The organism is Phocaeicola massiliensis B84634 = Timone 84634 = DSM 17679 = JCM 13223, assembly GCF_000382445.1.
In the GTDB taxonomy this organism is placed as follows: Bacteria; Bacteroidota; Bacteroidia; order Bacteroidales; family Bacteroidaceae; genus Phocaeicola; species Phocaeicola massiliensis.
The window spans coordinates 1297216-1337782 of sequence record NZ_KB905472.1; the positions used below are offsets into that span (position 1 = coordinate 1297216).

Genomic DNA, 40567 nt, shown 5'->3' on the forward strand with positions numbered 1-40567 from the left:
TCTTTCGCCATAATCATTGTTGTTATTTGGTTATGGCGCAAAGGTAGGTTTGTGAATAATGTGCGTCAAGGCGGAAAATAGAATGCTTACGTTTATGGTCGAATGTATGCCGGTACTCCCAGCCATTCTCACTATTCTCATCATCTTTCCCGAAGCCATAAAACAGTATCCACTTGGAGCGTCCTGTACGTACAAGACAATCCTGCCGCTTCTTTGTGCCGTAAATCTTTTCCATTGCATGAATTTTGATTTACGACAAAAGTAGCGGATACCGAGCGGATTAGTATGTTATCTTTTTCCCGTCAGGTAAAATTGTATTTTCGTTTGCCTCCGTCAAACATTTCACATTTGAGAACTGTTTCAAATGGAAAGCCGTCCTCAATATCGCTGATTTGGTCAAGAATACCTTTCATCTCAACCGATGCAGTAAAGAACTTTCCCCATTCTTGAGTCCTGGGATTGCGGAACGATACCAGATAACGGTCTTCCCCTTCTTTGGTGTCTATTCCTGTTTCAAAATCATGTATCTCAATTGGAATATTTACGATGTCGCTCAAACGCATAACCTTGCCGGGAAAGCGTTTTTTTCCATCTGCTGGAGTGTACGTAACACCCATTTCGGAAAATTTCTTCATGTTGTTCTTGGTAAGTATATAAAATAAATGTTTGCAATCTGCATGGCAGGCCATACCCTTGAATGAACCGATTATTTGCTGTCTCCGTTTCCGTGATTTAATCTTGGAAAGTTTTCGGGCTGCATTTACTTTTGTCCGTTTTCGTAGCAATGTATAGTCGCCGTAGTTGACAAAGCCAAGGGCATCCATACCGGAGGATATGGGAGCCACTTTTTCGCTTGGTTTTATTGTCAGCCCTATTTGAGCTGCTTCATAGTGTAGTTTGTCCCGCAATTTCCACAAATCACGTTTACTCTCACCGAGAATAAAGATGTCATCACAAAAACGGAAGTAATGTTTTGCACCATATTCATCAATCATCCGGTGATCAATATCATTATGGTAAAGGTTTCCAAAGAATTGTGAGGAACGCAGTCCTTTGCTTATGCCATTCTTCCCGTTGGGATATAGTGCTTTGACAAAATTTTCAAGAATAGGCAATAAGACAGGGTCTCCGACATATCGCCTGATTGTGGAGATTAATATATCATGGTCAATACTGTCATAATATCCTTTATAATCGCTTTGATAATAATAGTGTATATTGGGGTTCTCTGCCAATGTATCCTGCACCTGATGGAACAGACCATGCGGTCCGCGTCCTTGTATGGATGCAGCCGTTGTTTCTATCAATAGGGGTGAAAGATGCTTTTCCAACGGCTCCATAATCGCATTGCTTCCAATACGCTCTATGACTGACGGGGCTTGCACAATTCTTACTTTCGGTCCGTCATCCACAGTAAACGACTTGAGGTTCTTTATACGGAATGTGCCGTTACCTATCTGTTCTTTCAGCGCATCAAGTATCTTATGCTTGTTTTTTACATAACGGGCCATTCTTGGTGAACATTCAATGCCATCTATTACAGCTATCTCTCTTTGCCGATTTCCGCTTCGGGTATCTGCACTTCTCAGATTTGCCATGACACGCTTGAATGACCTTTCCAAATTCTCATCGGATATAATCTCCGGTATGAGATTATATAACGGATAACAGACCGCAGTTGCAGCTACGGCCGGTTGGAATAAATCGTATATATCGCTGACCGCCTTCCGGTCTCGTGGGGAGTGGTCCAACCTCTCCCCACATGTGGTTAAAGATATGTTCCGGCTTTCCATTAATAAATATATATTATCATGCTGTTGCCGAGGCTCGAATCCCTCGGAGAATGGCGGTGGTAATCTCGTACCTGTGCAGGGTCTCCGATTAATTTAACCAACAGAATTTCAGACGCGCCCCGTAGTTCGTGTTCGAGTTCGATGAAGCGTTGTTCGCGTTCGCATAAGCGAGACCGCTGTTCGCATTCGAGTTGTTGCCGGACCGCAAAACACAACGGCGCGAGGGATTGTCCGCCTTTTATTTTTTTAAAGAGTTATGCTTCCTAAACCGGAAATACTCAAAGACGCCTTCATACCCATGGCCTTAAACACTCGCGCAATGGTGGAAAGGGTCAGATTACGTCCGCTTTCTATCTTGGATACTTGTGAACGCTGTACACCGATTTTTTGTGCCAATTCCTCTTGGGTCATGTTTTGGGATTTACGGGCTTTTTTTATGGCTTCCCCAATCAAAAATGATTGCAATTCAGCTTCATACTTATCCCTGTGCGGTGTACCGACCTCACCTATATGTTTATCCTTAACTTCATCAAGGGTATAAAATTTAATTGCTTCCATATACTTATTTTTTTGAGTTGAAATATAATATTCTGACGGCTTCCGCCTTGTTTATCTCTTTGCGTGGGGTCTTTTGTGTTTTCTTCACAAATCCATGCGTGGCAATGACCAACGTTTCCGCGTCGGTGTCCCAAAAAGCCAACAGACGATATTGAATACCTTTATACAGGGTGCGAAACTCCCAAATGTCAGTATCATCTAATTTCTTGAATAAATCTTTGTCCATATAACCATTGGCTACCTTATCTACATTATAGATAATTTTATCCTTAACATCTTGGCGCAGAGTGTCAAGAAATGCATCGGCTTCACTCGACATTATTACTTTGAATCTCGTTTTCAATTCCATATCTTATATCATTCACAATGCAAATATAGTGAAAATGTTCTATATATGGAACGTTTTACAGACAAAAATACAACCATATAAAAATTAGTTTCAAAAATCGACTCGCTTACGCGAGAAAAAGAAAGAGGGAGCAGCCTACGGCTCTCCCTCCAACGCTTTTTTCGAAATCACGAGGTCCGCTCTATTCAATTATAACGAATTTTCCGCGGAAGGCCAGACGCGCCCCGCAGTTCGAGTACGAGTACGATGAAGCGTTGTACGCGTACGCATAAGCGAGACCGCTGAACGCATACGAGTCGTAGCCGGACCGCAAAACACAACGGCCTCGGCTTCCACTTATCCAAAATCCTGCTGCATAATGTGTTACATACATACTTGTATCTCCCTTGTGTACTCTGCTGGGCAATACATCGCACTTGGCACCATGTACTATGCGCACGACACAATTTCCATTGGAAGCGTCAACTGTTTTAACAGTCCGTTCGGTTTTGTTTACGGGGTCATAAATATGCGCTGTATAATCTATTGGATATGAACTGTCGTTCTCCGTGCATTTTGCCTTGTAGAACGCTTCATAGCTCGGCACATTAAAAGCGATATAGTCCATCCATTCTGAATCACAACCCACATAATGCTTCAATCCAAGTATGGAGTTGAGCGTATTGCCGGTATTATTGCTGTCAGCCATGCCAATGGAATCCAGTTTATTCAGAATGCTGTCATGTCCGCCATTGCCCACAACCGACTGTTCGTTGGTTGTTCCGCTCAAAGCCCACCATAGATTGCTAATCTCTTTATGCTGTTCGTAATCCTGCAACTGATAGCCGACTCCACGTAAGCGGCAGATGTTTTGGAAATCCTTTGCCGTGTAATTCAAACCGCCGATAGGCATCTCAATAGGATTACCCTCACTGTCGTATTTCCATTCGTTAGATGTAACGGACGTTCCGTTGCCTTTCTTCGAACGTATATCACCGGAAAGGCTGCGTGGCATCTTCAAACCGTCAACGGTAATAGGATATACACCGACCAGACTGTCGTTGTCGCCAACCGTGTGTTCGGTCCATTCGGGTTCTATGGCTTCAATACTGCTACTGTCTACAACAAGGCACTCTATGTCGCCAATGTCACGGAAAGAAGTGAAATAAAACCATTTTGCACCGTTAGGTATGTCACAGAACACATAATCACCGATGTTGAAGTCAAAATAGGTATGGCTTACAGACATGATGAACGTACTGAGCACACGGTTGTTTTCATCAGTGAACACGCCTCCAAGCCGGGCATGGTTCAGACCGGGCCATCTTACCTGCTTCATTCCTCTCACATCCATCTTGTAGCTGTTCGTATTGGATGCGGTGGTTATGACATCCTCGCCTATGACTTCACCGACAACGGCATCAATCGCATACACTCCGGTATTTTCCATATATAGCAATTCCGACAACAGGGATTTTCTGCTATGCAATGCAGTTGAGAGCGGTTCGGTCTCTGTTATAGAAGGGAAAAAATACTTTACTTGGTTCTTGTAGTCGTTCACTCCCTTGTACCAATGGTGCGGAGCATGCCAGAATATATCAAAGCCCTCTCCGGCGGTGTCCGTTATGTCAAAGCTGCTGCCGTTTTTCAGGTAGTTGAAATCCGTATCGCTTAACTGCACGCCTTCCATCTGGTTTTTCTTCGTGTTGAATGAGCATTTATAGGCATGGCATCCTTTCTTGATGGCAAGGGTATGCCCGCTTGGAATATATGTGTTGCCATAATCCGCCCCCGTCTTGTTTTCGGGATTGCTATACTTCTCACACGAATCATTGTCTACCGTATCGCTGATTTTCACAATAGAGAACTGCGAATTATGAAGTTCAAGTTGGGGAAAATACCGGACAAGCTCTTCGATTTCGTTCTGCTCTATCAGTTCGACCAATATCCATCGTCCGGTTATTCCGCTACACTGTCCTTTTTCATCGTACGCATTACCATTCGCATCCAATCCTATAGCCCCACCGTTTTTTATGGAACGAAGCATTTCAACACTCGCTGTAGCATTTACGTTGGGAATACGGACGGTTTTCAATTCACTTGCATTGACCACCTGTTCCAACAGAGTCATCGTTTCAATATACGGACATTCATTCACGAATATTTTTGTAACCTTACTGACACCACCAAGAGAAAGCCCGCCGGGATAAGTCAGATTAGGCAGATTGTTCAATACAAGTTCAGTGATAGTACCGGGAAGGGCAAGCGTACTTATCGGAGAAGTTTCAGCAAACGTTATTGCAGACAAAGAAGTATTATCGGCATGCACACTCTCCATTCGTGGACACTTTGAGCAATTGACGGTTATAATTTCCGTGTTTCGAATATCCAATGTAGTGAGAAACGGCATGTCTCCTAAATCCAAATTGGTAAGAAATCCGGTGTTTCCGGGCGACATTTTCCATTCCTTATGATTTTCACTGCCGAGATACAGTTCCTGTAGCAACGACATTTTTGAAAGGGTATTTCCGAATTGAGGGTCAATACTTACTTCACTTAAATCTATCATGCTCATGCGGTCTGCCTGATATATGTACAGCATGATGTTTTCCCCATGCTGGAAATCTGTGAATGTACCGCTTTCCCCTGCCTTCAGAAAGATTCCCTGTGTAATGTTTCCACTATCGTTACCGATACCGAAATACCCACTCTTGGCCGCTTTAAATCTGATGACTGCACCTTCTTTTGCACCGATACGTCCACCAATATAACCGCTTTCTGCCTTGAAATCCCCACAGCGGTAGTATCCGTCACGGATGCGCCAGCGTTGTTCTATAAAAGCGGGAAGAGATGTCAGTCCCAGCCCTTGCAATGCATAGAAATAGAGGTCGTTATATCCTGTATATTTGATATACTTCCGTTCTCCGTCATAACTTGAAACAACTTTAGGCCATTTTTTCATTATCTGTTTTACAAAATAATAGTCAGCCCCCTTGGGAGAAAACGGTCCGGCACCGATTCCAAGTGTATCGGGAAGCGAACGCATCGTATCTGCTATTGCAGGCAATGTAATTGTATTGGCATTTTGGTCTACATCCATAGTCTGCTGACCACGTATATCATTCCAAAGCACGCTTCCTCTTCCGGCGTATGCACTGTTTGTCAGGTCACCGGGGTCAACTTCCGGGTCAATGGTTTGCCCGCCGTCATTATCCTTCCCGTTACAGGTATCACAGTCATAAACTTTATTAAGATACATTCTTCGTGCTTCCATACCGTTTGCTCCGCTATAAACACCGTCCTTGACGCTGCAGCCGTCTTCAAGGAAGAACATCGGTTGCATGTTTTTCGCCTGTTGGTCGACAGCGGCAAGATAATCGGTGAAAAGATAATAGGAAACCAATGAGTACGGATTGATGTATTTCCACATCTGTGTCTTCCAAATTTCCTGCCATTTCCCTGCGAGTTCTTCCTTGGCATAATCGCAACTATCACAGAATTTCAGGACTTGATAAAGGTCATAAGGAACTTTTCGTCCCATAGCCAAGTCTATCTGTAGCTGGTCATCGTCTATCATGCATTCAAAGTACCTTGTCCACATCGGATAAGTATCCTGTCCGAGTTTGAGTTTCGTTACCCACGAGGACTCTGCGGTAGTAGGTTCCATCATGTCTTCAACGCTGCCAACCCCTTGCCACCAGTTCATTCCATCATATGTGAGCAATTCGTAACCGCTTACCGGATTAAGAACCTTGCCTGTAATCTTCCACTTGCCGTTTTCCTGCTTCATCTCTCCGGCTTGTCGCGTCCACTCTCCCCGTTCGTATGACATAAACCGGTAGTCCTGCCCGCAATATAGGGAAAGAAGATAAAGCTTTTCTTTATCGGTGGTAATATCATTCTTAAAACGTGTTTCTATCTGGTCGAGGCTTTCGCCATTTTGTCCGAAATATTCCACAAAATCTCCATAGTTCACGCAGCCTTTATTGTAACCGGGAGTATCTTTAAACCCAAGCGCAACCTGTTCTCCCTTATCCTCTTTCCAGTTTCCTTTTGCATGAAACCATGCGTCTGTCAAGCTTTCCTGTGTAGCACGGAATGCGGCAATGGGATGATTGGCTGTCGAGTGATTCATTTCCAATCCCTTTAATGATATGTCACTCTTTGCCCAAGTTCCATCGAATGAACGCTGGGCGGGAGTCAGGTAATTACTTCCGAGTGCACGAAATGTGGCATTCATCAAACCGCACACACCGCAGTCGTTGGCATTGGAGCTGTCGGAATAATCCACTTTCACCGTTATTATTTTTACCGGAATAGAATCTTCGCCTACACGGACATAACCTATTTTCATCAGTTTATATGATATTTGAGCATCTTCACTGTCATAATCCGGATAAATAGGAGTTACCTCCCAACCATCATTCTTTTGAAGATAGAAACGGTCGTTCTTGATAGGCCGTTTTGCCGAAGTGGTTCCCTGCCTGCGCCATTGCACATTGATAGCCTTAAAACTTCTCCACGGCATAGTCGGATGATAATAGAACAACGTACATTTGAACTTCTTGCTTGTATCAATATCACTGTCAAACGTGTCAAAAGTTTGCTGGTCTGACACGACCACATAATAAGGTATGCCTTTTGCGGAAAGGGCTTCTATTGTCGGACGGTTCTGTGTATCAAGCACATTCTCCGCTTCATACTCCTGTATCATTGCTGAAGTATCAGTCAACTTGCACAAATAGTTTCTAAAAGCTTGCGCCCATTCATAATGACTGTTGTAGGCAAGTACATAATACAAATACAAGTCTCCTTCCGTTCCGTCAAATGTTATGGTTTTTGAATTAAGGATAGCACCGCTATTGCTGATATATCCTATACAGCCGACCTCTTCACCATTCAAATACAGTTTGATACAGGAATAATTGCTTCCCCCACGTGATACATAAATGGTAGATGGTTCTACAACTACGGCCATGGTAATTTTTTCACCTTGTCGGAATGAGCGTTCCACCAAAGCCGGTTGTCCAGTCTTGCAGTATATTGCAGCTTTATTTCCACAGACATAGAAACCGGCTCCGCTATCAGGGTCATAGCATTCTATCAGCTTTGAATCAGCTTCCTTGATATTTTTGGTAGCAAAGGCAAATTGGATGGCACATCCGCTCGTAGTTTCCACTGATGCGTTTCCAAAAGGATGGTAATCCAATATTTCAGCTGTTACATTTTCTGCAATACGCAAAGAACGCTCCTTGAGAAAGTCTACAAATCCGTTGCTTGACCAGTTTGCACCTCTTACATCCATTGTCACTCCGTTATGTGTGATAGTATGGTCGCTCTCACTGTTGCTACGTGTAGAAAAATCATATCCGAACAAAGCACCGTCCTTGATCGCTATATCAATGGCACTCCCTTTTATCGTAACCTTGATTTCATTGGTGGATACACCGCCACTTTCGGCATGTACGGTAATACTTTGGCTTCCGTCCGTACTATATCCGCTTATCTGCTTGTTCACTGTAACCGTTTCGGCAATCATAGCTTCCACAGCTGTAACTTTCTCCTCGCTGTAGAAAACATCTACATGCGTTTCAGTCTTGCCGGAAGTATACGCAGCCACCTCTACGGTAAGGTTGTCATATAAACGTAACGTGCCGTTGTTCTTGTCATTGAACCTGATGGCGACGATGGGAGTATTACTGTTTTCGTCCACACACATGATAGCGGAATAGATGGTGTTTCCCTTTACTCCGGATTTCTTCTCCGTACCGTATATTCGTACAGGATATGCGCCATGCGAAAGTCTTTCTCCGCCACCGAATACATTTGTTGGATTGACAGAGATACCTTTGGTATAACTGTCGCTTACCGTTGCTTCACCAAGTTTCTTCCATTCTCCATTATAGAACATCTCCACTACTGCAAGAATGGATGAAGTGTTATTAGGGAATTTATAGAATTGTCCGATATTTTTTGCCGGACCACCTGCAACAAGGATAGTATCACTTGTGTAATTCAAAGCCATGGGTTGTTCTACGGTAATGTCCACAGCCATAATGGTAATGGCTTTTTTCTTGGTATTTCCATCCGAATCTGTAGCTTGCACAAAGAAGCTTTTGCTGGCGGCACTGCTGAAATAACTTGTGAAGTCAAGTTCAAACTTGTAATCAGTCGCACTTGCAGAGCCTACAGTGTTCATATCCTCACTAGATAATATCAGTCCGGTGCTTGCATCAATAATAGTGATGTTACGAATGACACCAAGCACCTCGTTACCGTCAGGATAGCTGACACTACGCAAAGCCACATTGATTTTTATCTCTGAGCCGAATGCCATAATAGGAGCGGCTTCCTCGAAGTAGATAGACAATGTACTATCCTCACTGGAGCCGCCACCACCTCCATTTTTGGGTATTTTAAGCACAATATCCTCTATCTGTCCGCCATTCAGGTTGGTGGCTTTGTAGTAAATGTAGTCTTCATCACTTTCTTCATCAAATCCGCCGATAGCTTTCTCCTGCATTATGTATGCCCCGCCTGTGGAAAGGGCATCTTTTCCTCCCTCTACCGGTTTGTCGGATGTTTCCACCTTGCTTCCGCCACTGCCGAATGCTACCCACGGTTTCAGATCATCAGGGCTGATGTCACTCTTATCGCGTGTGAACTGATAAGCAAGCCATACAGGTGCGCCATTTTTATCACTTTCCGCAGTCTTGAATGTAAGGACGATACCGCTTTTCAAATAAGAGAACCCGCTTTCTTTCTCAAGGTCAACAACAGCTTTTATGGCTGTTCCCAAAGTATATTCTCCATCTCCGCAAAGGTCGTTCACGTTGATGGTGTTGCCTACGTTTCCACCACCGGAAGTCCCGAAATCCGTCCAGTTGCTTTCTTTACTCCAATCAGAGGTATTTGTCCATTGTTTTGAAACCCATCCGGCTTCTGTAAGGAATATCAAGACAACACCCGGAATCTGCAAAGCAGAAGCATATTCAGAAGTCGCACACCTGTCAAGTGCTACGGAAAATGTTATCTCCCTATCTGAAAGGTCAAACAGATGGTTGACATTCACAACGCTACGCGATACGACTTGTTTATTGAGTGAAAGTATTGCCTTCTTGTTTTCTTCGACCTGCTTCATATCTTCCTGTAACTTCGCACCTTCATCACCGGGGAATGCAGTAGAGCTTGTATGTCCGAGAGCAAGGTCGGAGCCAATTGAAGTCAGTTGCTTACCGCTCCAACGATAACTTTTTCCATCTTCTTCACATAGAAAGACTTTGCCGGAAGAGGGTATTCGCCCGTTTGTACTTGCCGTACCGAAAACATCTGCATTCAACCAGTTGTTATAATAAGTAGCAGCCTCGGATTCTCCGATTGTCGGAACGTATGCAAGCACAAAGCAACCATGTTCCTTATCATATACAACTTTACAGCCCTCATCGTTGGAATTTTTGTCTATGGATTCATTTTTTACAGTAATGCCTACGGAAATGCCATAAAAATCTACCACGTCATCAATGTATCCGGGCAAGTGTCGGCTCGGTACTTTCCCTTGTTCGTCAAGAGGGGCGATTCCTCCGTTTTCACCTTTTGAATCTTTGAAAGAGTTCAGTTGGCTTCCAACTTCATTCGCCTTGTTGTTTGCCTTGTTTGCGGTATCCTTGGTTGTGTTTACTTGGTCTTGCAACGAGTTGACGCTATCACCAAGCGTGGTGAGGTTGGTGTCTTGCGCTTTGTTGCGGGCCTCTATATCCGTAATGTCGTCCTGCAGTTTGGTTATATCCTCTTGCAGTTTTTCTACGGCTTCGTTATACTGACCGCTGTCTATGGTCGGGTTTCCTCCACTCTGTCCGGTCGGAACCCATTCTCCGCCATCGCCCACATATATGGGAGCCGGTAAGGAAACACCCACAAGTGCCCACCATCCGTCATGTGGTAAAGGATAAGCCGCTTTCAGTTTTTCGATGGTTGTGAACAGTCCTTTGCTCACCCCCTTGATATTTTTTGCCTCAAGCCAGCCGTCCACCATTACGTTTCCTTTCAAGTGGGTCTTTCCCTGAACGGTCGCGTCACCACCTATCGCTGTATTGCGACCAACGGAGACATCACCGTCTATATGTTTTGATTCGTAACTCATATTAATACAGATTTAGCCAATTCGTTCAATGCGGCACTTTTTTCCGTATCGCCGAATGTCGTTAATACTAATGCAGCTATGGTATATATCACAGCATCATAACATTTCTCACAGATTTCTACCGCGCCATATTTGTCTATTTTCGGGTAAGGCAGATATACAGCACGGCTCACTTTCGCTTCTGTCGTTTTGCATGAATAAAATTCCATCACTCTTCCTTCCGGTCGTATGGATATGGCGCATACAGGCCGTTGACACGTTCCTCTTATGCCTTTAAATCGGGAAGACTGTTTTTCATATTCAGGGTCATCGGTGTTTATGGGATTAAATACCGCACGCTCCCAATCGTTCATTTGAAAAACGACAAAACGCATGAAATCTTCCGGCAGTAATATCCATCCGCTTTCATGCTCTTTCCAATATATGGCATCACCGAAGTTGTGTCCGCCGTCAAGCAAATAGGACGGTGCAGAGCTGTGCACACGCTTTACTGCTTCCAAAATCTTTGATGCAATGATGTCGTCAAGTGCAAGAGTGTCCACATCGCCTATAATCTTCAACGTATCGCTGTTCATGTTTTGGTCCAGGGCGGTGCGTACATCCTCCTGTATTTTGTTTTTCTGATATACAGCCATAAGTTCTTATCTTTATTCCAGACCTTCAAACTCAATTCCGTTTGCTGCTGCCTGCTCCATGATTGCCTTGGTCGAGCGCATGGAAGTGCGGCTGATACCGAAAGTGTCTGCAAGGTAATCTTTTGCACTTGCAATGTCGCTTACTTTGACTTTGCGAGATGTCGTATTGTTATCCCCTGCGTCTTCTTGCGGCATTTCGTCCTGTCTGCCGGTTTCGTTGTCAGGCGTGTCTTCACCATTGTGCGTACTTTCGGCATGAAGTTTTTCAGATGAACCGTTTTTAGACGCTTTTCCGGCTGTTTCTACTGTCTCGGATTGCCCGTGTACAGAATGAAGTTTGAACAGTTTACCAAACTTGTAATGGTTCTCTACAGACTTCTGTATGTCCTCGTTGTCGGTAGTGAATACACTGCTTCCGTTTGACAATGGAACGAATGCGATATGCAGGTTCTTCTTGCTCGGAAGTACCACATTAATACTGATATTGGTATTCGCCTTGTAGGTTTTCGTAATCATATTCTTAAAAGTAAAAAGGGGACGGGACACCTTATCCCATCCCCGGTAATTAATAATTCTTTATGAACTCTTTATTATGCCGCATTTAAATCTTGGGCGGGTGCTTTAGCCAGTCTCATACGTGCATGTGCCTTTGCATAGCGCAGATACAGGCAGCTCACCTCTTGGATAACTACCGCATCGGTACGGCGGATACCGGCCTTTTGCAAGTCGAGTACGTTACGTGCCCAAGACACATGTGTTTTTTTGGAAAGATATTCCGGATCCATTGCAAAGCCGCAATCACTCATTCCGTTTACATCGAACAGTTCATGATGTATGGTCAATACTTCTCCGAAATCAGTATCCCAAGATTTGAATTTCAAGTTCCATACCTCCACGGTATCTTTCAAGCGGAATTTTTCGCTCTTTATCTTGGAGAATGCAGAGAGCATATCACTTCCACAGAATAAAATCTTACGCTTGTTACCGATGCCGGTACCAACAAAAAGGTCTTTGGTAATATCCACAAGGTTTTCATCGGTAATTATGGCACATTTCTTGTCAGTATCCCATTCGCCCACCTCGATGTCCTTTCCGGCCATCCACCAGATACCACCTGTAAACCAAGTGTTCATGCCATCCTTTGCAATGTGCTTGATAACCTGCTTCACACCGAACAGATAAGTATTTTCCATTGCGAGGCGCATATCATATACACCGTCTTCTTCAATGTCTGAGAAATTCCAGTTCACTTCTTTGGCGGCAATCTTGTCAAAAGTTGATTGCTCTACCTGAATCATGAAGTTCTGACAATACTGGGTTTCAGGCATAGGGATATTATTGAATCGTCCTGTCTGAACATCCAATTCCCCACATGCTTTTCCCATGCGTACAAGCGTTGTTCCTTGTGGAATTTCCGGAACAAGAATCGGCTGTTTGCTTGAATCATCCATTTTGCCATTTACGGCATACACTGTAGGAAGATTTGTTGAGCTGTCCTTTCCGCACACACAAAGCACGAGGTCCGGAACGTTGCTGTCATCTTCCGTATATTTCGTTCCGTCCGGTTTGGTGATGGCACTGACACCGACTACCCTAATGGTATCATCCAACGTGAACATATTCAAATCATCTACCGGCAACGACACGCTCGCACCGCTGAGCATAGCTTCCAGCTTTTTGTTGGTACTGCATTTGATTTCACGTGTACCCACGCTGTAATACTTCACTTCAAATGAATTGGTGGAGCTTGATTTTGCATAACGGCTGATTTGGTCAATTGGAGTAGCCATCGGACGGATTTTCACGATGCGTTTGTCCACATCACTCAAATAGAAATTTGGGTCACCGGTTTCACGCCCTCCTGTTTCAGTGGAAATACCGTCTGTTCCACCCGTACCGTCCGCACCGGCTGTTGTTTTACCCGCATCAGGCAGGTTCGATGCTTCTGCCATCATGACACCGCTTGATGCACCCGTCACAAACGCCAATATCATCAGCGTAATGCGACAAAAGAAACTCATTGTTTTCTTCATTGCTCGAAATTTTAAAAGTTAAAAATGTAATTGGTTTATATTTATCTGTTTATCGCCTTGCGTTTTTCACCGCCACGCTCCCAAATGTTCTGTGTACCATCATAACGCCCGATTGCACCGAGGTCAGGCATCTGTCGTGAACCGCCACTGCCGCCACCGTTTTTACCGGCAAGGTCGGCTGTACCATCATTTTTGCCTGCTTTGCGTAGTTTTTCTTCAATCTTGCTGTTGCGCCCCTTTACTTCACCCTCGTGTCCGGCAGCTTCCACATCGCTGTCGTGCCTGATTGCTTTTATGGCCATTTCTATACTTTCACGTGTAAACTTACCCATGATTCCGTCACGTACAATGCCTACAAGAAAATCCATTGCGCTGTCGATGTCCTCATCCGGCAGTCCTTCTTCCTGTTGCATGGTTTCAAGGGTGATCAGGGTTTCGTCGAGGTTCTTCTGATACTCTCCCTCGTACTCTTTCTCTTGGGCGATTCGTTCCGCAAATTCCTTGTTGGCGGCTGCAAGTGCCTCCTGCTTTTCGGGGTCTTCAAGTGCAGCCTTGAAATCATCCCCGAATTTGCGCACCATACCGATGATAGGGTCTTCGCCTTTTCTCCAGTCAGTAAGGAAAGCGGCACTTTGCGGGTTGCTTGCAAACAGGTCGGACAGCGCTTTTTCACGTTCCTTGTAACCGGACAATTCCTTGTCGTAACCATCGTAATCGTCATTGATTTGACCGAATAACGCTTCATCATCGGCAAATTCTCTGTCCGGATACTTTGCTTTCAATCGCTCTGTGTATCGCTCGCGATTGCTCTTAACTTCCGTATTATTAGGCATAATTCAAAAATTTAATTTATAGTCAGATTCTACAAGACAAAAATAGGCAGGGAAAGCAGGATGTCATGTTTATCTTTTTACGCTTCTATTGGTAACTTTGGTACTATAACGGGAAGAAAAATGAAGCATAAAGGAGCAGTTATGGAATACTCTATGGAGCGTATGAACGACTTGATGAGAGCATACGATGAATACATTTCATCGTGTGATTATATCCGTATGCCTGAAGTGTATAAAGTAATTGTAAACATGCCGTCCCGGAGGTTTTGGGTCAGCGATATTCGTGCAGCATTGGTCGTTTCCGTCATGATGAGTGGTGAGAACGATTTAAGCGGTATGCGGCCGTTGAAGAAAGAAATGTATGAGGAAATTCATACAAGGGTTGTCGCTCTCAAATCAGAATACCCGGAACTTACCATTTCTGAGCTGTGTGCTAAAGTGATTGCTCAACCCGCACCGAAATTCTATCTCACACCGGGTAGTGCCAAGATGATGATATGCAAGGCTAAAAAACGATGGATGCAAGAAAAGTTGAGAAGATTACGGCTCTCCTAATTTCTGCCATGATTGTGTGTTTGTCATTTTCAGGAGAATGGGATTGGCAAACTGTCGGCATTTACGCTGGAAGTAATATGCCAGGACGCTTGCTGTATCCGTTTTTCCATACGAATATGTTTCATGCCTTGCTCAATTCATGGTGTTTATTATCGATTATTTTCATTTACGATATTGGGATAGGAAGATTGCTGTCAGCCTATATGATTGCCGTTACAGTTCCAGTTGATACCCTTGGATATTTCACGACAATGGATTCGCCAACGGTAGGATTGTCCGGATTAGTTTTCGCCCTGTTTGGTTCAATATCGTTTGAGGTATTACGTAAACGGTATTATCAGTTATGGATGCTGTTTTACCTTGTGGCAGGCTTCCTGTTTCCGGGCATAAATGCCGTATTGCATCTTTGGTGTTATGTATTGGGACTCATCATGGCTCTGCTAAACAAGCCTGTTAAAATCATGCACCATGAAAGATAAGACCATCAAGGACATATTGACAGAGAATGAACGCCGCAATGCGATTGTATATGCAAAGTTCAATCCAATTACCGGAGAAGGTTCTGTCGGTAAACGTGTAAAGTGTACCATCAGTGACTTTCCTATACATACCCAGTGGTTACCGGAACGTATCATGAAAGTACCGCTTGTACGCCAACTCATCGAAGCCGGTTCTATTTCCAAATTCCTCACGGACTACATGGGCGTGGAAGACAATCAGGATGATCGCTTGAAGGTCATAGAGCAGTTTGTACGAATACGCAGCCGCGAGGATTTTCCGTTTTGGGCGGCAACATTTGTCTATATCAAGGCCAAAGGCGGTGGTGAGGATGTCCTGTTTCGTCTGACAAGACCTCAACGGCGTTTTGTGGATCGGCTTGAGAAATTGCGTATTGCAGGGAAACCGATACGCATCATCCTGCTTAAAGCACGGCAATGGGGTGGTTCCACCACTTCACAGCTTTATATGGCATGGTTGCAGTTGCTTCACAAAACCGGCTTAAACTCACTTATCATTGCACATCAGGGCGCAGGCTCCGATGAAATCAAGGATATGTTCGACCGGATGATTAAAAGTTATCCTGTCGAAATGCTCTATAAAATTGATGAAGCCTACAATGAGAACGAGCCGAAGATTGTAGGAGTGGGAAAATCGGGAAGTATATCGCGTATTCCGCAGCGTAACTGCAAAATCAAGATTGGTACGGCTGAACGCCCGGATTCGTGTCGTGGCGGTGATTACAATCTTGTACATCTCTCCGAAGTGGGAATATGGAAGGCTACGGAGGGAAAGAAACCGGAAGACATTGTGCGCTCCGCCTGTTCGGGTATTCTCCTCAAGCCCTACACCATGATTGTTTATGAAAGCACAGCAAATGGCACCGGGAACTTCTTTCATCGCGAATATACTGCCGCAAAAGAAGGGAAATCCCAATTCGAGGCAATGTTCGTTTCATGGTTCGACATCGAGCAATATACACTCGCTTTTGATTCGGACAAAGAAAAATGGGATTTTGCAGAATGGCTTTATCAGAATCGGGACAATGAAAATACAGATTCCGAACGTGAGGAATGCGGTAAGTATCTTTGGTCGCTGTGGGAAAAAGGTGCTACGCTCGAAGCTATCCATTGGTACATAGCCGAACGCAGGAAGTACAATGACCATGGGCAGATGGCTGCCGAATTTCCGTCTGATGATGTGGAAGCCTTCGTACATTCGGGAGCACGTGTGTTCGACAAATACAAGGTCGATGCAATGCGTAAGACCTGCAAGAAGCCTAAATATGTCGGTGAAGTCTGTGCCGATGCGGATGAGGGCAAGAACGCTTTGCAGAACTTGCGTTTTGTGAAAGACAAACAGGGATTGTTGCATATTTGGGAGTTGCCGGAAACAGATGAAAAGGAAGTTGTTACAAATCGTTACCTCACGATTGTCGATGTGGGTGGACGTTCCAATAAAGCAGACTTCTCTGTTGTTCTTGTGCTTGACCGTCTGTTTATGATTGATGGTGGCAAGCCTGTCGTAGTGGCACAATGGTACGGACATTGCGACATCGACCAGCTTGCGTGGAAAGCGGCACAAATAGCGGCTTTTTATGACAATTCACTCTTGGTGATAGAAAGCAACACCTTGGAAACGCATGACAAGGAGCGGCAGGTAGATGGCGACCAGTCACAGTTCATCCTTAATCAAATCAAAGAGATTTACCCTAATCTCTATGCACGTGGTCAGTCCGAAGAAGCCGTACGCGAGGGATTGCCTACCAAATACGGCTTCCATACCAATGTCTCAACCAAACCGATGATTATATCAACCTTAGTCAAGGTTATTCGTGAGAATTTATACACAGAACGTGACGAACGTTGTCTGGACGAATATTTGTGTTACGAGAAAAAACCGAACGGAGCTTTCGGAGCGATTACCGGTAAACATGATGACTTGCTAATGACAAGAGCCATAGGCTTGCATATATGTTTCTTTGAAATGGAAATTCCAAAGATTGTGCTTCGTATCGGACGATTTGTTGTCAAAAAGAAAAAAGCTGTTTCAGCAGCTACAATATAAGTTTAACTATAAAAACAAGGAACAATGAACATTTTCAGAAAAATCAGAGCTTCGCTTCGTTTACGTGAAGCAGTCAGACAGGCAGACGAAAAACACAAAGAAACTGGAGAACGTTACTATGTTATGCCTGCCGGTGGGAAAAAAGGTCAACTTATCATTATGGATAGAAAGAATTTCCGTAAGTTGAAACAGAAAGGCTACATCAATCATAATACGTTTGTGGGCGACCTTGAACGCGAATGCTTCTACTGCACGACTTATGGAAACGGTTCAGCTATGCTTCCTTCTGCTATTATTGCATTGAAACGAAAACAGTATTTCTCATGGCTTGATTCATTTTCAAATACCAAAGAGAATGGGAAAGTACGGAAATATTGATGGCATTGCCACACTTACCAATGACCCGCTCGCACTTGACAATATCAACAAGTTTAACATCGGAGACCGGGTGATGTGCAATGATAATGGGAAAAGCGGTACTGTATTAGATATAGATACTGATAAATACGGTTGTACCGTTCGTTTTGATGATACTGAAGAAACATGGATTGAATGCGACCAATTATCCAAAGAATAAAGAAAGGGGCATATCTGTGATGATGTGCCCCTTTGGTTTAAGTTCTCATTGCATTATGTAACTGATTTACTGCATCTATATTTGCATCTTGTTCGACCTGTTGAAGCAATTGAGGAGAAAGACCATCGGGCACTTTGCCCTGCTCCAACTGTTCCTTCTGTGATTTGATACTTTGCAACAATTCATCTGCAAACGGGAAATCTCCATGCTCAAGCAGCTGCTCTACACTGATTGCCTGAGACTGGTACAACTGCATAAGCATATCGTTAGCAAGATGCCTGTATGCCGGTGTTGAAGTGCTTTCGGTAATGCTTAAATCAAATTCTACATCACGTATTTTCTTCGGGTCATATTCGATTTGTGCACCACTCTTACCTGCAATATTGAATACACGTTTGCTATCATAAAACTGCTGCATATTCTTCACATCCTTATATGCTCCGTCCACTACAAAACAACTGAAGCATTCAAGCAGGTCGAGCAATGACTTCGTGGCGTTTTCTGTCTGTTGGTTATAGTGCGATGCACTTTCACCGGAATACCCGGGCTTTCCTTGTAATGCGCCCGTAACTCCCGATATATCTTCAAAAAATTTGAGTTGCATATTAAGCAGTTCCGCAATGCCTATATTTGTGGAGTTATTGGCCACCTGTTCCGGCACTTTTCCGCTTTTGCTCGGCTTGTATACGATGACACCGTTAAATTCCGTCCAGCTCTCTGCAATATCGTCAATGCTCACACCATCAGGCAAGCAATCTTCGGGCATCATCAGCACGCCTTTGGCACTCGCCCGCATTATCCAGTCATAGAGGGTTATCAATCGGTTGGTATATCGCTGTTGGTCGATTACATCAGCAACGAATGAATGGATTTCACCATCAATGAACGGATATGCCTTGAAAACATATGGATGGCTTCCATGCTCGTAAGGCGTTTCCCCCTCCCTCAATATGTCGCCAAAAGGAGAAAGGTAATAGAAATACCAATAATCGTCCACAAACCAAGTAGCTTTTATCAACGGAACCTCATCTTCCGGCATACCGGCTTCCTTGGCCATACGCATACGTTCTTCATTTTCAGTAAGCACCACTTGTGCGTAATCTTCTTCGTCTATTTTGAAAATATCGCCGTTTTGGTAGTCATGGCAACGGTATCTCGGTTTTTGCTCCTTGCGCCATATCTCTATCACACGGCATCGTCCCGGCTCGCTTGTGAATAGAAAATCGTAGTTCTCCAAGCGGCTATACCCGAAACGCTCCGCGTATGTGGCTATGTAATCTTTCCTTGCCGCCCACTTGTAAATGTCGCGCAATTGTCTGTATTCCTGCGGACTTGATGCGAACTGTTCACACAACTGTCCGAAAGAAATGTCGTGAACTTCTCCAAGCACGGAAACATCCCAACCTCTGAAATCTCTCATGTTGTTGTCGATAAAGAAATTATTGGGTTGTACATAGTCCGTCCAACAATCCTCTTTTCCATTACGCCAACCGTACGATTTACGGTGAACGATAAAACCGCTTATCAGGAACTCTTCCATAGTTCGGGCGTATACATCGTTCATTCGGTTAAGCTGCATGTTGCATTGAAGTATCGTACTCATCGTTTCACCAAGTTTCTGTTCATCCCGATCACGTGCGGTACAGGTCGGTTCTTTACTTTGGCTTCGATACACGCCAAGCACGCTTCGCACAAGCCTACGGATAAGGTTGTTTTTCAAAGGCACGTTGCCTTGACTTTTAATGTATTCTTCCTCGCTCATGGATTTTCCGTCCACACAAATCATATCGTCCCATTGGAAACCATAGGTATAGCGTTTGTTTCGCTCCCGGTCTTTCCGAAAGTCGTCCATCTGGCTCCAATAGTATTGTGCTTCCATAAGAATGTCAAATGCCCTGCGGTCACCATAACGTTTTGCAGAAACAACAGTATCTATCTCGGCGGCATCATTTCTTCCCGGAGCTATACGGCTCATTGGCAGCAATTTTCTTTCGCTTTTATTTACATGCATATTTTTATCATTTTAATGATTGCTCGGAACAAATATACTGCTCCGGGCAATCATCCTATGTTTAACTATTTACGGGTTTTGTTCATTTCTTCTATCATTTCCTTTTTGAGTTCATTCAATTCAGCCTCAATATTCTTACGTTCCTCATCATCAACTGTGTCATTCAGTTCATTATAGAGGTCGTCAATATCCCTACGATAATCCTCAAAAATTTCATACCGCTCGTATTCGGGTGAATTGTAAAGGAAATCAATCTTTTCCGCATAGTCAAATATGTCGTTGTCGGTATCTTCCTCATAGTGTTTTAATCTGGATTTCAATCGGTCATGCTCCTCTTTCAATCGGAAATACTCATTGTTCACAGCCCTGTACTCGGTGCGTTCGTCCCCGGCTTTGACCAGTCTGTTTACCAACAAGAAGCTGCGAGGGTCGTACTCTCGGTTGTCTGTAATGGTTTCTGCGGTCTTGCTCAATTTGTCGATTGTTCCGAACACGCCACCGAAATAACCGTTCAGCATATATTCAATTTTTGCCGGATTAAAGTCAATCGTTCCTTTTGTATATGGGTCTCCGCCCGTAGCTTCATTCATGGCATTGGCCAATCCGACAATGTATTTATTGGCGCTCTTATACGCCTTTGTCCATTCGGGCATATCTTTGTTGTAAGGTGTGTCTTTATAAAGTGGCATACCCGTCCAACTCTTTTCTGCAACGTAGGCTTCCCACAAGGGTTTGTAGGCACTCGGTACAAAGGCATTCAATCCTCCGCCGCCCTCCAAGAAATCAATAGGTAATATCTGTGTAGCCTGTCCTGTTATGGCTTCGGCAATTTCTTCGCCTGTAAGATGTTCCTTTCCGTTAAGAACGGAAATCATCAGTTCGCCCATGCCGTAAACAGCCCTGTATTCTACCGGAAGAGGAATTGATACCCAACTGTTTCCTGCCCTGAAAAGAATATTGCTGCGCCTTACATATTCGGGAAGATTATAGTATGCGTTCTTGTCATCATCGTCATCATCATCGCCACCCAAGTAGGCAACAATGGCACCAAGAAGGAACATCGCCGCAATACCTGTAAAAGCTTTGGCAGGATGGCGTTTCATCTGTCGTCCAAAGTTTGCCGTACCTTGAATGGCTGCATTCCAAAACACATAGCCGCTACGACCAAGTCCCGATACCAATGCACTGGCATTACCAGCCTTTGTCTGCCCTGTACTGTCATAGAATTTTGCTCCGCTGCCTTTCTTGTTGAAGTTTACACTTATCTCCTTTGCATCATAGATGGCTCTGTCAATGCTCCTGCCCATTTCGCGTGATGTCATGAAAGCGGCAAAACGGGCGCAGTTCTCAACGGCTCGGTTGTACTCATCGAAACGTTCGCCTAACAAGTCCCATGCTTTTTTTACAGGAATCTTGCCGTTCGATTTTTTCAGTTCCCTGCGTATGTCGTTCTTATGTTGTTCAATGTCCCGGATATTGGCATAGCCTGTTTCTCCTCCGTTCATCATGAACTGATGAAACATCGCTTCCGTCTTGTTACTCATATCAAGTGTCCCTTTGCGGTGCTTAGCCAAGAGTTGCTTTATTCTTACAGGGTTGGCATACATATAATTCCGATGAAAACGCAGTGCGTAGTTCGGGCTTTCCCTTATCCAAGTCATGGTATTGGTGTATAGCATATCTCGCATGAAGTTCGATACAATGAAGTCTGGGTTACGTGTGGTATAGAACGCACTCAACTGTCGGTTGATATTTTCTCCTGCACGGAGAATAGCTCCGATTGCCCCCGACATATCATTGTCGGGATTTGTCTGTCCGTTCAGTGCCTGTGCTGCGCGGGGATTGCCGTTAATGGTAATCACATAGTCCCTGCCGCCACGTTTCACTACAATTTGGTGCTGCCTCATATCCTGGCTTTCCACAATACGGTAAGGAATATTCACGGTATCCTTGCCGTGCTTGTACCGGTCAGGATATTGCTGCGCCAATGACTCCATTTTAGTTTCAAAGTCCAGCATCTTCCGTTCTACTACTTCGGGAGTATCTGTACTGTCTATGTTGTCAGGAAACACTGGCTTCCATTCGTCGGCCACCGTATCGTATTCTACCCAAATGTCGCTCACACTGACAAGGTCGCTCGAATGGTTGAGGGCGAAATTAAGGAAACGCTGTTTTACCAATTTGTTCCGGTTGCCCTGCATGATAGCACCTTCTGCCATTGATTGCAGGTTGGCAAACGGGTCATCCGCTTTAGACCTGCGTCCTTCCGCTTTCTTGATAGGAGCATTGAATGCACTTTGCTTGTGCGTCAGATATGCGTATGCTTCAGAACTGGTCTTTTCATCAAAACCACGTAGTGGAATGTAAAAATCATACATATCTGAAATCTTGTCAAAGGTCGCTTTGCTCATCATGCCACATTCGTATGACTTTGAAAGTATTGCTTTGCTCGCGGCATTGACTTTTTTCCAAAGGTCGGTAGTGTCGTGTGCCTGTTCGTAATCGTTAACCATTATCTGTGCTTCCGTTTCGGCATCAGTAACATTATCCATACCTGTAAGGGCTGTAAGTCCGGCATAGTCGGTTTGGTCTGCATCGGTTGCTCCGTTATTGATTGCTTCATTACGCATATATGTATTGCGTTCAAGACCGTGTTTCGCCATCATGTAATCAGTCAATTCCTCACGCTCTGCCTCAGTCCTGGCAAGTTTGGCAACCTCATCAAGCATGGGCTTGAACAGGGTGTGGGCAAATGCATCGGCCTCGGCTTTGTTCACACTTGACAGACGGTTTTCTCCCAAGTATGCGTTTTCAAATCCGTCCACATCCTCAATGTTTGTTTCCTTGCCAAGGATTGCAGTCATGGCTTCTTTCAAGCCGAGCATACTGTCCTGTAATGCTTCCTGTGATTGGAACATACCGCTTTTTACACGCCTTTCATAACGGTCACGAGCCAACTCCCTTTCATGTATTTCCGGGTCACCGGTACGGTATAGTGCATCATCACTTTCTGCAACAGTCTGATGATGTGGGTCGGAAACCGCATAATTTCCGACTTTCAGTTCATACTGCTTTGCCACATCAGCGGCTTCTCCCAATATGTTTCTGTATCTGCCCGGTTCCGCAAGGTTCTCGTAACTGCGCCACAAGATGTAGCGAAGTTCGTTGTCCGATAGAGTAACCCCTCTAAAATCCTCAAAGCCTATCTTATGAAGCATATTCAGGAAGAAATCCTTTATCTGTTGCCACCAACTTGCGTTGATGTTCTCAAATTCAGTTTCTTCTGCAAGCGAAGCAAGATATTCTTCGGTAGCCTTATGGAAATCCCAACCGTTTTTTGCAGCCATATCTACAATGCGTCTGCGTATGTTCTCATCGGCATTGTTGAATACATTATCAAGGAATGTATCAAAATGTTCTCCGAACAACTGGCGCAAACCATAGTGCGCCACAGCCTCATGCAGCAGTGTCTGTTCAACATCAAACGTACTTGTATGGTTGGGAATAACAATGGTTATCTTCCCTGTACTCTTCGAGTAGAAGCCTTTTGCACGCTGCTTCTTTCCATCCAAGACGGAAGCATCAGTAACAACCTCCACATTGTCAAGATGCAGTTTCTCTGCAAGGCTTTCCACACGTTCTGCCATTCTTTGGCGTTCACGCCGTGCAAATTCCCTCCGCTGCTTTGCCGTTCTCCTTGACTGACCGAGCAGCTTTGCCACTGGGTCATTCTCATAACTGACTTCATCATCGTTATATGCACCAATGCCGTTACGTTGGAGAATATCAGTTGTGTCATCCTTTACTTTTACGCCTAATTTGGCAAGTTCCTTGACAACTTCTATTATGCGCTCCTCGGGAATATCCGCACGCAACTTTCCTCGGTAAGGGTAGAAGTTTCCACCTGCGGCACGAAGCAAGGTTTTGTTCTCGTAGTAAACCGCACCGTCTTTCTTTGTCTTTGGAACAGTGAGGTAGAACATCTTTGCCCAACTGTTACCCATAATCTCGACCTTTCCATCGTGGCTTGTTATAGGAGTATAGTCTTTTATCTGTTGTAAACGACTGCTCAATGGAGCACCGCTCGTTTTCAGCATAGAAGCATTCCATTTGTCGGGCATTAAGATACCATCGTGAACATTACCGTCAATGTCTGTATAACTAATGAGTTGTCCAGGATAGCCTCCGTATTCATCTTGTGTATCGGCTATAGCCTGCAAGATATTACCTGTCATAATGAAACCTGTCTTTCGTGTCTCACTTGGTATCTGACTATCCCAATTATCAAGTGTGGTGGCACGTGCAGCATCCCAATTATCATTGGTTACCTTGTCAATGCTTCGCAACGCATCAATCTGTGAAAGTTTAATTTCAATACGTCTGCGACCGTCAAGGGTAGCAAATACCGCAAGTGTTGTTGAGGCTGTAATCTTGCTATCCTTTGTTTTGTAGCCACAGAAGATAGCAGAAGTAGCAAAGTCGAAAATCATTGACTCAAGGTTATCGGGCACAAGATAAGACTTGCCAACTTCAAACATTCTCAAGCGGCGCATCATCTGGTCGCTGTTCGTGTTGAGTCGCAAGATGTTGTCCTTATGCTTTGCCTCTACCTTTTCATTGGTCTCTGCGATAAAGTTATCTATGGCAACACGCTTTTCTTCATCGCTGCGTTTCTTCTGACCATTGATTTTTTCTGTCTGCTTGGCTATGTCGTCAATGGCTTTTGCCTTTGATTTCTCGTAGCGTTCATCTTCTGCAGCAATTCTAACTTCGTCCTCCTTGCGGATAGTTTCAATAACATTGTCAAGATAGGTATTCGGCTCAACACCCTTGTTTATCTGTTCTATTACCTTGCGTATCTCATCCGCTTTCATCGGCTTTCTCAACACATCCATTTCCACCTTTTCAACAAATGAATTGCGAGCAAATGGATTGTTTCCATCAGGGTCTATGCCCTCAGAAGATATGCGTTTCTCGATAGTCGTTGCGCGGAGTGGCATTACAGTAATCTTTAAGTCGTTACTGCCGGTATCATTGAGATATTTAATCAATTCGTTATAACGCCTTACGACATCATCGTAAAACTCCTCCTGCTCTTTTGTTGCCAATAGAGCGACATAACCTGTAATCTTGCGTGCATCATCTTCTTGCGGTTTGTAATCTTCAAGTTCGCTTGCCTGCACACGACCACCTCCGAGTCCTCCCTTTTTCAAAGGAGTACCCATTTTCTCGTATATATCTACATTATCACGAAGATACTCAACAACAACTTGACTACCATACTTGTTGAGTAAATCCGGTGCTTCCACATCATTACTTTCACTATCCTGTGAGGTCGTGGTATTAGCGTTCAACGATTTCAGTTTGGTGGAAAGCATCATCAGGAAACGGTTCTCGGCGGGTACAGGCAAACCGAGGTTGATGTAATAACCTCTATGCACCTGTCCTGTACGGTCTATACGTCCTATCATCTGCATATAGTCGTTAATATCGCTCAGCGGCTGTGCTATAATCATAGAACGCTGACGTTGGTCGCTGAATTTCTCTGAAGCGTGCAAACTGATACCTGTTGATGCAGACTTGTTGAGGATGAGGACATCAAGAACACCACTGTTGAACTCTCTCTGCATTTTCTTTTTGTCTTTGTCAGTTCTACGCTTGACAACGACACGTCCGTCATCGTTGCGCTCAACATACATATTACGTCCTGTCAATTCACCTACTTTGTATCCTTTCTTGTTCAGACGCTCGATAATGGCATCAAGTGGACTGATAAAGATATCGCTTGTGCTTTCACGAATGAAATCCTGCAACTCATAATATGCTTTTTCTCCTGCCGGACCTAATGCCTGTGGAGAATATCGCTCGTGGCGTTCGTTACCGTCCTCATCTTTGACGGTGTACTGCATAACGGTGTCAAGTCCTTTCAGTAGGCTTGCACTGAATGTTGGCTCATCAATGATTTCTCCTGCGGCATAGTCCTTAATACTGCTCTCCATTGTGCTTTCCAACGCAATAACAGGGTGGCGACCTGCATTGATTTCGGCTTCCACTTCATCTGCAATAGCATTGACTTTGAGGGCAAGCATAAGCTGCTTGGTGTAGTTGTAGGTCTTGCTTGCAAATGGCACGTTCTCAACGCCCATTTTATCTGTGCCTCGCTTCACACCTGCGCTCTCTGCCATAACAGCAAGTTCCATATCCAATGCTTCAATCATCGGCTTTACGTAGTCCTCTTGGAATTTGATAATGGCATTGAATGCTGCTATGGTACGGTCGTAATTCTCTCTTGCACGTCTAACAGTTTCGGGGTCAGTGATTGTTTTCCAATCGGTAACAACATCGCTCATATCTCGCTCTCTGCGTACCATTTGCCCTGCATTAGTCAATTCACGACTCATAATTTCTTGCAGAGTTACACCGCCTTTCTCAATGATACTAATCATCTTATCCGGATCAACCTTTGCTTGGCTCATCGCTGTACGAATTGCATACAAAGGCATTGTGTCGGGACGCTTTGCGAACGTAGCACTTGCAAATGTGGCGGCTTTCGCTCCACGAAGAATACTTTGCAGATAGGCACCTGTATTGCTCGAACCTGCCGCCGTATGACTTTCATCAAGGAACAGATAGTTATCCTTTGCAATGACACGTAAGAATGTGGCTTTCGGGGTAGCCTTGCCATTCTTCACGTTCTTGCTTTTCTTGGTGCGTGCGCCACTCTTTTTGGCAGCTTCCTCCATTTCTTGCTGACTGACAGCATCGCCAGTGTTTACCTGCGAATAGGTGAGTACAGCGAAGTCATATTCTTCGGGCAATGCTCCCGATGCAAAGACTTTTGCCATTTCTGCGGAAGATAGAGGTTTGTGTACTGTATTACCTTTGCTATCAACCATAGCACCGTCAGAGTTGAATATAAACGGCACGAGGTCTCCACTTCCAACATCTACCAAGTCTCGGTAAATATCGGAGAACAAGTCTGCTTTCTGTGTGATGAATACAGGTTTCTCACCTCGTTGCACTGCCCAACGAATAAGTGCTGCCATTTGGCGCCCCTTACCAACACCAGTTTGGTCGCCTATAATAAGGGCTTGTTCCTGTTTCATCTGATAGATTGCCATAGCGACACTGTCCATCTGCTCGGCGGCAAGTGCTTGATACGTTTCAGCAATGGTATCATATCCGAGTTCTGTCTTGACAAATTCGTCTATGCTGCCGTGCTGTGCTTCAATTTGAGAAAGCACTTTATCCATTGCCTCGACCATAGCTGCGGGGGCAACGCTTTCAAGTCTGAATGCTGTATTATGAGGACGATAAGGAAGTTTTTCTTCAGTCAAATCTCTTTTCTTGGGTTTTCCTTTTAATCCCAGTCCGATTCGTTGAACGTCCACTCCATCCACTGGCTGAGGCTCATTTCCCACAGTTCGTTGTTCAAGTCCTCTTCCGTCAGTTGAAGGCTTTCCAATGGTATCAGTTCCTCTCCCGGTCTCGCCAACTGTATCATTCTGTCCACGTTTTCCCAATACAGGTCGTTGGCCGCTCTCAGAGTTTCCCTCCAATCCGGTTCTTCCTCTCCGTTCTGTTTGGCTTCCACTCTCATCATCCGCCTCAGATTGTCTATTATGTCCTGCTCCGTCAGTTTCCCCGGATGCGTTGTCAGCGACAGACAGATGTCGCCCTCCTTGGCTACGTAATACTTCTGTTCCATTTGTCTTTTCATTAAAATTCAATACTTCGTTAATAATCTCGTACAGGTCGTCAAAACTTTCAGCCTTGCGGATTGCTTTGTTCTCCACAGGAGGGTATACGGCAGTCTGCGCCCGTTCCTCATTGGTTCTGCGGCCATCTATCAGTATCATACGAGTGGGGAATGTTGTACCTTGCTTCGCATACAGTCCACCGCCCATGTCAATAACGCCTTTCACGTTATAGTGGTCATATAAGTAGGTGAAAAATGGTTTCATGCTCTTTATAGCACCATTGTTCGCATACTCCATATTTCCACCGATGATGATAGCGGCTCTGCCGTCATCTTTCATGCTTGAAAGAGCGTTCAATGTTATTTGCGGGTCAAGTCCCGGTATCTTCTTTCCATCATACTCAACTGCCTCACGCTTTCCGAATGGGGGATTGGCGATAACAACATCATAACGCACATCGCCATCGAATGGCTCTGTCGCATCCTGCTGTGTTACTTGTGCAAATCCCTGTTCACGTAGGTTGTCCAGTCGTGTTTTGTCAAGTTCATTTACATGAACCTGTCCGACTGGAATAGTGAAAACTAACATCCCATTACCCGCAGTTGGTTCTAACACGCTTCCGTCTGCTTTGTCAGCCATTGCAAATCGGCCGGCAATCCAAGCCATAGGAAGAGGCGTGGAGTACTGCTGCATCTTTATACGGTTGCTGCTTCGTGCCGAAATGGTTGGTTGCATTTCATAAAGTTTGCAGATTAAATCGTATGATTCTCTGCTAGCACTTCCTTTACGTTCAATAACCTCACGTGCAGCTCTGACCAATCCGTCCTCAACAAGTTCCTGCAACAAAATATCAGTTCTTCCATCATTATCTACTTCCATTCCCAACTCACTTGCACGCTTGCGTAGGTCTAAAATGCTTCTGTATGGCTTTGTCCCATTGTCAAGAGCCGCAAGCATATCAGCCTTTACTGTCATTGCAAATTGGCGATGCAGTTCTGCATCAGCCTTGTCATTTTCAGTAAGTAAATCACCAAATAACCCACCTGTTTGATTCCGTGAATTTACTGCTTTTTTCTCATTCTTCTTACGTGCAGGGCGACTTTTTTTGATACGTTCCTGTGCAATCTCTGCCTCTTGCTCCACCTCGGTCTCTCTTGTTACGGTTTCGGCGGTAGCAAGCGCATCAATACTTTTCTTATCGAAATTCGCCACATCGAATTGTTGTACCTCATCGTATGGAGTCATGTCTGCATCCAGTCCGTTCTCTGCCACCTCCGGCAAATCTCTCGCACCATTGTAAAATGCTTTAAGGTAAGGGCGTATGGCATCGCCCAAGTCTGCAATCATGGCCGTTGCATACTCGGCAAACTTACGTGAACCTTTCTCCAAATGGTAAACAGCCATCTCTGTTCCAATGGCAAGAATCTCAGGGTCTATACCTATATTCATTTGACCGAGCAACTTCTTACGCATACGCTCACGAAGTTCTGCATAACGCTCATCAGTAACAAGACGGTTACCACTCGCTTCAGTCTTTTTCTGCGAATTGTCTTGTTGTTGCTCACTCCGCATATCGTTGATAAGAGTTCGGACTTCATTAGCAAACTTATCTGCACTATCTTTAGTCAGGAAAATAATATTTCCTTCATGATAAACGTCTCCACCACGCTTCTCTCCTAAATCCATCACAGCCTGTTTTTCCGCATCAATCATCTTCATCAAAGTACGAACAGAATATCTGTTATCCATTTCCTTGTCAACAACGAAATCTGTCCTTTTGTCACGAATTTCATCCTTTGCCTTGCGATCAAGTTCTCGGGTCTTAATTTTATTTTCGAGCGAAATGCCAACTGCATCCAAAACTTCTTGCATACCGTTCTGAGGATTGCGAAGAATGTCTAACATTTCCTCTGGGCTGTTGGTTGTCTGACGAAAACGTGCATCACCAATAGGTATGGGACCGCTCACATCATCACGACTTAATGTAGTTTCCCCTGTTTCTTTATCAACAAAAACAGAGTATTGCCATATAGGAGTATATTCCTGCTTTTCCTCCTGCTTCGTGGCTTTCTGTTGTTGAGGTTCTGAAAACTGCACATTGCCGTCATTTACTTCTGACAAATCAGACAAAGACAAAGGTGGTTGTGATTGTGCATCGGTTGCATATTCTGCCAAGCGTTCAGCATCTTCCTTGCTCCGCATCATGAAGCCTTGCTTTTCCTTGTCCCACCAGCCTTTCAGTTGTTTGGCAAACATTGTGGTGTGCTTCCGAACAGTATCTCTTAATTTATTATTGAACTTCACAAGGTGCATATCCAACACCTTACCCCTTTTGGTGGTATATTGTGCCTGAGTAATGGTGTATGCAGCATCAGTCGGTGTTGTCGTTTCTTCATTGGAATTGTTTTGTTCCAATTTCCGCTGTTCAGTAAAGAGGTCGTTTATTTCGGAAATAATGCGGGCTTCCTCAAATATATCACTCTGACCATGTGCGGCTTCTTGTTCCTTGTGCAGTTCTTCAATGCGTGATTTGATTTCAGAAAGTCTGTCGACTTGTGTACTTGAACTCTGTTCCTCAACACTTTTGACTGATTTGTATTCAGCAAACGCTTTAGTCTTACGGTGGCTACTATCTATCCACTTCTCGAAATCCTCCAAGTTTACGGCAGTTACCACTGTCTTGTGATTATTTGCCCAGTCGCTGTCATAATTCGCGAAGTAAGCTGCCTCGGCATCGTCAGTCTCATTGAAACCAAGCATTACCTTATGCTCATCAAAGCTGCCGTCCTCATTATACTGGTCCACCACGAACACCCTGCGTCCGTTCCACCCGTCAATATCGTCAGAGAGGAACACGTCTATGTGGTCTCCATCCACGCCCTCCGTGCCACGAATGTAGCCGTAGGTGTTCTGCATGATCGTTTCCCACTTGTTGCCCTCTGTGTCTATTCCACTACGAACGGATCCTTTCGGGTTCTCAATGGTGATATTGAATGTACCAACCTGCACATGACCTTTCTTATAATTGCCAGCTTCTTTCTGTTTCTCCGTAGGAGTAGTATCGGTTTCTTTCTCTGCCACTGCAACAGCATTGGCTAAAGACAAAGATGCATCAATATAATTAAGAACATCCAATAAGTCTCCGAATGTTTGACCGTCATACTCATAAGCGCTACCTATATAATTACCTTTCGTATCAGGTGCATCAACTTTTATAACTTTATGAGTACCATCAACAATAATTGTCTGTTTATAAGTATCGCCATACTTTCCGCTTTCAATCCAATCATCTTCTTGAACTTCAATACGTCTTGCTATTTTTGCACTAAGTTGATTGTCAGTATCATCAGAAGACAGCATTTCTTCTTGTGATAAAGAAGATTCTATTTCGCTTTGTCCACCAATGCTTTCAGTTCTTCCTGTATCATCAGTTGTCCCATTTCCGTTCTCAACTCGTTCTCTTGGCGCAAGAGTTCCATTGCTTCCTTGCTGCCCTCGTTGGCTTGTTGCAGTATCGCCAACCAATACATTGCTTCGTTGTTGTCCATTGTAATCTAAATTTAATGCTTCTTTAATAGCCTGTACGAGCGTCCGAGGGGTATTGTCCGGTTGTTCGAACAGAGTTTCTTCCTGTGTGCCTTGTATAAGGTCATAAATCTTGCCGAATGTATTTTGAATGAAGCTTTGGCTTTCACCTTTATACATTGCGGCCAAATGCAGGACAAAGTTACTGAAATTATCAGCAGGGAGATAACTTTCCCCAGTGACATCATCCATTTGATACTGGCGTTTCCAACTTTCTACGGCAGTACGTGCTTCCTTGAAGTTCTTTGCCTCTGCAAACATTTTATCTTGGGACAAAGCATAGTAAGCACGAACGGAATTCTGTATCTCATCTACCATTCGTTCACTGTTCGGACTATCATAATCACGAAAAGCAGTGGCAAGAATAGCCTTTTGTGCTTTTACCGGCAATACGTTGAACATTTCCTCCAACCGTGTACTACCGTCCTTGAAAATGCTTTGATACATGATACCACGCAAATCATTCTTGGATTCGGGAGTCAAGTTACCCTTGCTGTCAAACGCACTCTTGTATTGTGTGGGACTGATGAAACCTCTTTGGCTCATCCATTTTAGGACACTTGCACCGTTGGCATCCACAAGCCCGGCAAACGACACTTCATCGTCCGAGGCTCTGAGTAACAGGTTGGCAAACGAACGTACTTCGATTCCCATACGCTGTAAGGCATTTTTCGGTTTGATTCGTTCCACACCTCCGCTTTCGGTGTCCTGTGCTACGTATTGTCCCAGAGGAATAGCCGTAGCATCGTCCACATGAAGCATATTTACCAGCACCGGACTTTGTAGGGCAGCAATATCTTCAGCACGCAAACCAAACTCTTCCGCATGGTCTTTCAGGTATTGCCTATATGCTTCGGCCTGTTCCGGATGGCTTTCCCACATCAGACGCAAGGCATCACTGCGGTTGTTTCCCTGTATAACTTCACCACGTTCGTTTACGGTCGGCGCACCGGTGTAAGCGGTAATACTCGATGTGATTTCTTCCGGACGAATGTTCCCGGCGATTTTCCGTGCAGACAATACGCTCGCTTCGTCATTTCGTTCCTTGGGTTGCGCTTCATCAATAAAATGCAGAGGATTACGCACACCTTGGATATGGCTCGGTTGCAACAACGATGCGTCAATCACGGCCACATGACCGGGAGCCAGCACATCATTGCTGAACTTCACGTTCACCTCTTTACCTTGTACGGTCTGCAATGGTTCTTGCCTGTCAATCTTATGGCCGTTCACACGTCTGTACCCCCTTGCGCGGGCATCCTGCGGTGTATCATCCACCATGTCGGGAACTCCGTTAAGGGCTTCACGCTCGACGCGTTCGGCTTCCTCACGCTCTGCACGCAGCTTTTCTTCTTCCGCTTTGCGTAGGGCGGCAGCTTCATCAGCCATTCGTTTGCGTTCCGCATCCGCTGCCATTCTTCTACGGTTGGCAGTACCGGCTATCTTCTGCCAAGCGAGCAAATCCTGTTTGGCTGCATCAATCGCCGCTTTGCGTTCTTTCTCGGAAGCAATCTTTTCGGCAATGGAGTTGCCACCTTTCGATTTGGCTTTCTCCAACTTCTTCAAGGCTTCTTCCTTGTCGGCAACCATTCCATCGGCTACGGTCTGTGCCATATCCTCATCACCCTCAGTCTGCTCCACAATGGCATCCCAAGCTGTGTCGCTGTCGGCCTGCTCATATAGTGGATTTCCCTGCTCATCCTTTGGTATTCTCTGCATGGCAGGAATATTTTGAGGGGCATTGTTATCATTTTCGGGAATATTTTCCGCACCATTGTTGCTCTCATTTTCGGCAGGGCGTTCAAACGCTACTCCGTTATGCTCCAACAACATATTGTCAAGTTCATCACGGGTAAACAGGTTCACACGCTTGCCGTTGATAGGGGCTTCGGTAAATACCTCATACTTGCCGTCCGCATCAGCATCCGCTGTGATATTGCCACGGACGGTAACGCCGTTCTCATCGGTAAGCGAAACAATGTCATTGAGGGCGTATTGTGGTCTTTCAGCCTCTTGCATTTCCTGTTTCCGTTCGGCATTCTCAATGGTTCTCTGCTGCTCGAACTGCGCCACACGTGCCAAATTTGCCGCATCAGCCTGTTGCTGTATGGTTTCTTTTGCCAACGGGAAGATATTCACGCCGTCCGATACGTTAACTGTGCCGTCCCCATTATCCACAATACCGTCCTCGTTGGCTATAACCTGTACTTGCATCTGTGAACCATCCTGTCCGGTAATAGTATAGGCATCACCCGGATTGAATGTAACCTTACCGTCGATCTTATCAGCCGCTTCACGTGCGAACTGCTCCACAATGGCTTGTTCTGCCAATTCTTTTTGCTCGTTAGGGTCTTGCGATTCATCAAGAGACAATACTGCATCAGGTGATACTTGTTCAAGTGCGCCGGTTTCCGAATCGCGAATGATGATGCTGTTGTCCGAATCAGTTACGCTCACACCGCTACCATCGTCATACGGTACAAGCTTGCCGCTGATTACATACACCTTCCGCTCATCCTGCTTCATGGTTGCCCCCTGTATCATGCCGGTATTATGGTTCACACGTACATCTATCATTGAGTTGCTCTGCTCGATACGACCGTCTATATCATCACGTACACGTTGTATCATGCCGTTATACACCTGCTTGGCATTAATATAATCGATTACGGAAACCTTATCTTCATCATTCCATTGTTCGTTGCCATTCACAAACTCTAATGCGGCAATTGGATTTTCTTCAATCATTGCAAACATGCTCTCATCCACGAGGTCTGCAACCCTTGCACGCTGATACTCATACATGTTCTTTGCATCGTTCATCTCCTGCGAAGAAATGATATTATACCCGTCGAGATAACTGTCATTTGCTTGTTGTACACTTTCGTTTCGGTTGCCGCCACGTGATTGAGCCATAGAAGCAAGGTTAAATCCTCGCAAATTCAACGAGCGTTCCATATAATCCAGAACGGCAGCTTTCTCATTGATGGTAAAATCTTTATCACCGGCAATAAGTTCCGCAACTTCACCGATATTCTCATTGGTAGTAAGGTCAAGCGTCGCCTTTAATGGCTCCCATACCTCTTTGCCGAGTAATTCATTCACTTTTGCGTCCGCTTTATTTACACCATGCTTCATGGAAGTATAATTTGCAGCAGACAAAGTATGTTTTCCTGCGCCCATCAATCCCATAGAGAGTGCCATGCCTCCCCAAATGTCACCATGAAATTGGCCACTGGCAAACAAATTGGTACGTGTACCGTCCGGATTCTGTTGATAGGCATCATCAAGATTGAGCATGGTGCGCCACAGTTGTCCATAGTATTCTTCCGAAACCTCACCGACATAATCACTCACACCCATTTTGTTGAACATCTGATGAGTTTGTCCCATGATACCGTTCAACGCACTTGCGTCAGCCTTTGAAAGCACTGCACCGATACGTTTTGCACCTACAACATTGGCGAGTTTGCTCATATTCCCAAGAGTAAAGACCGGATCAAGATGTGCACCGAACATTTCCGAATAATTCTCAATGATGGCATTGGCTTCACTTTGCCAAATGGCATCCCCCCAAGTCTTGTCGTTGGAAAAATCATAGTTGCCGTTCTCATCAACAACCACATCACCCAGTTTACGGTCAATAATGTCAGCAGTAGTTTTCCCTGCCTGTACTGTATTGGCCATAAGTGGAGCGCGTACAAGCAAATCATCTGCAGTTGTACCGAGTGCTTTGATGGTCCAGTCGGTTGCATACCGTCCCAAACCTTTGGCTCCATTTTCTTTGATATAGGACTTGAAACCCTGCTGAGCCATTTTTTCAGCCGTTTCTTTGCTTATAACCTTTGTTGCAAGTTTGGTACTTCCTTTGGAGAAAGAGGACAATCCGTTAAATCCTCCACCTGTCAATACGAAATCCAGCATGAAGGACGGCATATAGCCTGTCATTACACCTGCTCTGTTCCAAAAATCTGCATTTCCGCTGTATCTTTCCTCTGCTTGTTGCTTCTCATGGATTGCGCCCATCATTGCATCATGCGCTTCACGTTCACCCTCTGTGGCATTTTCTTTTTTCAGTTCATCGGCATTCATCATCGTAAATGCGTCACGCATATCACCCATACCGAAATCCCACGTGCGCACATCACCCATAGTGCGACCGAAACCACGCCAAAAGCCTACATCTACACCGTTTTCACGGTCTTTCTGTTCTTCAAGGTTCTTAATCAGTTCCTCTGTTTCACGAATGGCTACGGATAACGCACGGTTTTCCTTGTCAGATTGTTGGCGGGGCGTATAAGTGGCAGCTCCCAGTATGGCAGCGAGAGGGGCTTTGTTGTTTTCTGTCTCTTCTGCCCATTCCTTGTGTACTTCTGATGCTCTTTCCTCTTGCTTGGCTTTCAACTCCTGCAACCGGAGGTTTGCCTTGCGCAACTGTCCGCCTATGGACATATCGGCAGCTTGGCGGTACTGAAAGCTTTCCATGTCAGCCAATGACTTGCTGTAATAACGATTTCCGGCAGGAGTGAGGAACGTTTTCTCCAACTTTCCACTTTCAGGATTGAATATCATCTTTCCCTCTTTGGTCTGCAAGCCGGGATTTATCCCATATTCCTGCATATTGTCTATGCGTTCGTTGAATGTTTGTGTATGGGATTTCACATCGTTCATAATACGGTCGGTTTCGGTCAACATCGCTACTTTCTCCTTTTCTGTAGGTTGCCATGTCTGTTCATTAGCAGGTGAAATGGGTTCTTCAACCGTTCCGGAAGCACTGTTTCCCGATTGTTGCGATGAGGTTCGTTCCTTTCCAAACCCTATATTGCTTTCAAATTCTTCAAACGGCTCCATATCATAACCATCTTTTACAAGAGCGTCGTAAGCCGCTTTACGTTTGGTTGAATCTAACAGGTTCTTGCGAAAATCTTCTTCGCTCTCCATGTCGTAACCATCAGAAACAAACGTATCATACAGTTTTTTTATCTTATCCTTTTCTTCAGGCATAGTATTTTATTTATGATGTTGGACTTTTCTTTTTATTATCGGCCGTTGGACTTTTTTTCTGTGGCTTAGAAGAATGTCCTTTACCGGGCTTTGTCGTTTCAGATGTCTTGACGGTTTTCCCTCTTCCACTTTTGACCTCGGTGGTCGAAGCCTGAGTTTCTTCGTTCCATGTTCCATTGTCTATGGCGTTCTGACGCATGGCTTCATACGAGTGTGCAAAATGCTTGTTACCATCGCTGTCATACCACGGATATTCTCCGGCCTTTCCACTGCCACCACCTCGGTTGTAATATTCTGCTCTGGCATTGGATGCGGAAGCGGAAGCCTTTGAAGCACCAGCTTTAGCCTTTTCGGTTTCAAGCCTTGCCTTTTCAAGTTCTTCTGCATATTTTGCTTCAATTCCTTTGCGTTTGGCTTCAGCTTCGGATGCGGATATTTTATTGCCTTGCAGTTGGAGATTCAATTCAAACATCTGCCTGTCGCGTTCCTCTTTGGCATCGTTCCGTATGCGGTTATAATCGTCAAGACCAAGCTGCCTTTGCCACTTACGTTCACGGTCATCCCTTTCTTCATCAGCGATTTTTGCCCTCATCAGCCCCTCATAATATTCTTTCTCCTTGCCTTCACGTTCTTTCATCAGCTTGTCATATCTCACTTTGGTACGTTCTGACATGGTATTCTTACCGGTATACATATTTGGAGCGTACTGCGTGGTGAAGAACAAGTTCGAGAGTGCCGATATACCATCACCAATGGCTGCGAATATCTGTTCACGTTTCTGCTTCTTCTTTTCTTTAGCAAGTTCCTCGTCCGTTGGCGGTTTATAGGGATTGAGTTTTTTGTACAATTCAGCGTATGAGAGACTGCCACCGTTCACATCGGCTTGTTTGGCCGGAGGTGCAGCGACCGTTTCAGATTGGGAGCCGGTAACGGCAGGAGCCGCAGTTGCTTGTTGTTCCGTCCATTTCTGTGTACCCTTTGCCGGGGATGATACGGAAGGAGCGTCTTGCTGCTGTTCGTGCCATTCCTTAGAGCCTTTGGGCGGAGGCGTACCACCTCCGTTTCCTAAAATATCATCCATTGTTGCCATATTGAAATAGTTTAGAAAGGCATTTGACTTACCGCGTTAGTTACTCCTTGTACAGCTCCCGATATGGCATTGGCCTTGCCTTGCTCAATGGCGTTAAGCTGTTCCACGAAAGCATTGTCGTTTTGCATATAAGTGGCTTCGATATTGTCCTTACGTGCTTCTGCATCAGCGGCAATCTGTGATGTTGCATCGGCAAGAGCCTTGTTGTTCGCTTCTTTAGCCGCTGCCACACTTTCATCAGTACCGCCCATGACGGCTGCACTACCGGCAGCGGCTTTGTTACGTTGTTTTATACTCTCTTCAGTTTGCGTAAGGATGCGTTGTGCATCAGCCCGCTGAGTGGCATCCTCGTTGTACCGCCTGTCGTACCAGTCCTGATTCTTTTGCCGTTGAGCCTCAACATTACGTTTTGCTTTCTTCATGGCCTTGGATGCCTTGATCCCACCGAAAATGCTGCCTGCAGCACCTATGGCACTTCCTATTAAACCCATAAGACTTTATTTGATTATTAAAAGTTATACCTTGCGTGCGAAAGTAAGCCGTTATCTTCGCATCATCATTTTATCTTTTTACATACAAATCATTATGGCAATAGGAAAAAAGACCGGAGGGCGGCAAAAAGGTACGCCCAACAAAATAACGGCACTGGCAAAAGGGATGATTGAGAAATGGCTTGAAGCGCACAACACTATACCCGAAGGAGATGTGACGCCACTAATAATGCAGGACTTCATGGAACTTGACCCCAAAGACAGGGTGAAAGTGTCGACAGAGTTCATTAAAATCATCATGCCTAAGAATATCAGCATAGACGATGGCGAGGTCAAACTCACCATTGAGGACAAGCTTGTCAAACTTGCCGGAGAAGAAGACGAGGAAGAATAATCTATTACCCTCTACTTTAGATTGTCTTCATGTCAAGGGAACCCCAACCCGAAAAGGGGACGATTTTACTGATTTGCTTTGAAGCGATGTTCGAGAGAATGTCGCTTTTTTCATGTCTGGACCGTAAAATTTCTTCGGAAGAAAAGGGCATTTCTTCGGAAGAAATAGCAATAAATGTACAATTATACCCCATTTCTTCGGATTTCTTCGGAAGATATTGCCTTAATTGTACAGAAAAGGGGTATTTCTTCGGAAAAAACACGCATAAATGTACATTCTTGTACAGATTGAATTTTTTATGCGAAAATCAGCTCAAAAGCACCTCAAAAATCTTCTGAAATGGCTGAAATGAGCTATTTTTTGACATAATTTCAGAAGATATTACATTTATTTCTTCGGAAGAAATAACCATAATTGTACAGAAAAGGGGTATTTCTTCGGAGGAAACAGCCATAAATGTACATTTCTTCGGAAGAAAAGGGTATTTCTTCGGAAGAAATAGCAATAAATGTACAATTATATCCCATTTCTTCGGAAGATATACCATAAAATAAATATATATATCTACTACTACATCTACCGCGCGTGCGTGCGCACGTGAAGAAATTTTCGATTTTAGGGCAAGAATAAAAATTGAATAAAAAAGAAAGCCTACAAAGAAAAATACCTTGCAGGCTTATATCATTTCGTGAAGTCACAAAAAAAATCAGAATCCTTTCCCTTTCTGCCGTTGGTACACCACCGTCTGGTCTTTGTCGAGGTTGACGATTTTGAACATCACCATTGAACGGTTCGGAATATCATCCGGCAGCATAGTTACGAGCCGGGCAATCACCTCGTCCACATTGTTGAAGCCTACATCGGTCAGTTCCGCCACCTTTTGCCCGTTGTGGTATGCAGCCGCATTCACCATATAGCGGTATGACAAGCGGAAATGCACATCCTCCTGTTTCTGCTCACGTACAGAAGCCTTACCGGAGAAGAAAATGAAATCAATTACTTTCTCGTTCAGTTCCCAAGCAGGGGAGAAGTCAATCTTGATATACCCTCGTGTTACGTTGTGTCCATTGCTATGGTTCATGCCAAACGCCACTTCCGAGATAGAGGCACGTACATCATTCTGAGCTACTGTTCCCCATGTATGCCGGAACGTGTAAGCCGAATACCACTCTTCCTTTGGCATTCCCATAGCCTTGCATAATTGCCTTATCCCACTGTTGACATTGGCGCAAAAACTGTCCGATGTAGTCATGCGCTGATAGAAATTGAACAAACGCTCATCATCTTTTGCCGTGTTCATGTACTTTTCAAATAGCGGCTGGATGATTGCTGGCACCCGCATTTCCATATACGCACCATCCGCACGGAACTTCTTCGTTTTGGCCCGTTGGTAGTGGATAATTCCGTTCCGGTAATCCTGCTTTCTTAGATTGTACAGATCAATCGTGTTGATTCCTGCAAGGCAAAGCACCATCATAGCAACATCACGCCCGAACTCCGTCTGTGGATATTTCATCTTACTTTCCGGCAGAGGGAATGAAAAGAACTCCCGACATGCTTCGGGGGTAATGGCAAGCTTCTCCGCACGATCAGCCGTTGGTATTTCCACTTTCACCCATGGGTTGACTTTGATACGGATTATACCGTTATCGTAATCGTTGTACTCCAACATGGCGGCTTTAAATACCTGACGCATACAGATTGGATACATTTCCTTTGCCCTATGCGTCTGTTCAAGCGACTTTATCCATTTGTTCACCTGCGTAGAGGTCAACTGAGCGAACATCACTTGGTTGGTTCCGATGAACCGTTCCAGATGTTGTAGGGCAAGCTTGTAGTTCTTAGCATTCCTTTCCTGCCCACGGTCAATCATTCTGTCGATATGCACTCTCGCATAATCCGAAAAACAAATATCGTCATTGCCGTTCGTAAGAAAATCCACCACTTCCTTGACCGTCCAATGTTCAATGTCTTTTTTGTTGAGCCGCTCGTTATATTCCACTATCCGCCCGGCACAATACTGAAGCACGTAGGGGTCTTCGATTTCTTTCGCTCTGGAAAGTTCTTTCTTCGTGACCATCTTGTCGGTCTTCATGAATTGTGTCCCCCTATGGTGGGTAACTCTGATATAAACCGGATAAAATCCGTCCTTGCGTTCTTTTTGAACACACGCTTTAAATGGTAACCATTCTATTTTCCGCTACGACAATTTTATCGGCTGTTTTTCAGCCGATAAAATAAAAATGTCCGTAAGAAAATAGTTTAGTTTTAACAT

At 44.6% G+C, this 40567-nt stretch carries 20 protein-coding genes; 6 read left to right on the forward strand and 14 right to left on the reverse strand.

Features of this window, described 5'->3' with window-relative positions; genetic code table 11:
- Nucleotides 1–22: 22 nt before the first annotated feature.
- From HMPREF1534_RS13470 to HMPREF1534_RS13430, 9 genes are all read right to left on the reverse strand, one after another.
- Nucleotides 23–235 (reverse strand): hypothetical protein, encoded by a 213-nt coding sequence (locus HMPREF1534_RS13470; RefSeq protein ID WP_005938210.1) that lies wholly within the window; start codon nucleotides 233–235, stop codon nucleotides 23–25.
- Nucleotides 236–302: 67 nt separating this feature from the next.
- Nucleotides 303–1793 (reverse strand): RNA-directed DNA polymerase, encoded by a 1491-nt coding sequence (locus tag HMPREF1534_RS13465; RefSeq protein ID WP_005938213.1) that lies wholly within the window; start codon nucleotides 1791–1793, stop codon nucleotides 303–305.
- A 246-nt stretch (nucleotides 1794–2039) separates the two neighbouring features.
- Nucleotides 2040–2351 (reverse strand): helix-turn-helix domain-containing protein, encoded by a 312-nt coding sequence (locus HMPREF1534_RS13460; protein ID WP_005938215.1) that lies wholly within the window; start codon nucleotides 2349–2351, stop codon nucleotides 2040–2042.
- A 4-nt stretch (nucleotides 2352–2355) separates the two neighbouring features.
- Entirely contained in the window at nucleotides 2356–2700 is a 345-nt protein-coding gene (locus HMPREF1534_RS13455; protein WP_005938219.1) for a type II toxin-antitoxin system RelE/ParE family toxin, read from the reverse strand.
- Between the two features lie 181 nt (nucleotides 2701–2881).
- Nucleotides 2882–10819, reverse strand: coding sequence for a leucine-rich repeat domain-containing protein (locus tag HMPREF1534_RS13450; RefSeq protein ID WP_005938222.1), 7938 nt, complete (start codon nucleotides 10817–10819; stop codon nucleotides 2882–2884).
- On the reverse strand, nucleotides 10816–11454 hold the full coding sequence (locus HMPREF1534_RS13445; RefSeq protein ID WP_005938225.1) for a hypothetical protein: 639 nt from the start codon (nucleotides 11452–11454) through the stop codon (nucleotides 10816–10818). Before HMPREF1534_RS13445 ends, HMPREF1534_RS13450 begins: the two co-directional genes overlap by 4 nt.
- Nucleotides 11455–11466: 12 nt before the next feature.
- Entirely contained in the window at nucleotides 11467–11970 is a 504-nt protein-coding gene (locus HMPREF1534_RS13440) for a hypothetical protein (RefSeq protein WP_005938227.1), read from the reverse strand.
- A gap of 74 nt (nucleotides 11971–12044) precedes the next feature.
- Nucleotides 12045–13487 carry an SU10 major capsid protein gene (locus HMPREF1534_RS13435; protein ID WP_005938229.1) on the reverse strand — a complete coding sequence of 481 codons (1443 nt, stop codon included), beginning with the start codon at nucleotides 13485–13487 and terminating at the stop codon, nucleotides 12045–12047.
- A 41-nt stretch (nucleotides 13488–13528) separates the two neighbouring features.
- Nucleotides 13529–14320 carry a hypothetical protein gene (locus HMPREF1534_RS13430; RefSeq protein ID WP_005938231.1) on the reverse strand — a complete coding sequence of 264 codons (792 nt, stop codon included), beginning with the start codon at nucleotides 14318–14320 and terminating at the stop codon, nucleotides 13529–13531.
- A gap of 141 nt (nucleotides 14321–14461) precedes the next feature.
- Between HMPREF1534_RS13430 and HMPREF1534_RS13425 the strand changes: the two genes are divergently transcribed.
- Genes HMPREF1534_RS13425 through HMPREF1534_RS13405 form a run of 5 tightly spaced genes read left to right on the forward strand, consistent with a single transcriptional unit; the run spans nucleotide 14462 to nucleotide 18017 of the window.
- Entirely contained in the window at nucleotides 14462–14875 is a 414-nt protein-coding gene (locus HMPREF1534_RS13425) for a hypothetical protein (protein WP_258462187.1), read from the forward strand.
- Nucleotides 14836–15354: a rhomboid family intramembrane serine protease gene (locus HMPREF1534_RS13420; protein WP_005938235.1), complete on the forward strand. Its 519-nt coding sequence runs from the start codon at nucleotides 14836–14838 to the stop codon at nucleotides 15352–15354. Before HMPREF1534_RS13425 ends, HMPREF1534_RS13420 begins: the two co-directional genes overlap by 40 nt.
- Nucleotides 15344–17440, forward strand: coding sequence for a hypothetical protein (locus HMPREF1534_RS13415; protein ID WP_005938237.1), 2097 nt, complete (start codon nucleotides 15344–15346; stop codon nucleotides 17438–17440). Before HMPREF1534_RS13420 ends, HMPREF1534_RS13415 begins: the two co-directional genes overlap by 11 nt.
- A 24-nt stretch (nucleotides 17441–17464) precedes the next feature.
- Nucleotides 17465–17818 carry a hypothetical protein gene (locus HMPREF1534_RS13410; protein WP_005938240.1) on the forward strand — a complete coding sequence of 118 codons (354 nt, stop codon included), beginning with the start codon at nucleotides 17465–17467 and terminating at the stop codon, nucleotides 17816–17818.
- Nucleotides 17796–18017 carry a hypothetical protein gene (locus tag HMPREF1534_RS13405; RefSeq protein WP_005938244.1) on the forward strand — a complete coding sequence of 74 codons (222 nt, stop codon included), beginning with the start codon at nucleotides 17796–17798 and terminating at the stop codon, nucleotides 18015–18017. The genes HMPREF1534_RS13410 and HMPREF1534_RS13405 overlap by 23 nt, the downstream gene beginning before the upstream one ends.
- 37 nt (nucleotides 18018–18054) lie before the next feature.
- Here HMPREF1534_RS13405 and HMPREF1534_RS13400 read toward each other — a convergent pair whose 3' ends face one another.
- From HMPREF1534_RS13400 to HMPREF1534_RS13385, 4 genes are all read right to left on the reverse strand, one after another.
- Entirely contained in the window at nucleotides 18055–20028 is a 1974-nt protein-coding gene (locus tag HMPREF1534_RS13400; protein WP_005938247.1) for a portal protein, read from the reverse strand.
- Between the two features lie 65 nt (nucleotides 20029–20093).
- On the reverse strand, nucleotides 20094–36317 hold the full coding sequence (locus HMPREF1534_RS13395) for an LPD38 domain-containing protein (RefSeq protein WP_005938250.1): 16224 nt from the start codon (nucleotides 36315–36317) through the stop codon (nucleotides 20094–20096).
- A 10-nt stretch (nucleotides 36318–36327) separates the two neighbouring features.
- Nucleotides 36328–37407: a hypothetical protein gene (locus HMPREF1534_RS13390; protein ID WP_005938253.1), complete on the reverse strand. Its 1080-nt coding sequence runs from the start codon at nucleotides 37405–37407 to the stop codon at nucleotides 36328–36330.
- Nucleotides 37408–37418: 11 nt separating this feature from the next.
- Nucleotides 37419–37898, reverse strand: a complete 480-nt coding sequence (locus HMPREF1534_RS13385) for a hypothetical protein (RefSeq protein WP_005938256.1) — start codon at nucleotides 37896–37898, stop codon at nucleotides 37419–37421.
- Nucleotides 37899–37992: 94 nt separating this feature from the next.
- On the opposite strand from HMPREF1534_RS13385, the gene HMPREF1534_RS13380 reads away from it, so the two are divergent.
- On the forward strand, nucleotides 37993–38292 hold the full coding sequence (locus HMPREF1534_RS13380) for a hypothetical protein (RefSeq protein ID WP_005938259.1): 300 nt from the start codon (nucleotides 37993–37995) through the stop codon (nucleotides 38290–38292).
- A gap of 706 nt (nucleotides 38293–38998) precedes the next feature.
- On the opposite strand, the gene HMPREF1534_RS13375 is transcribed toward HMPREF1534_RS13380, so the two are convergent.
- Nucleotides 38999–40387 (reverse strand): tyrosine-type recombinase/integrase, encoded by a 1389-nt coding sequence (locus HMPREF1534_RS13375; RefSeq protein WP_005938262.1) that lies wholly within the window; start codon nucleotides 40385–40387, stop codon nucleotides 38999–39001.
- Nucleotides 40388–40567: the final 180 nt, after the last annotated feature.

Excerpts from the sequence above, each read along its gene's own strand:
- HMPREF1534_RS13470 (WP_005938210.1), bottom strand. The coding sequence starts at position 235 with ATGGAAAAGATTTACGGCACAAAGAAGCGGCAGGATTGTCTTGTACGT.
- HMPREF1534_RS13465 (WP_005938213.1), bottom strand. The coding sequence starts at position 1,793 with ATGGAAAGCCGGAACATATCTTTAACCACATGTGGGGAGAGGTTGGAC.
- HMPREF1534_RS13460 (WP_005938215.1), bottom strand. The coding sequence starts at position 2,351 with ATGGAAGCAATTAAATTTTATACCCTTGATGAAGTTAAGGATAAACAT.
- HMPREF1534_RS13455 (WP_005938219.1), bottom strand. The coding sequence starts at position 2,700 with ATGGAATTGAAAACGAGATTCAAAGTAATAATGTCGAGTGAAGCCGAT.
- HMPREF1534_RS13450 (WP_005938222.1), bottom strand. The coding sequence starts at position 10,819 with ATGAGTTACGAATCAAAACATATAGACGGTGATGTCTCCGTTGGTCGC.
- HMPREF1534_RS13445 (WP_005938225.1), bottom strand. The coding sequence starts at position 11,454 with ATGGCTGTATATCAGAAAAACAAAATACAGGAGGATGTACGCACCGCC.
- HMPREF1534_RS13440 (WP_005938227.1), bottom strand. The coding sequence starts at position 11,970 with ATGATTACGAAAACCTACAAGGCGAATACCAATATCAGTATTAATGTG.
- HMPREF1534_RS13435 (WP_005938229.1), bottom strand. The coding sequence starts at position 13,487 with ATGAAGAAAACAATGAGTTTCTTTTGTCGCATTACGCTGATGATATTG.
- HMPREF1534_RS13430 (WP_005938231.1), bottom strand. The coding sequence starts at position 14,320 with ATGCCTAATAATACGGAAGTTAAGAGCAATCGCGAGCGATACACAGAG.
- HMPREF1534_RS13425 (WP_258462187.1), top strand. The coding sequence starts at position 14,462 with ATGGAATACTCTATGGAGCGTATGAACGACTTGATGAGAGCATACGAT.
- HMPREF1534_RS13420 (WP_005938235.1), top strand. The coding sequence starts at position 14,836 with ATGGATGCAAGAAAAGTTGAGAAGATTACGGCTCTCCTAATTTCTGCC.
- HMPREF1534_RS13415 (WP_005938237.1), top strand. The coding sequence starts at position 15,344 with ATGAAAGATAAGACCATCAAGGACATATTGACAGAGAATGAACGCCGC.
- HMPREF1534_RS13410 (WP_005938240.1), top strand. The coding sequence starts at position 17,465 with ATGAACATTTTCAGAAAAATCAGAGCTTCGCTTCGTTTACGTGAAGCA.
- HMPREF1534_RS13405 (WP_005938244.1), top strand. The coding sequence starts at position 17,796 with ATGGGAAAGTACGGAAATATTGATGGCATTGCCACACTTACCAATGAC.
- HMPREF1534_RS13400 (WP_005938247.1), bottom strand. The coding sequence starts at position 20,028 with ATGCATGTAAATAAAAGCGAAAGAAAATTGCTGCCAATGAGCCGTATA.
- HMPREF1534_RS13395 (WP_005938250.1), bottom strand. The coding sequence starts at position 36,317 with ATGCCTGAAGAAAAGGATAAGATAAAAAAACTGTATGATACGTTTGTT.
- HMPREF1534_RS13390 (WP_005938253.1), bottom strand. The coding sequence starts at position 37,407 with ATGGCAACAATGGATGATATTTTAGGAAACGGAGGTGGTACGCCTCCG.
- HMPREF1534_RS13385 (WP_005938256.1), bottom strand. The coding sequence starts at position 37,898 with ATGGGTTTAATAGGAAGTGCCATAGGTGCTGCAGGCAGCATTTTCGGT.
- HMPREF1534_RS13380 (WP_005938259.1), top strand. The coding sequence starts at position 37,993 with ATGGCAATAGGAAAAAAGACCGGAGGGCGGCAAAAAGGTACGCCCAAC.
- HMPREF1534_RS13375 (WP_005938262.1), bottom strand. The coding sequence starts at position 40,387 with ATGAAGACCGACAAGATGGTCACGAAGAAAGAACTTTCCAGAGCGAAA.